Annotated in this window: 49 protein-coding genes and 1 tRNA gene (1 of these 50 running past the window's edge); 43 read left to right on the top strand and 7 right to left on the bottom strand. The window is 41.6% G+C overall.

Features of this window, described 5'->3' with window-relative positions; genetic code table 11:
* Positions 1–749 carry the 3' portion of a LysR family transcriptional regulator gene (locus tag CCC70_RS10030; RefSeq protein ID WP_021652963.1) on the top strand. The gene continues 127 nt to the left of window position 1, outside the view, so only the last 749 of its 876 coding nucleotides appear in the window; the start codon falls outside the window, past its left edge; it ends in the stop codon at positions 747–749.
* A gap of 32 nt (positions 750–781) precedes the next feature.
* Here CCC70_RS10030 and CCC70_RS10025 read toward each other — a convergent pair whose 3' ends face one another.
* Positions 782–2,941: a SulP family inorganic anion transporter gene (locus CCC70_RS10025; protein WP_287084775.1), complete on the bottom strand. Its 2,160-nt coding sequence runs from the start codon at positions 2,939–2,941 to the stop codon at positions 782–784.
* A gap of 205 nt (positions 2,942–3,146) precedes the next feature.
* On the opposite strand from CCC70_RS10025, the gene mnmA reads away from it, so the two are divergent.
* Entirely contained in the window at positions 3,147–4,235 is a 1,089-nt protein-coding gene (gene mnmA, locus CCC70_RS10020) for a tRNA 2-thiouridine(34) synthase MnmA (protein ID WP_022426126.1), read from the top strand.
* Between the two features lie 261 nt (positions 4,236–4,496).
* Entirely contained in the window at positions 4,497–5,804 is a 1,308-nt protein-coding gene (locus tag CCC70_RS10015) for an O-acetylhomoserine aminocarboxypropyltransferase/cysteine synthase family protein (RefSeq protein WP_015526804.1), read from the top strand.
* A 177-nt stretch (positions 5,805–5,981) separates the two neighbouring features.
* Here the strand turns inward: CCC70_RS10015 and CCC70_RS10010 are convergent, their stop codons facing one another.
* On the bottom strand, positions 5,982–6,839 hold the full coding sequence (locus CCC70_RS10010) for a polysaccharide deacetylase family protein (protein ID WP_287084774.1): 858 nt from the start codon (positions 6,837–6,839) through the stop codon (positions 5,982–5,984).
* Positions 6,840–7,471: 632 nt separating this feature from the next.
* On the opposite strand from CCC70_RS10010, the gene eno reads away from it, so the two are divergent.
* The 17 genes from eno (at position 7,472) to CCC70_RS09925 (ending at position 24,895) form a co-directional block, all read left to right on the top strand.
* Positions 7,472–8,821: a phosphopyruvate hydratase gene (gene eno / locus CCC70_RS10005; protein WP_287084773.1), complete on the top strand. Its 1,350-nt coding sequence runs from the start codon at positions 7,472–7,474 to the stop codon at positions 8,819–8,821.
* A 70-nt stretch (positions 8,822–8,891) separates the two neighbouring features.
* Positions 8,892–9,125: a preprotein translocase subunit SecG gene (gene secG, locus CCC70_RS10000; protein WP_118515926.1), complete on the top strand. Its 234-nt coding sequence runs from the start codon at positions 8,892–8,894 to the stop codon at positions 9,123–9,125.
* A 155-nt stretch (positions 9,126–9,280) separates the two neighbouring features.
* The gene (gene rnr, locus CCC70_RS09995) at positions 9,281–11,572 is read left to right on the top strand and encodes a ribonuclease R (RefSeq protein WP_287084772.1); all 2,292 of its coding nucleotides are present in this window, start codon (positions 9,281–9,283) and stop codon (positions 11,570–11,572) included.
* Between the two features lie 11 nt (positions 11,573–11,583).
* Entirely contained in the window at positions 11,584–12,054 is a 471-nt protein-coding gene (smpB, locus tag CCC70_RS09990; protein ID WP_021652954.1) for an SsrA-binding protein SmpB, read from the top strand.
* A gap of 54 nt (positions 12,055–12,108) precedes the next feature.
* Entirely contained in the window at positions 12,109–12,600 is a 492-nt protein-coding gene (locus tag CCC70_RS09985; RefSeq protein WP_287084771.1) for an acyl-CoA thioesterase, read from the top strand.
* Between the two features lie 150 nt (positions 12,601–12,750).
* A complete protein-coding gene (locus tag CCC70_RS09980) occupies positions 12,751–13,776 on the top strand; it encodes a hypothetical protein (protein WP_287084770.1) in 1,026 nt (341 codons plus the stop codon).
* Positions 13,777–13,790: 14 nt separating this feature from the next.
* A complete protein-coding gene (pyrH, locus tag CCC70_RS09975) occupies positions 13,791–14,486 on the top strand; it encodes a UMP kinase (RefSeq protein WP_021976283.1) in 696 nt (231 codons plus the stop codon).
* A gap of 43 nt (positions 14,487–14,529) precedes the next feature.
* Positions 14,530–15,081: a ribosome recycling factor gene (gene frr, locus CCC70_RS09970; protein WP_015526785.1), complete on the top strand. Its 552-nt coding sequence runs from the start codon at positions 14,530–14,532 to the stop codon at positions 15,079–15,081.
* A gap of 66 nt (positions 15,082–15,147) precedes the next feature.
* Positions 15,148–15,855, top strand: a complete 708-nt coding sequence (locus CCC70_RS09965; protein ID WP_118753198.1) for an isoprenyl transferase — start codon at positions 15,148–15,150, stop codon at positions 15,853–15,855.
* Between the two features lie 3 nt (positions 15,856–15,858).
* Complete coding sequence (locus CCC70_RS09960) at positions 15,859–16,653, top strand: phosphatidate cytidylyltransferase (protein ID WP_287084768.1); 795 nt, start codon at positions 15,859–15,861, stop codon at positions 16,651–16,653.
* 11 nt (positions 16,654–16,664) lie between these two features.
* On the top strand, positions 16,665–17,807 hold the full coding sequence (gene dxr, locus CCC70_RS09955; RefSeq protein ID WP_015526782.1) for a 1-deoxy-D-xylulose-5-phosphate reductoisomerase: 1,143 nt from the start codon (positions 16,665–16,667) through the stop codon (positions 17,805–17,807).
* 10 nt (positions 17,808–17,817) lie between these two features.
* A complete protein-coding gene (gene rseP, locus CCC70_RS09950) occupies positions 17,818–19,095 on the top strand; it encodes an RIP metalloprotease RseP (RefSeq protein ID WP_287084844.1) in 1,278 nt (425 codons plus the stop codon).
* Between the two features lie 157 nt (positions 19,096–19,252).
* The gene (locus CCC70_RS09945; RefSeq protein WP_287084765.1) at positions 19,253–20,077 is read left to right on the top strand and encodes a hypothetical protein; all 825 of its coding nucleotides are present in this window, start codon (positions 19,253–19,255) and stop codon (positions 20,075–20,077) included.
* 80 nt (positions 20,078–20,157) lie between these two features.
* Entirely contained in the window at positions 20,158–21,432 is a 1,275-nt protein-coding gene (locus tag CCC70_RS09940; RefSeq protein WP_287084764.1) for a peptidoglycan-binding protein, read from the top strand.
* Positions 21,433–21,656: 224 nt separating this feature from the next.
* Positions 21,657–22,715, top strand: coding sequence for an FUSC family protein (locus tag CCC70_RS09935; RefSeq protein ID WP_287084762.1), 1,059 nt, complete (start codon positions 21,657–21,659; stop codon positions 22,713–22,715).
* 84 nt (positions 22,716–22,799) lie between these two features.
* On the top strand, positions 22,800–24,068 hold the full coding sequence (locus CCC70_RS09930) for a M18 family aminopeptidase (protein WP_022426517.1): 1,269 nt from the start codon (positions 22,800–22,802) through the stop codon (positions 24,066–24,068).
* A gap of 17 nt (positions 24,069–24,085) precedes the next feature.
* A complete protein-coding gene (locus CCC70_RS09925) occupies positions 24,086–24,895 on the top strand; it encodes a Cof-type HAD-IIB family hydrolase (protein ID WP_015526778.1) in 810 nt (269 codons plus the stop codon).
* Between the two features lie 182 nt (positions 24,896–25,077).
* Here CCC70_RS09925 and CCC70_RS09920 read toward each other — a convergent pair whose 3' ends face one another.
* The gene (locus CCC70_RS09920; RefSeq protein ID WP_287084761.1) at positions 25,078–26,022 is read right to left on the bottom strand and encodes an AEC family transporter; all 945 of its coding nucleotides are present in this window, start codon (positions 26,020–26,022) and stop codon (positions 25,078–25,080) included.
* A 153-nt stretch (positions 26,023–26,175) separates the two neighbouring features.
* Here CCC70_RS09920 and CCC70_RS09915 point away from each other — a divergent pair, with 153 nt between their 5' ends.
* From CCC70_RS09915 to ilvC, 3 genes are all read left to right on the top strand, one after another.
* The gene (locus CCC70_RS09915) at positions 26,176–27,216 is read left to right on the top strand and encodes a tyrosine-protein phosphatase (RefSeq protein ID WP_118369108.1); all 1,041 of its coding nucleotides are present in this window, start codon (positions 26,176–26,178) and stop codon (positions 27,214–27,216) included.
* Positions 27,217–27,380: 164 nt separating this feature from the next.
* Complete coding sequence (gene ilvN, locus CCC70_RS09910; protein ID WP_021652933.1) at positions 27,381–27,878, top strand: acetolactate synthase small subunit; 498 nt, start codon at positions 27,381–27,383, stop codon at positions 27,876–27,878.
* A gap of 96 nt (positions 27,879–27,974) precedes the next feature.
* Positions 27,975–28,994, top strand: a complete 1,020-nt coding sequence (ilvC, locus tag CCC70_RS09905) for a ketol-acid reductoisomerase (RefSeq protein WP_059086364.1) — start codon at positions 27,975–27,977, stop codon at positions 28,992–28,994.
* 163 nt (positions 28,995–29,157) lie between these two features.
* Here the strand turns inward: ilvC and CCC70_RS09900 are convergent, their stop codons facing one another.
* The 3 genes from CCC70_RS09900 to CCC70_RS09890 form a co-directional block, all read right to left on the bottom strand.
* Positions 29,158–30,054, bottom strand: a complete 897-nt coding sequence (locus CCC70_RS09900; RefSeq protein ID WP_287084760.1) for a LysR family transcriptional regulator — start codon at positions 30,052–30,054, stop codon at positions 29,158–29,160.
* A gap of 105 nt (positions 30,055–30,159) precedes the next feature.
* A tRNA-Pro gene (locus CCC70_RS09895) sits at positions 30,160–30,233 on the bottom strand.
* 110 nt (positions 30,234–30,343) lie between these two features.
* Positions 30,344–30,784: a hypothetical protein gene (locus CCC70_RS09890; protein WP_287084759.1), complete on the bottom strand. Its 441-nt coding sequence runs from the start codon at positions 30,782–30,784 to the stop codon at positions 30,344–30,346.
* 812 nt (positions 30,785–31,596) lie between these two features.
* On the opposite strand from CCC70_RS09890, the gene CCC70_RS09885 reads away from it, so the two are divergent.
* The 20 genes from CCC70_RS09885 (at position 31,597) to CCC70_RS09790 (ending at position 55,413) form a co-directional block, all read left to right on the top strand.
* Positions 31,597–32,802 (top strand): zinc ribbon domain-containing protein, encoded by a 1,206-nt coding sequence (locus CCC70_RS09885; protein WP_287084758.1) that lies wholly within the window; start codon positions 31,597–31,599, stop codon positions 32,800–32,802.
* 210 nt (positions 32,803–33,012) lie between these two features.
* Positions 33,013–36,090, top strand: coding sequence for a fucose pyrophosphorylase domain-containing protein (locus CCC70_RS09880; protein ID WP_287084757.1), 3,078 nt, complete (start codon positions 33,013–33,015; stop codon positions 36,088–36,090).
* Between the two features lie 64 nt (positions 36,091–36,154).
* The gene (locus CCC70_RS09875; RefSeq protein WP_287084756.1) at positions 36,155–37,435 is read left to right on the top strand and encodes a glycosyltransferase family 4 protein; all 1,281 of its coding nucleotides are present in this window, start codon (positions 36,155–36,157) and stop codon (positions 37,433–37,435) included.
* 18 nt (positions 37,436–37,453) lie between these two features.
* Positions 37,454–38,311 carry a glycosyltransferase family 2 protein gene (locus CCC70_RS09870; RefSeq protein ID WP_022427087.1) on the top strand — a complete coding sequence of 286 codons (858 nt, stop codon included), beginning with the start codon at positions 37,454–37,456 and terminating at the stop codon, positions 38,309–38,311.
* Between the two features lie 30 nt (positions 38,312–38,341).
* Positions 38,342–39,322, top strand: coding sequence for a hypothetical protein (locus tag CCC70_RS09865; protein WP_287084755.1), 981 nt, complete (start codon positions 38,342–38,344; stop codon positions 39,320–39,322).
* Positions 39,323–39,338: 16 nt separating this feature from the next.
* Complete coding sequence (locus tag CCC70_RS09860) at positions 39,339–40,358, top strand: glycosyltransferase family 2 protein (RefSeq protein WP_270390644.1); 1,020 nt, start codon at positions 39,339–39,341, stop codon at positions 40,356–40,358.
* A 254-nt stretch (positions 40,359–40,612) separates the two neighbouring features.
* Entirely contained in the window at positions 40,613–41,617 is a 1,005-nt protein-coding gene (locus CCC70_RS09855; RefSeq protein ID WP_270390646.1) for a glycosyltransferase family 2 protein, read from the top strand.
* A gap of 53 nt (positions 41,618–41,670) precedes the next feature.
* Positions 41,671–42,867: a hypothetical protein gene (locus CCC70_RS09850; protein WP_270390649.1), complete on the top strand. Its 1,197-nt coding sequence runs from the start codon at positions 41,671–41,673 to the stop codon at positions 42,865–42,867.
* A 99-nt stretch (positions 42,868–42,966) separates the two neighbouring features.
* Positions 42,967–44,421 carry a flippase gene (locus tag CCC70_RS09845; protein WP_287084754.1) on the top strand — a complete coding sequence of 485 codons (1,455 nt, stop codon included), beginning with the start codon at positions 42,967–42,969 and terminating at the stop codon, positions 44,419–44,421.
* A 62-nt stretch (positions 44,422–44,483) separates the two neighbouring features.
* Positions 44,484–45,401 carry a LicD family protein gene (locus tag CCC70_RS09840; protein ID WP_118753107.1) on the top strand — a complete coding sequence of 306 codons (918 nt, stop codon included), beginning with the start codon at positions 44,484–44,486 and terminating at the stop codon, positions 45,399–45,401.
* Positions 45,361–46,308, top strand: coding sequence for a sugar phosphate nucleotidyltransferase (locus tag CCC70_RS09835; RefSeq protein ID WP_173741301.1), 948 nt, complete (start codon positions 45,361–45,363; stop codon positions 46,306–46,308). Before CCC70_RS09840 ends, CCC70_RS09835 begins: the two co-directional genes overlap by 41 nt.
* A gap of 11 nt (positions 46,309–46,319) precedes the next feature.
* Positions 46,320–47,396, top strand: a complete 1,077-nt coding sequence (locus CCC70_RS09830; protein ID WP_173741300.1) for an NAD/NADP-dependent octopine/nopaline dehydrogenase family protein — start codon at positions 46,320–46,322, stop codon at positions 47,394–47,396.
* A gap of 81 nt (positions 47,397–47,477) precedes the next feature.
* Positions 47,478–47,690, top strand: coding sequence for a hypothetical protein (locus tag CCC70_RS09825; protein WP_118753104.1), 213 nt, complete (start codon positions 47,478–47,480; stop codon positions 47,688–47,690).
* Complete coding sequence (locus tag CCC70_RS09820; protein ID WP_118753103.1) at positions 47,690–49,459, top strand: phosphotransferase; 1,770 nt, start codon at positions 47,690–47,692, stop codon at positions 49,457–49,459. The genes CCC70_RS09825 and CCC70_RS09820 overlap by 1 nt, the downstream gene beginning before the upstream one ends.
* A 3-nt stretch (positions 49,460–49,462) precedes the next feature.
* The gene (locus tag CCC70_RS09815) at positions 49,463–50,935 is read left to right on the top strand and encodes an APC family permease (protein WP_118753102.1); all 1,473 of its coding nucleotides are present in this window, start codon (positions 49,463–49,465) and stop codon (positions 50,933–50,935) included.
* A 177-nt stretch (positions 50,936–51,112) separates the two neighbouring features.
* Positions 51,113–52,228, top strand: coding sequence for a UDP-galactopyranose mutase (gene glf, locus CCC70_RS09810; protein ID WP_270390653.1), 1,116 nt, complete (start codon positions 51,113–51,115; stop codon positions 52,226–52,228).
* 74 nt (positions 52,229–52,302) lie between these two features.
* Positions 52,303–52,608, top strand: a complete 306-nt coding sequence (locus CCC70_RS09805; RefSeq protein WP_287072863.1) for a hypothetical protein — start codon at positions 52,303–52,305, stop codon at positions 52,606–52,608.
* Positions 52,609–52,718: 110 nt separating this feature from the next.
* Positions 52,719–54,587 (top strand): glutamine--fructose-6-phosphate transaminase (isomerizing), encoded by a 1,869-nt coding sequence (glmS, locus tag CCC70_RS09800; RefSeq protein WP_270390659.1) that lies wholly within the window; start codon positions 52,719–52,721, stop codon positions 54,585–54,587.
* 231 nt (positions 54,588–54,818) lie between these two features.
* Entirely contained in the window at positions 54,819–55,046 is a 228-nt protein-coding gene (locus CCC70_RS09795) for a hypothetical protein (RefSeq protein WP_270390661.1), read from the top strand.
* Positions 55,047–55,200: 154 nt separating this feature from the next.
* Complete coding sequence (locus CCC70_RS09790; protein WP_287084753.1) at positions 55,201–55,413, top strand: hypothetical protein; 213 nt, start codon at positions 55,201–55,203, stop codon at positions 55,411–55,413.
* A 167-nt stretch (positions 55,414–55,580) separates the two neighbouring features.
* On the opposite strand, the gene CCC70_RS09785 is transcribed toward CCC70_RS09790, so the two are convergent.
* Positions 55,581–57,671, bottom strand: a 2,091-nt coding sequence (locus tag CCC70_RS09785) for a glycoside hydrolase family 3 C-terminal domain-containing protein (RefSeq protein WP_287084752.1), incomplete at its 5' end; no start/stop codon positions are given.

The raw sequence follows: 57,671 nt of genomic DNA, 5'->3' as shown, positions 1-57,671 counted from the left end.
TGAAGGTGAAGCTTTTTGAGCGGACCAGGGCAGGCGTGACACTGACAGAAGCCGGAAAGCTTCTTTATGACAGGACAGAGAACATTTTGAGCTACGTTCGTTCCACAGAACTGGAAGTATCCAAAGCAGGGAAAAAACAGGTTTTACGTATCGGGATCACGCCAACCACAGTGACCACCATTATGCCTTATATTTCCAGATTTTCCAGGGAAAATTGTGATGTAAACTTTGAGGTAAGGGATGCGATCACCTTTACACTTCTGAATTATCTGATGGATGGGATCATTGATGTTTCGGTAGTGCGTACACCTATCAAGCTGGAAGGTTTAAATTATCTGGAACTGGATGAGGAACCCATGATCGCGGTCCTTCCTCCGGAGATCCCGGAAAATGAGACAAAAAAAGAGGGCATCAGCCTTAAAGAGCTGACCGGATGCCCTCTCATTATTTACCGGCGGTACGAAGAATTTCTGATGAAAGCTTTTGGAGAAAAAAATCTCCAGCCGGATATTTTCTGTGTCTGCGATGATCCCAGAGACGCCATGCTCTGGGTGCAGGAAGGTCTTGCAACCGCCGTTTTTCCAAGATCCATGGAAGATCTCTGTACAGATCTTCCGATCCGGATCATTGAAGAAGAGAAGCTGAAGACCAGGATCCTTCTTGCCTGGAAAAAGGATCGCAGGCCTTCTGCCGTGATGCAGGATTTTATCAATATCTGTGAGAAATATGCAGGAAACCCTGCAATCTGATCATGAACCTGGAAAGGGGATGTATGCAGAAATCAGTTTTTGAGATGCTCCTCCTTCCAGTGCTTCCATTTCTGAACAGCTTCCGGATTCTGCTTTTCCAGCCGTTCCTCCAGCTTTTTCCGGCGCTGTTCCAGTCGTTCCAGGACTTCCGGATGCTCGGCAAGGATTTTTTCTTTCAGCTTGCCACGGCGCTTTTCCAGAAGCTGAAGGATCAGTTTCCGGTCGGAAGTTAATTCCTCAGGCAGCTCATCCATATGTAATTCAATTCTTCGAAGCAGTTCATCCTCATCCAGAACACCCAGCCCATGCCAGTTATCCAGAAGCTCTTCCAGACCTTCTTCGGAGAGACGTTGGATATCCGGGATCTGATGCAGCTGTTCAATAATGTGATGGACAGATTCTTCGATCTCTTTTACTGCATCATCACCAAAAGCCCAGGCGAACTCTTCCAGGGTATTTTCTTCCTCTGCCGGAAGAAAAGCGATACTGCGGCACAGAAGCTTTGTCTCGTCTTCCTTTGGAACATCCAGTTCATAAGGGGCTTCGATCCCTGCGTCATGCAGAGCAGCAAGAATGGTACGGCGGACCATACCGTCCTTGATCATATGACCGATGCCGAATTGACGCAGCTGATCATTGATCTGGGTGGAATGCTCTGTGAGGTAAAAACGAATCCCACGTTTTTTCAGGCTTGCGGAGATAGCATCCAGACGGTCTGCTGCTGTGACATCAATGCTGTTGATAGCACTGGCATCTACGATCACTACCCTGGTATCTTTTCGGATGCTGTTCTCAATATCTTCCTGAAAAATCTTTATATTTGCAAAAAACAGGTTTTCACTGAAACGGTAGATCACAACGCCCTTAATAGGGTAGGCGAAACGGTTTTTGGACAGATCAAAATAAGCATCTCTTCCAGGGATCATACCACGGAAGGAGCGCGGCGGGTTGGTGGCCTTCAGGATCACAGCTACGAAAGAGAGCAGGATACCAATGATAACCCCATAAATGGTTCCAAGACAGAGCACACTGAAACCGGCAGCCATGAAGATGTAGAATTCTGTACGGCTTACTTTGAAAAGACGTACAGCCAGATGGGTTTCCACCACATCCATCAGAGCAGAGATCACAATGGCCGTCAGTACAGGAACCGGAAGATATCCGATAAAACCGGTGCCGAAAAGAAGGATCAGAGCCATGGTGATCCCGGCAGTGATGGAAACCGCCTGAGATTTTCCACCGTACTGTTCATTGAGGGAGGTGCGGGAGATACTGCCGTTTACCGGGCAGCAGCCTACTGCGGCGGCAGCAATATTTCCGGCGGCACAGGCCAGGATTTCCTGACGGTCGTTCAGCTTATAATCATTGCGGAACGCAAAGGTATTCTCTGCAAGAAGAGTTTCTGCCATAATGACAACAGCAACCATAAGACCGCGGCCTGCCGCCTGGGTCAGATCAACATTTCCGAAATCCGGGATCACCAGGGAGGGAATCCCACGTTCTACAGACTGCAGGAGGACTACGCCTTTTTCGTCCACATGAAAAACAACGGTGGAAAGAACACCCAGAGCCATAATAACGATAGCCATGGGGAATTTCGGCGCCAGCTTTTTAAATGTGCGGATCAGCACCAGAGCACCAAGCCCCATGAAGAGGGAAAGCCAGCTGATATTTTTGGCGGCAGCGAAGATATGCTCTGCCAGTTCCAGGAGCTCTCCGGATCCTGCAGGACTTCCCATAAGTTTCGGGATCTGCATCAGGATGATGGTAACTGCGATACCGCTGATAAAACCGCCCATAACAGGTGTGGAGATAAAGTCCACGATCTTATCAGCGTGGAGCAGAAAGAAGATAAACAGCCACAGACCTGCAAAAAGTGCGATGGCAGGAACATAATCCATGGCAGCTTCTGACTCTGCAGCAATGCCAAGAGTAGACAGTGCACCACCTACAATGGCAGCAGGTGCCGCATCAACTCCGAAGATAAACTGTCTTGAAGTGGAAAATAGAGCAAACAAAAGGATTGGCAGAACAGAACCGTACAGTCCGTATACCGCCGGGATCCCGGAAATCTGGGCATATCCCATGGAAATAGGGATGGAAACAGCTGCTATGATGATGCCGGAGAAAATATCTTTGGGAAGATATTCTTTACGGTAACCCCGCAGTGTGGAAAACAGGGAAAGTTTCATATAGTCACATCCTTTTCTGAAAAATATTTTCTATTATATACCAAAGAGAGCCTGCAGGAAAGAAGCAAAGCAAAGGTTCCGGGTGAAAAATCGTGGACAAAGAATAACTGCCATATTATAATAAATGCGAAATTGCAGTAACCGTAAGAGAATACAGGCTGCAAAGCTGAGAAATCATCAATCATCAGGAAAGGTTAAGATATAAATGAAAAAAGCGATCATAGCAATGAGCGGCGGTGTAGACAGCTCCGTGGCAGCTCTTTTGACAAAGGAATCCGGTGACGAGTGCATCGGCGCTACCATGAAACTTTACAACAACGAAGATATCGGTGTCCACAGGGAAAAGACCTGCTGTTCCCTGGACGATGTTGAGGATGCCAGAAGCGTAGCCTATCAGATGGATATGCCTTACTACGTGTTTAATTTTACCGCAGATTTCCATACAGAGGTTATGGACAGGTTTGTAGATGCCTACGAAAACGGCTGCACCCCTAATCCATGTATCGACTGTAACCGATATCTGAAATTTGATAAAATGTTTCACCGCATGCAGGAGATTGGCTACGATTATATTGTAACTGGACATTATGCAAGAGTGGAGTACGATGAGAAACGGGACCGCTATCTTCTGAAAAAAGCAGTGGACGATACAAAGGATCAGTCATACGTTCTCTATATGCTGACCCAGGAACAGCTGGCACATGTAAAGCTTCCGCTTGGAGGTCTCCGGAAGGACCAGGTTCGTGTCATTGCCGAAAAACATGGCTTTATCAATGCCAGAAAGCATGACAGTCAGGATATCTGCTTTGTACCGGACGGCGACTATGCGAAATTTATTGAGAAGTACACAGGCAAAAAAACACCGGAGGGTGATTTTGTAGATAAAGAGGGAAACTATATCGGACGCCATAAGGGAATCATCCATTACACGATCGGCCAGCGCCGCGGCCTTGGCATTCCGGCGGCCAGCCGTCTTTATGTCTGTGAGATCTCTCCGAAGACCAATACGGTAGTTCTCGGGGACAACGAAGATCTTTTCAGCAGTGAACTGGAGGCAGACAATGTAAATCTGATCTCTGTGGACAGCTTAACTGAGCCGAAAAGAGTGACTGCCAAGATCCGTTACCGTCACAAAGAGCAGCCTGCCACTGCATGGCAGACACCGGATGGCATCCTTCATGTGAAATTTGATGAACCGCAGAGAGCCATCACAAAAGGCCAGGCTGTAGTGATGTATGACGGAGATGAGGTTGTAGGTGGTGGGGTTATAAATAAAATCTATAGCCAGTCATAAATAAAGGTGAGAGCCTAAATAGATAAACCCCATTGACATACTAGGAAAAGGGTGATATGATTGCATCATCAAAAAACGGAGCACACAAAACAAGGTGAGCAACGTGATGATCAGGAGGAAATCATGAAGGTTTTACAGAAGTCAACAAGGGTGTTTATCGAAGAAAAGCGAATGTGTTGTTGTCGCTGATAAGCAGATGATCATAAGATAAGCAATTACTATTTTACCGAATATAAGAATAAAAGAAAAGAGGACAAACACATGAGCAAAATTACAAGAGATCAGAGAAAATTCAAATTTGAGACATTACAGCTTCACGTAGGACAGGAACAGCCGGATCCGGTTACAGATGCAAGAGCAGTACCAATCTACCAGACATCTTCCTATGTATTCCGCAACTGCGATCATGCAGCAGCACGTTTCGGACTTGCAGATGCCGGTAACATTTACGGACGTCTTACAAACCCGACAGAGGACGTATTTGAGAAGAGGATCGCAGCACTTGAGGGTGGTTCCGCAGCACTTGCAGTAGCATCCGGTGCAGCAGCTATCACATACACGATCGAGAATCTTGCACAGCAGGGAGATCACATTGTAGCAGCCAAAAATATTTACGGCGGTACAACAAACCTTCTGGAGCATACGCTTCCGGCATACGGAATCACAACAACATTTGTTGATGTATTTAATCTCGAGGAAGTGGAGAATGCGATCCAGGAGAACACAAAAGCTGTTTATATTGAGACTCTTGGAAACCCAAATTCTGATGTTGTAGATATTGAGGCTCTTGCAAAAATCGCTCACAAACATAAAATTCCGCTTGTTGTAGATAATACATTTGCAACACCATACCTCGTAAGACCAATTGAGTATGGCGCAGATATCGTTGTTCATTCCGCAACAAAATTCATCGGTGGCCACGGAACTACTATCGGTGGTGTGATCGTAGAGAGTGGTAAGTTCGACTGGGAGGCATCCGGCAAATTTGCATCTCTTACAGAGCCAAACCCAAGCTATCATGGCGTAAGCTTCACAAAAGCATGCGGACCGGCTGCATTTGTTACAAAGATCCGTGCGATCCTTCTTCGTGACACAGGAGCAACAATTTCTCCGGTGAGCTCCTTTATCTTCCTTCAGGGACTTGAGACACTGTCTCTCCGTGTAGAGCGTCATGTTGAGAACGCACTGAAGGTTGTACAGTATCTGAATGATCATCCGCAGGTAGAGAAGGTTCATCATCCGTCTGTATCCACAGATCCAAGCCAGCAGGAGCTTTATAAGAAATATTTCCCTAACGGCGGCGGTTCCATCTTTACATTCGAGATCAAGGGAGATGCACAGAAGGCAAAGGATTTCATTGATAACCTTGAACTGTTCTCACTTCTTGCAAACGTTGCAGATGTGAAATCCCTTGTTATCCATCCGGCTACTACAACACATAGCCAGTGCACAGAGGAAGAACTTCTTGATCAGGGAATCAAGCCAAACACGATCCGTCTTTCCATCGGAACTGAGAATATCGATGATATCATCCAGGATCTTGATGAGGCATTCAAGGCTGTCCAGTAAATAAGACAATTAAATAAGAAGAACACCTTCTAAAATCAATAGCACAGAAAAATCTGCTCCGGAACATATGAGAACATAGTCCCGGGGCAGATTTTTTATGTGCTTATCTGGAGAATTCAAAAGTGGGAAGATCCGTGCCGATGGCACTGAGGATGCATGGATCATGTGCGATTTTTTTCAGGCGGATCCCGATGCCACAAGTTCTTCTAATGTTCCGAAGGTATATCCCATCTCTTCCCATTTTGTCAGCAGTTCATCCAGAATAGAAGCATTGGTGGAAGAGGTGCTGTGCAGTAGCACGATGGCACCCGGATGGATCCGTCCCAGAAGCTTTTCAAAAGCTTCTTCTTTCGAAGGCTGCTTATCTTGATACCAGTCCACATAAGCCAGACTCCAGAAAAAAGTGTGATATCCAAGCTCTTTTGCCATCTCTAAATTTTCCGTGCTGTAGATGCCCTGGGGTGGCCGGTAAAATTTTGTCATTTCTTTCCCAGTGGCTTCCTTATAAAGAACCTCCACATCCGTAAGCTGCTTCTGAAAGGCGTCCTTTGTGGAGATACCGGACATATCCGGGTGTGTCATGGTGTGGTTGCCTATGATATGGCCTGCATCTACGATCTCACGGATCAGTTCCGGTTTTTCACGGATCAGTGTTCCCACAACAAAAAATGTGGCATGTACCTGATGCTTATGTAAGGCATTCAGAATGGCAGGCATATTTCCATTGTCATAGCCTGCGTCAAAGGTAAGATAGATTTTTTTCTCATCGCTATCGGCTGCATACCAGGCATTGTATTTTTTTAATTCTTCCATAGAAGCATTTCCTGTGGGCCGTTTGCCTTCTTCCTGAAAACCGAGCCCCCAGTTTTCATTTTGGAATGTCATAGAAGCAGAAGAGGTCTGGCTGTTTTCGGCAGAATTCGGATCGGATCGTGGGTCGGAAGTAAAATGAGAATAGATCTTTCCTACAAGACTGCCAAGAGCAAAAGCCATGACAAAGAAAAAAATAAGACGGTAGATGTGTTTTTGTTTCATGGGAACCTCAGAGAAAGTGGAGTTATTAATATGTTTATGAACACAGAGAAGAAGATATGAAAGCAGAAGATCATAAGACTATGTTTGTAAGAAAGGGATAAAAATAAGCAAAAAATAAGAGCCATCAGCGATTGATTTCTTCTGCCGATGACTCTTTTAATTTTCATTATCCAATGGAATATACCTCTCATTTCTTAGATTTAAAACTTATACGGAATTAAAATTTACGTTCTCGGTGGTCCGTACCTCCTTGTTTTAATTATGATGGAAAATCTTTAAATCTTCTGGTGGACTGTACCTCTCTTTCTTAGATTATGGGAAGTAAGTTATGTTTTCGGTGGGTTCACGCTCCTTTTTGATTTAGTTTTTTGTTTTCCGTTTGTTTTATTTGATGGTTAAACTATAACAGATAAAATAGAAAATGTCAATACTAAATTTAAAAAAAAACAAAGATAAGCATAAAAAGAAAAATAATAAAAATAAAAGAACTGAAAAATCAGACAATATCAAGGCCGGATAAAAGGTATAGACCCAACCCTTTTCGGACAAGCTACCCTCATGAACATAAGAAGAAAATCACAAAGTGCAGGAGATCATAAACAGTATTATTATTTTCAAGGAGGGAAAAACTTATGCTACGTTATCTGCCTGTTCGAAAAGTTCATGCAAGACAGGTCCTTGATTCCAGGGGGAATCCTACAGTGGAAGCGGAAGTGACGGTAGGTGAAGGAATCGTGGGGATTAACGGATACACAGGAAGAGCCATGGTGCCGTCCGGAGCATCCACAGGTAAATTTGAGGCTGTGGAGCTGCGGGACGAAAACCGGGAGGAATATCTGGGACAGAGTGTGAAAAAAGCAGTGGAAAATATCAATACACGTCTGGCAGATGCCATTATCGGAGAGAATGCTCTGAACCAGGCATGGATCGACCATCTTCTGATCGAAACCGACGGAACGGAGAACAAAAGCAGTGCAGGAGCCAATGCCACACTGGCAGTATCTCTGGCAGCAGCCCGTGCAGCAGCCGGGGCCCTTCGGCTTCCTCTTTATCAGTATCTGGGCGGCTGCCATACCATGCAGCTTCCGGTACCGATGATGAATATTTTAAACGGGGGAAAGCATGCGGACAATACGGTAGATCTTCAGGAGTTTATGATCATGCCAACCGGAGCTGACTGCCTGGAAAAGGGTATCCGCATGTGTGCGGAAGTCTACCAGCACTTAAAGCTTCTTCTCCGGGAAAAAGGACTCTCCACAGCGGTTGGAGATGAAGGCGGCTTTGCTCCGGATCTTTCAGATTCGGAGGAAGTGCTTACCCTGATTGTTCACGCCATAGAAAAAGCAGGATATAAACCAGGAGAAGAGATCACCATTGCCATTGATGCAGCCTCCAGCGAGCTTTATGATGAGGAAAAGGGCGTGTACTTTTTCCCTGGGGAGAGCCGCATGAAAGGAGAAAAGATCTACCGGGATGCTGGTGAGATGACAGAGTATTATGAAAAACTGGTGGAAAAATTTCCCATTGTTTCCATTGAGGACGGTCTCTGGGAGGATGACTGGGAAGGCTGGAAATATCTGACGGAACACCTGGGAAAAAAGATCCAGCTGGTAGGCGACGATCTGTTTGTCACCAATATCAAACGGCTGCACTGCGGCATCGGGCTTGATGTTGCCAATGCTATCCTTATTAAGGTAAACCAGATCGGAACTCTCACGGAAACTCTGGATGCGGTGGAGATGGCTCAGCATGCCGGGTATCGTGCAGTGATCTCTCACAGGTCCGGGGAAACAGAGGATTCCTTTATCGCAGATCTGGCAGTTGCCTGTGGGGCAGGACAGATCAAAACTGGCGCACCCTGCCGTTCGGACCGGAATGCCAAATATAATCAGCTTCTGCGGATCCATGAACAGCTAGGAACTCTTGGAAGATATACAGATCCTTTTGCAAAAAAATCTCAGAAAAAGCCCTGCATAAAATAAACGGAAAATGGTTGAAATCCCGGTTTAGCTATGGTAAAATAACCTCTAGTTGATTAGGAGGTGTAACCGCGTGAACATTTTGAAGATTATTCTGACTGTAATTTATGCAATAGATTGTATTGCTCTGACTGTTGTCGTACTGATGCAGGAGGGCAAGCAGCAGGGTCTTGGCTCTATCGCCGGAGTAGCTGATACTTACTGGGGTAAGAATAAGGGCCGTTCCATGGAAGGTGGTCTTGTAAGAGGTACCATTATCATGGGAGTTATTTTCTTTGTACTGTCAGTCGTACTGAACATTATCTGATCTGCCAGGGGCAGAACGGAAGTTGGTAACACTCTTGCTGCGTTAGCATGCAGAAGAAACTCGGATGGGGACTTCTTTTGTTAATCAGCAGGAGTGTTTTTGCGTTGATACAGGGGCACGGGTGAACCTTCCTTCGGAATGATAACAGGGTAAAAATGAAATATAAATATGAAACAGGAGAAAATGTGAAAAGATCGAAAAATTTTGAAAAAAGAAAAAAATTTATAATGGAGCTTCTGGGAGATCCGCTGTATAAGCCCATGCGCCTGCGTGAGATCGCATCCCTCCTTCAACTGGATAAGAGTGAGAAAAAAGAGCTTTTTGATGTGCTGGACGAGCTTTGCGCCCAGGGCAAGGCTGAAGTAGATAATAAAGGAAGATACAGCAAGGTTTCCGGCAAGCGCAGAGATAGACGAAAGAATAAAGAAGCTCTGAAGGCAGAAAAGCCGGAGCGTGGCCGTAAGGGAAGAGAACGCAAAGAGAAGAATCATGAGGAATATCGTTTCTCTGAGAAGGACGGAACCCTCATGGAGGGAACTTTTATTGGCCATTACAAGGGCTTTGGCTTTGTGGAAGTGGAGGATCAGGAACAGGATATTTTTATTCCGGAAAATGACACGGGAAGCGCCATGCATCAGGATAAGGTGCAGATCCTTGTACGGAACGGACATAAAGAGGGAAAACGTCAGGAAGGTGTTGTGCTGAAGGTTCTGGAAAGGGGAATGCCTTCGATCGTGGGAACATACCAGAGCAGTCGTGATTATGGCTTTGTGATCAGTGATAACCCCAAATTTTCCAAAGACATCTTTATTTCCAGAAAAAACTCCATGGGAGCAAAGGACGGAGACAAGGTAGTTGCAGAGATCACAGATTACGGCTCGAGAAACCGGAAGCCGGAAGGAAAGATCACAGAGGTGCTGGGAAACTTACGTTCACCTGGAACAGATATCCTTGCTATTGTGAAGAGCTTTAACATACCAAGTGTATTTCCTGACAAAGTACTTCGCCAGGCTGATCGTGTGCCGGATTATGTACAGGAAGCGGATCTGGATGGAAGACTGGATCTCAGAAATCTTGTTACAGTTACCATTGACGGTGAGGATGCAAAGGATCTGGATGATGCCATTTCCCTGACAAAGGAGGATAGAATCTACCATCTGGGTGTGCACATCGCAGACGTGAGCAACTATGTTCAGGGCGGCAGTGCCCTTGACAGAGAGGCACTGAAGCGAGGAACTTCCGTCTATCTTGCAGACCGTGTCATTCCCATGCTTCCGGAGCGACTTTCCAACGGTATCTGTTCTCTGAACCAGGGACAGGACCGTCTGACTCTAAGCTGTCTGATGGATGTTAATGAAAATGGAAAGGTGGTTTCCCATAAGATCGCAGAAACAGTGATCCGTGTAGATGAGCGTATGTGTTACACAGATGTGAAAAATATTCTGGAAGATACCGATGATGTGGCGAAGAGACGCTATGAAGCTTTGATCCCTATGTTTTTCCTGATGAAAGAGCTTTCCGGGATCCTGCGCAGTCGTCGACATACAAGAGGTTCCATTGATTTTGATTTTCCGGAGAGTAAGATCATCCTGAATGCTGCAGGAAGAGCTATTGATGTGCAGCCTTATGAGGCCAATGTGGCAACCAGGATCATTGAGGATTTTATGCTTCTTGCCAATGAAACAGTTGCACAGGAATACTGCACCGGAGATTATCCTTTTGTATACAGAACTCATGAAAATCCGGATCCGGAAAAGATTGAAAGTCTTCTGATGCTTCTTCATAATGAAGGAGTCAACATACAGAAATCCGGACAGGAGATCACGCCTGGTGAGATCCAGGAGATCCTGGAAAGTATTGAGGGAATGCCCAATGAGGCACAGATCAGCCGCCTGACCTTGCGTACCATGAAACAGGCAAAATATACTACGGAATGCAGCGGACATTTCGGACTTGCAGCGAAGTATTACTGCCACTTTACTTCTCCGATCCGAAGATATCCGGATCTTCAGATCCACAGGATCATCCATGACCGTCTGAGAGGCCGACTGGTAAGGGAAGGACGTACCGAGCATTACAAGGAAATCCTGGATGAAGTGGCACGCCAGTCCAGTGTATGCGAACGGCGTGCAGACGAAGCGGAAAGAGAATCCGATAAGCTGAAGAAAGCAGAGTATATGTCCTATCATCTTGGAGAGGAGTATGAGGGGATCATTTCCGGCGTTACAGGATGGGGACTTTATGTGGAGCTTCCGAATACCGTGGAAGGACTGATCCATATCAATACATTACGAGATGACTATTATGTATTTGACCAGGATGCATATGAACTGCGGGGAGACATGACAGGAAGGATCTTCCGCCTTGGGCAGAAGGTCCGTGTCCGTGTGGCAGATGCGGATAAAATGCTGAAAACCGTGGATTTTGTCCTGGCTGAGGAAGACTGAGGGAGCGCGAAATGGCAAAAAAAACAGGAATGAAACTGATCGCAAATAATAAAAAGGCTTTTCATGATTATTTTATCGAGGATACTTATGAGGCCGGGATCGCACTTGCAGGAACCGAGGTGAAATCCTTACGTTCCGGTAAATGCAGCATCAAGGAGGCCTTTGTCCGTGTGGAAAACGGAGAAGTTTATGTATATGGAATGCATATCACTCCTTATGAGAAAGGAAATATTTTTAACAAAGATCCTCTTCGTGTGCGTAAGCTTCTGCTGCATCGCTACGAGATCAATAAGATCGAAGCTAAATTAAAGGAAAAAGGACTGACTTTGGTACCACTGAAGGTTTATTTCAAGGACAGTCTGGTAAAAATAGAGATTGGCATGGCGCGTGGTAAAAAGCTTTACGACAAGCGCCAGGATATTGCAAAGAAGGATCAGAGAAGAGAAGCGGAGCGGGACTTTAAAGTAAAAAATCTTTATTGATCAGCTGATTTCAACCGAAAAAATAAAAGTATGATAAAATGCGGGGAATGAGAAATGACAGAGGTACAGGACAGACGTAAAAAAACGGTAGAAGCATCAATGACGGAGCAGGTTCATCTGATCATGCAGCAGCATCTGAACGGAGGCGGAAGACTTTTTGGCGGAGCGCTGATGCAGTGGCTGGATGAGGTTGCCGGAGTGGTAGCTATGCGTCATGCGGAGACATATCGGGTAGTAACTGCGGCAGTGGACAATCTTCAGTTTAAGCATGCGATCTATGAGGGAGAGATCGTAGTACTTAAGGGATATGTGACTGATGTGGGAAGAACTTCCATGGAGGTTGAGATCGATACGTATGTGGAACGGCCGGATGGCATGCGTCATACTGTAAACCGGGCATTTTTTGTGATGGTGGCTGTAGATGAAGACCAGAAACCGATCCAGGTACCGGAACTGATCATTACCACAGAAGCGGAAAAAGCCCGGAATGAAGCTGCGAAAATGCGCCGTGATATGCGCAGGCAGCGAAGGGAAAACGGATTCTGACCTCAGCTGTTCCAATTTTTGACATAGTTTAAAATATCTAAAGATTCTGTGAAATTCAGAACGGTCAGGTTGACAAGAAAGTGATACTCTGTAATAATAGAAAAGGAAAACCTGACAGCGAATAGGACCATTTTATATGGAGGAGATATAATGAAAAAACGTTATTTGATTCTTGCCGGAATTCTTGCAGCGAGCATGCTTGCAGCCGGTTGCGGAAAGAAGAACTCTGTGGCACCGGAGCAGAAGGTGGAGGCAACGGCAACCCCGACGGTAACGGAAGCTGCGAAAACGGATGTGGTGGAGATGCAGACCTCTACGGATGAAACAGCAAATATCAAGAACGTAATGGGAACCAAGAGTGAGACCACTACCAGTATTGTATTTACCAATAAGATGAACTCCACGATTTCTGCAATTTATGTCCGTCCGACCAGAGATGATGGCGATGACAGTGATGAGACCTGGGGAAGTGATCTTGTAAATGGTAAATTCACACTGGCTTCCAACGACAAGGCTGTTTATTATATGGAGAAGAGCCAGAAGGACGATAACGGAGATACAGCAACAAGCTTTGATGTAAGGATTACATTTTCTGACGAAGAGCAGAATGAATGTTTCTTCCGCCAGCTGCCGCTTCTGACGATCTCACAGCTGAGTCTTTGTATGGATGGTGAGGGTGAAGACGGAATCCCATATGCTACATATCTGGCGAGCGGAAGCACCAAGGAGGTGTCTACCCTGAAGGATGTAAAGGCAAGACTTGGCATTGAGGATGACAGTGAAAGTGACAGTGACAGTACAGATTCTTCAGACAGTACGGCTGTGACTCCGACTCCGGAGAGTTCTGATGATAATGGAGACAGTACAGACAGCAGTTCGTCCGGCAGTTCGGACTCCACATCCACACCGGATCCAACATCTGCACCAGCTTCCTCTGATTCTTCCGATGCGGATCCTACGGAAGCACCATCCGGCGAGGATGATCCGGCATCTGTAGCAGCAAGATATATCGGTCAGTCCATGTCTGAGCTTGAGAATGCATGCGGCAGCCCAAATGGCAGTGATTATGAGGACGAGCCGGAGTCCGGTAAGACAGGTTATTATTATTATGATACGTTTACGGTATCCACAACTTTTGACGATGACGGCAATGAAGTTGTATCCGGCGTATGGTAAAGGAGAATAAACATATGAAAAGAGTGTTACTGAAATTAAGCGGAGAGGCTCTTGCAGGAGAGCAGAAGAGAGGCTTTGATGAAGCAACTGTTACAGAGGTTGCCAAACAGATCAAGACGATCGTGGATGAAGGACTTCAGGTTGGTATCGTGATCGGAGGTGGAAACTTCTGGAGAGGACGTACCAGCGGAGCCATGGACAGAAGCAAGGCGGATCAGATCGGCATGCTTGCTACTATCATGAACTGTATCTATGTGTCTGACATTTGCAGATATGTGGGACTTAAGACAGAGGTGTTTACCCCGTTTGTATGTGGTGCATTTACCACACTTTATTCCAAGGATGCTGTAGAAGAGAGCTTCGCAGAAGGAAAGGTTGTATTCTTTGCAGGTGGTACCGGCCATCCGTATTTCTCTACAGATACAGCTACTGTACTTCGTGCTGTTGAGATCGGCGCAGATGCCATTCTTCTTGCCAAGGCTGTTGACGGAATCTATGACAGTGATCCGAAGGTAAATCCGGATGCCAAGAAGTATGATGAGATTTCCATTGATGAAGTAGTTGCAAAGAAGCTGGCAGCTATGGATCTTACCGCTTCCATCATGTGTATGGAGCAGAAGATGCCGATGCTGGTATTCGGTCTTGATGAAAAGGACAGCATCGTCAATACCGTACATGGCAAGTTCTCCGGAACAAAGGTAACCGTGTGATCAAAAGGGAATAATAAAAAAACCATACAGGGAGATATGTGAAATGGATGAGAGAATTCAGGTATACGAAACAAAAATGGGAAAAACACTGAATGCTTTGGAGAGTGAGCTGACAACCATCAGAGCCGGCCGTGCAAACCCGCATATTCTTGACAAACTTACCGTAGATTATTATGGAGCACCGACTCCGCTCCAGCAGGTTGCAAACATTTCTGTACCGGAGGCACGTATGATCCAGATTCAGCCGTGGGAATCCAGCATGATCAAAGCGATCGAGAAAGCGATCCTTTGCTCTGATCTGGGATTAAACCCGAGCAACGATGGAAAAATGATCCGTCTTGTTTTCCCGGAGCTTACCGAGGAGCGTCGTAAAGAGCTGGTGAAGGACGTTAAGAAAAAAGGCGAGGGTGCCAAGGTTGCAGTAAGAAATATCCGTCGTGATGCCAACGATGCATTTAAGAAACTTGCAAAACAGGATGTTTCTGAGGATGAGATCAAAGAGCTTGAGGATCAGATCCAGAAACTTACAGATAAGTACATCAAGGAAGTTGACAAGGCGATCGAGAACAAGTCTAAAGAGATTCTGACTGTATAATTGTAAGAAATACGAGGATAGAGAGGGCTTCTTTGAAGAAGCTCTCTTTCTGTATGGAGGAGATTTATGAACGTACCAAATCATATCGCGATCATTCTGGACGGAAACGGACGTTGGGCAAAGGAACGAGGAATGCCGAGAACCTACGGACATGTAAAGGGATGCGCCAATCTTGAAAACATTTGTTATGATATCAAAGACCTTGGGGTGAAATATCTTACGGTTTACGCTTTTTCCACAGAAAACTGGAAACGCTCCAGAGAAGAAGTGGAAGCACTGATGAAACTGTTCCGCGGTTATCTTAAGAAATGTATCAAGATTTCCAAGAAAAATAATATGAAGATGAAAGTCATCGGAGATGTTACTGCCTTTGCACCGGATATCCAGCAGAGTGTCCGGGAACTGGAGGAATATTCCAAAGATTTTGACGGTATTTATTTTCAGCTGGCATTAAATTACGGAAGCCGTGATGAGATCCGCCGTGGAATGCAGAGGATGGCACAGGATGTAAAAGACGGAAAGGTTGAGCCGGATGGCATTACAGAAGATACGATTGAGAGCTATCTGGATACTGCAGGTGTACCGGATCCGGATCTTTTGATCCGCACAAGCGGTGAGCAGCGGCTTTCCAATTTCCTGCTTTGGCAGCTTGCCTATTCCGAGTTTTATTTTACACCGGTTGCATGGCCGGATTTCAATAAAGAAGAGCTGATCAAAGCCATCGAGAAATACAATCAGAGAGACAGACGCTACGGTGGCGTCAAGGAGGAGTAGATCATGTTTAAGACAAGACTGATAAGTGGTATCGTCCTTGTCATTATTGCCCTGGCAACTATCATTTCCGGAAGCTGGATCTTATTTTTTACACTTCTGGCTGTTTCATTGATCGGAATGAGAGAGCTTTACAAGGTAATGAAGGTAAGCGATGAGCATGTTACCGTGCTGGAACTTGTAGGATATCTTGGAGCAGTGCTTTATTATATTGCCATGAAAGCTGATTTTGGAAATTACGGAACAATGGCGATCATCATCAGTATGATCCTGATCCTGTTTGTTTATGTATTCGGTTATCCGAAATACCATGCAGAACAGGTGATGGCAGCATTTTTTGGAGTTGTATATGTTGCTGTGATGCTTTCCTTTATCTATCTTACCAGAAGCCTTCCGGACGGAAAATTCCTGGTATGGCTGATATTCCTGTGCTCCTGGGGATGTGACACCTGTGCTTACTGTGTGGGAATGCTTATCGGAAGGCATAAAATGGCGCCGGTTTTAAGCCCGAAGAAATCCATCGAGGGAGCTGTAGGAGGCGTTGCGGGAGCGGCGCTTCTTGGAGTGATCTATGCAGCAGCAACACAGGGAAAAATGGCTGAGTATGCCTTGATCTGCGCAGTTGGAGCTCTGATCTCCATGGTGGGTGATCTGGCTGCATCTGCGATCAAAAGAAACCAGAACATCAAGGACTATGGAAAGCTGATACCGGGCCATGGAGGAATCCTGGACCGTTTTGACAGTGTGATCATCACAGCCCCTGTTATTTACTATCTTGCAAAAACGATTCTTGGAATTTAGGAGACATTGAAATGAAGAATATTGCAATTTTAGGTTCTACCGGCTCCATCGGGACCCAGACACTGGATGTGGCAAGAAAAAACGAAGACCTTCGTGTTGTTGCAGTCAGTGCAGGCAAAAGTGTGGAGAAGCTGGAAGAGCAGATCCGTGAGTTTCATCCGCTTCTGGCAGCAGTCTGGGATGAAGAAGCAGCCCGGGATCTGAAAACGCGTATTGCGGACACGGATACAAAGGTAGTCAGCGGAATGGAAGGACTTCTGGAGCTTGCGTCCATGCCGGAATCCGAAATTCTTGTCACTGCGATCGTGGGAATGATCGGGATCCGTCCTACCATGGAGGGAATCCGTGCCGGAAAGGACATTGCCCTGGCAAATAAGGAAACCCTTGTCACAGCCGGTCATCTGATCATGCCCATGGCAAAAAAGTATGGCGTATCTATCCTTCCGGTAGACAGTGAACACAGCGCTATTTTCCAGGCTATCCACGGAGAAGAAAACAAAGAGATCCACAAGCTTCTGATCACGGCATCCGGTGGTCCCTTCCGCGGACGTACCACAGAAGAGCTGCGAAGGGTCACTGTTGCAGATACTCTGAAGCATCCAAACTGGGTAATGGGACGAAAGATCACCGTAGATTCCGCAACCCTGGTAAACAAAGGGCTGGAAGTTATGGAAGCCAAATGGCTGTTTGACATGGATCTGGATCATATTCAGGTGGTGGTGCAGCCGCAGAGTATCATCCATTCCATGGTGGAGTTTAAGGATGGTGCGATCATGGCACAGCTTGGAACTCCGGATATGAGACTTCCGATCCAGTACGCTCTGTACTATCCGCACAGACGATATCTGGACGGAGACCGTCTTGATTTCACGAAGCTTCATGAGATCACATTTGAGGTTCCGGATATGGAGACATTCCGGGGACTTCCTATGGCGATCCAGGCATCCCGGGAGGGCGGAAGTATGCCGACTGTCTTTAATGCAGCCAATGAGCTTGCAGTAAAGAAATTCCTGGAGGAAAAGATCGGCTTTCTGGATATTTATGAGATTATTGCACAGTCTATGGAAAGACATAAAAAAATCGCACATCCGGATCTGGATGAGATCCTTTCTGTAGAGCAGGATACTTATCAGTGGATCGAAAGCAGGTGGTAAATTGAGATTTGTGATTGCTGTAATTATTTTCAGCGTTGTGATACTGATCCATGAGCTGGGACATTTTCTTCTGGCAAAAAAGAATCACATCGAGGTATTGGAATTTTCTCTTGGTATGGGACCCAGGATCATAAGTACGGTAAAGGGCGGCACACGTTATTCCGTGAAACTGTTTCCTCTTGGAGGTTCCTGCGCCATGGCCGGAGAGGATGCGGAAGATGACAGTCCGGGAACCTTTAATTCGGCTCCTGTGTGGGGCAGGATCGCAGTGGTTGCTGCCGGTCCGATATTTAATTTTCTGCTGGCATTTGTTTTGTCTGTGATTATTGTAGGCTGTATGGGCTATGATCCGGCAACCGTATTAGAAGTAACCCAAAATTCTGCTGCGGAAAAGGCCGGATTGAAAAAGGGTGATGTGATCACGGAATATCAGGGCTATCATATTGATCTGGGGAAAGATCTTTATGTATATTCGTATCTCAACGAACTGAAAGAGGGAGATACCATCCGGCTGAAAGTAAAACGTGATGGAAAGGAACTGGAGATTTCCTATAAACCAGATGTAAATGTGCGGTATCTTCTTGGCTTTAACCGTTCTGATGTAAATTCCATGACAGTGGAATCACTGATCAAGGGAATGCCACTGGAAGAGGCAGGTCTGGAAGTAGGCGATGTGATCACGAAGATCAACGGTGTGGAGGTTCCGGACGGAAATGCATATGAAAAATACATCGAGGAGCATCCATTGTCCAATGAACCTGTGACGATCACCTATGAGCGTGACGGACTGGAATATGAGGCAGAGATAACACCAAGGGAATACAGAACACCGGTTTCCGGTTTCGGATATAACACATACAGTGAAAAAACTTCCGGCTTTAATGTTCTGAAATATGGTGCTGTGGAAGTGAAATACATGATCCGTACTACGATCTTAAGCCTGAAAGAGCTTGTGACCGGTCACCTTGGAATGAAAGACTTAAGTGGTCCTGTGGGTGTTGTGGATGCCATTGGCGACACTTACGAACAGTCCAAGAGTGAGGGAACGCTGATGATCTGGATGAATTTGCTGAACATGGCAGTTCTTCTTTCTGCAAACCTGGGAGTGATGAACCTTCTTCCTCTTCCTGCGCTGGATGGAGGAAGGCTGGTATTTCTGGTGGCAGAAGCGATCCGGAGAAAACCGGTAAACCGTCAGGTAGAAGGCATGATCCATTTTGCAGGGCTGATGCTTTTGATGGCGTTGATGGTTATCGTTATGTATAATGATATTCTGAAGATATTCTGATATCTGGCGGAAGAAGGTAAATATTAAGTGTTACTGAGAACGGAGTGAACAATAACTAGCAAGTGCTGTATGATCTGTGAGGAGATGATACAGCACTTTTTTTGTGCAGATATTTATTATATAATAAAGGCATCAGAGTAAAGGGGGATATATAAATTTGAAAAAGGATATTTTAATACTGGTGGCATTGATAGCAGTTGTTATAGCAGTTCCTTTTCTGGCTACAAAGGCAGAAGAGGCAATCCAGATCAAAAATGAGGAATTTAAGGAAAAACAGAACAGGGAATGTTATGAAAAAGCGGAAGAATGCATGGATGCAGGCAAATATGATGAGGCGATAGAGCTGCTGGAAAAACTTCCGGGATATTATGAGGATGTAGAATATATTATCCAATATGCAAAGTTTTGCGATGCTGTTCAGAATGGAGAAGGAATTGAGGAACTGTATAAGCTTATATGGTATGTTCCAAAGGGAGATGAGTACAGTAGCAAATATATAGAAGAATTGAGGAAGGCCCAGAAAGATACAGAAGAACAATACAAAAAATATATGGCACAGAAAGAAAAAGAAGAGGAAGAAAGAATGAGAAAGAAGGATGAGCCATATAAGGGAATGAAAGAAAAATACATAAACATTACGCTTCTGGGAAGGGCAAAAGAGAAAAGAACAGAACATTACTGGCGGGACACACCGGGAAAAAGGACACAGGACATTCAGTACAGATATATGTGGTATAACAGCAATGGAGCAAAAAAATTCATGGCAGTCTGCAGAAACGGACGGGTCAGCAGTGTAGTGGAATTTGTTTCATCCACAACATCCGGGAAAAAAACTTACCGTGGAAATATCAGCAGGAATAATGACAGAAAAGATATGTACGATGTGCAGGATTATGATGATCCGGAAGATTTTTATTATGATCATGCAGATGAGTTTGATGATATTCAGGATGCGGAAGATTACTGGGAGGAAGCACAGTAGGAGATATGGCATTTTGAGATTTTGTACATATACTAGCAGAGAACCAGTGTGCTTTCAGGCACAAAAAGGAGCCTCTGTTTATGAAAAATCATTCTTATATTTCAATGCAGCAGGATATGCCGGATCAGGGACAGCTGCAGGTGACGGTGCTGGACAGTGCCAGTAACCGTCCTGTGGAAAATGCTGCAGTGCGGATCTCGTACACAGGAGTCCCGGACAATGTGATCGAAGAAGTTCACACGGATTCCTCCGGAAGAACGCCGATGCTGGAACTGGCAGCTCCTCCGCTGGAATACAGCATGAAACCGGTGGAGCAGCAGCCCTATGCAGAATACACAGTTCAGATCAGTGCAGAGGGTTTTACACCAAAAGAAATAGCCGGGACAGAAGTTCTTCCCTATTCCATTGCCAGGCAGGGAGCATCCCTTAGCAGACAGCAGGGTAATGGAGTGGATTATCAGCGGATCGTCATCGGACCCCATACACTTTTTGGGGAATATCCTCCCAAAAATCCAGAAGCAGAGATCAAGCCGATAAATGAAACCGGCGAGATCGTATTAAACAAAGTGGTGATCCCGGAATATATCGTAGTCCATGACGGGCCGGTAGGGGATACCTCTGCACAGGATTATTATGTAAGATACAAGGATTATATCAAAAACGTGGCCAGCAGTGAGATCTACGCAACCTGGCCGGAGGACACGATACGTGCCAATGTTCTGGCGATTATGTCGTTTACTCTGAACAGAGTTTATACAGAGTGGTACCGGAATAAGGGATATGATTTCACCATTACGTCCTCTACAGCATACGACCACAAATGGATCTATGGCAGGAATATTTTTGAGAGTATCGACCGGATCGTGGATGAACTTTTTGAAAACTACCTTTCCAGACCGAATGTGCGTCAGCCGATCCTGACCCAGTACTGTGACGGACGCCAGGTGCAGTGCAGGGACCGGGGATGGATGACCCAGTGGGGAAGCAAAGCTCTGGGAGATCAGGGATATTCCGCCATTGAGATCCTGCGGAGCTTCTATGGAAACGATATGTATATCAATGTGGCGGAAGCAGTTTCCGGGATTCCCGCATCCTGGCCGGGATATGACCTGACTATCGGTGTTACCGGAGAAAAGGTACAGCAGATCCAGGAACAGCTTAATGCCATAGCAAAAGCCTATCCTGCCATCCCGTCAGTGATCGTGGATGGTATTTATGGTCCGGCTACTGCTGCATCTGTAAAAAAATTCCAGAATATATTTGGGCTTCCTGCATCCGGAGTGGTGGATTATCCAACCTGGTATAAGATACAGGACATTTATGTAGCAGTGACCAGGATAGCGGAGCTACAGTAAATATAAAAATAATAAAAATGTTCCTGGCCATTTTCGGAGTGATCTGATCGGGGCTGGGAGTGTAATGCGTGAACATGATTTCAGAAAAAAATGTTTGACGTTTCAGAATAAACCAAGTATAATGGCTGTTTGTATCTTTGAACGTAAATTGTAAAGAGATTGCGTTTATGAGCATGTGAAAAAAGCGAAATGAGAATGTCTGCTTTACAAAAGGAGTGATGAAAATGACATTTTATCAGGAACTGCAGTTAAGCTCAACCGGATCAAAACAGCTGATCAGAAATACCACAGACAAAAAGGAGAAAAGAAGGCATATTCTGATCTATAATTTTAAAGTGTATCTTGTCATGGCATTTTGTGTGGCGGTTGTGACATTGTACAGTAAGATAACCGGCAATGACAACAGTGTTGTAGGAGTAACCGTACTGCTGGCAGTGCTGGTTTTAAGACAGGCGGATTTCGGGATCCGGACGTCCCACGGATTGTTGTCCATTGCCGGGATTTTCTGTATTCTGATCGCAGGACCGAGATTATCCAATATGGTTTCACCGGTACCGGCATTTTTTGTTAATGCGATAAGCATCCTGTTACTGATGATCCTGGGATGCCATAATGTAATTATGTATAACCATTCCACATTTGTTCTCGGATATCTGCTTCTGATGGGATATGACGTAACCGGAAAGGCGTATCTGCTTCGTGTAGAGGGGCTTTTGGCCGGAATGGTTCTCTGCATGGTAGTTTTTTATAAGAATCAGAAAAACCGCCCGTATCGCAGGACGTTTCTGGACCTGTTCCGGGAATTTGATCTGCATTCCGCAAGAGGCAGGTGGTATTTAAGACTGACGCTGATCGTTTCCAGCGCTATGCTGATCATGTCTCTTCTGGGACTCCCAAGAGCAATGTGGGCCGGAATTGCCTGTATGTCCGTGTGTCTGCCGTTTACCGCGGATTGCAGGGGAAGAGCCGGAAAAAGAGCTATGTTCAACATCGTTGGCTGTATTCTGTTTGCAGTGCTTTATCTGATACTTCCGGAATCTATGTATCCCTATATTGGAATGATCGGAGGAATCGGTGTGGGATATTCCGCAGGTTATGCGTGGCAGACTGCATTTAATACATTTGGAGCACTGTCCATTGCATCAGGACTGTTTGGAATGCCGGCAGCAGTGCTGCTCCGTATTGGAGCCAATGTATTTAGTTCAATTTATACTATGCTCATAAATAAGCTTGGGGATAAGCTTGTGCAGCATATGTGGGTACGAAAGAGTGCAGAAATCTGAGATATTGCCCTGAAAAAAGTTTTGCCGTATAATGGGTAATAGCATAACAGCCTGGATATTACCGGGCCGACAGAGGAGAAGATTATGTACGAAGAAACAACAGAAAAACTGCTGGAATTTATCAGTAAAAGTCCTACAGCCTTTCAGGCGGCAGAGGAAACAAGAAGACGTTTTTTGGAGGAAGGCTTTACAGAATTGAAGGAAGAGGAGCGCTGGGAGCTGGAAAAGGGCGGAAAATATTTTGTCATGAGAAATCATTCCGCGATCATCGGATTTTCCATTCCTGTCAATGACTGCAGGAGATATCATATCATTGCAAGTCACAGTGACTCCCCGTCTTTTAAAATAAAAGAAAATCCGGAGATGTCTGTAAACGGAGCTTATGTGAAGCTGAATGTGGAGCGGTATGGAGGAATGATCCTTTCTACCTGGTTTGACCGTCCCCTTTCTGTGGCAGGCCGCATGATCGTCCACAAAAACGGAAAAATTCTGGAAAAGCTTGTAGATATTGATAGAGATCTGGTCATGATCCCGAGCCTTGCGATCCATATGAACCGAGATATTAACGGAGGCTATCATTATAATGTCCAGAAGGATATGCTTCCATTGTACAGTGGCAGTGGCGAAAAAGGCAACTTCATGCGGATGCTGGCAGAAGAGGCAGAGATCCGTCCGGAGGATATCCTGGGCCATGATCTGTTTCTCTATAACCGGATGCCCGGAACGATCTGGGGATCCAGGAATGAATTTGTTTCCAGTCCAAGATTAGATGATCTGCAGTGTGCTTTCGCTTCAATGGAAGGCTTTCTTCAGGCAGATAAGAAGAAGGTCATTGCAGTCCACTGTGTACTGGATAATGAAGAAGTGGGAAGCACTACCAGGCAGGGAGCTGCATCCACATTTCTTAAAGATGTACTGTTTCGTATCAATCTGGCCCTTGGCGGAGATCAGGAAAGTTATCTGATGGCCCTTGCAGAGAGCTTTATGATCTCTGCGGACAATGCACATGCATTACATCCGAATTATACAGACAAGGCAGATCCTGTAAACCGTCCGGTGATGAATGGTGGAATTGTGATCAAATATAATGCCAATCAGAAATATTGTACCGATGGGATTTCCACAGCAATCTTTAAGGAACTCTGCAGAGAAGCAGATGTGCCATATCAGACATTTGTGAACCGTTCTGATATTGCCGGTGGTTCCACTCTGGGAAATATTTCCAATACCCAGGCAGCCATAAATACGGTCGATATCGGTCTGCCGCAGCTGGCGATGCATTCCGCTTATGAAACAGCCGGAGTGAAAGATACGGAAAGCCTGATCCGTGCGGCAAAGGTATTTTACAGGTGATATCGGAGGACAGGAAAATGAGCAGAAAAGCAGTATTTTTTGATGCGGACGGAACAGTCTGTGATATGAAAAAAGGAGTGCCGGACAGTGCCATAGAAGCCATCCGTGCGCTGGTAGATAACGGACATGAAGCGTGGCTCTGCACAGGAAGAAGTCGTGCGTTTGTATCCTGGTATCTGGAGCAGATCCCTTTTACGGGAATGATCAGTGCCTGCGGATCCACCATTGAGAAGGACGGGAAGAGACTTTTTAATAAAGAGATGACGCCGGAGGTTGCAAAGCTTTCTGTGGAGGTTCTCAGAAAATACGGACTGATCCCGGTAATGGAAGGCGCGGATTTTATGTATTATGACAAAGAGGAGTATACCGATGAAGTGAACTGGTATGCCAGTCTGATCACAGAATCCCTGGGCGATAAATGGAGGCCTATCCGTGGAAATGAGGATTGTATGCGGATCAATAAGATCAGTGCAAAAATGACGGAGGGATGTGATGCGGAGGCAGCGTTATCCATTTTATCAGAATACTATGATATCATCCGCCATGAAGGCAGCAGTTCGTTTGTGGGAAATACCATTGAACTGGTGCCAAAGGGCTTTAACAAGGCTGTTGGGATCGCAGCTGTGATCCGCCTGTTTGATATTCCGTGGGAGAATACCGTTGTTTTTGGAGACAGCAACAATGATCTTGCCATGTTTGAATACGCTGCAACAAAGGTTGCCATGGGAAATGCTTCTCCGAAGATCAAAGAACTGGCAGATTATGTTACGTCTGATATGTTCCACTACGGCATTCGGGATGGCTTGAAATATCTGAAGCTGATCTGAGAGAATGCTTCGTTTGTTTTGTAGGCTATGAGATTGTAAGAACAGAAACATCCACATCAGAAATGATAGCTTTATGTGAATATGCTTTTATAAAAAAATGCTGTAAGAACCAGAAATCATAGTTCTTACAGCATTTTATGTTACAGATTTTTTCGGGTAGATAATATGCAGAAGCTGCAATATCAGATCAGTCCCAGACCTTTGCAGATAAACAGCCAGAGTGTCAGGGTAAAGGCACTGAATAATGTGGTAAGAAGCACGACTCCCGAAGAAAAAGAGCCCTCATGTCCCATGTTTTTTGCCATGACAAAGCAGGTAACGGTGCTGGCAGACCCCAGCATGATAATGATGGAAACCAGCTTGTCCTTTGTAAAACCGCAACGGATGGCAAGAGGAAGAAAAAGTGCTTCATAACCGACAAGTTTCATAAATGTACAGGCAACAGATGCTTTCAGCCGGGAAAAGGCTTTTCCGAAGTGCAGAGATCCGCCCATAGCCATGAGGCCAAGAGGAGTGGCGGTTTTTGCAAGATTGCCTGCCGTAGAGTCCAGGATCTTCGGAAATGGAAGACGAAGAAGGGACCAGAGTGTACCGGCTGCAATGCCGAGAATGATGGGATTGGTGACAATTCCCTTTAAAGTGCGCTTCAGAACGGTACCATCTATTTTTCCCTGACCTGGTTTAAAGAGAGAGAGAACTACAACAGCCATTACATTGTAAAGAGGGACGCTGGCAATGATCATCAGTGGTGCCATACCTGCATTTCCGTAAAGGTTCTGGATAATGGCGATACCAAGGATCGCTGCGCTGCTGCGGTAGGATGCCTGGATAAACTCGCCCTGGATATCGGAAGGGTGGAGAAAACGGGACAGGAGCACGGAGATCATAATACTGAGCGATGTGATCGCAAAACAGAAAAGAACCATCTTGGGATCCCAGGCCTCATAGATATCGATTTTAGCGATGTCCTGAAACAGAAGCACAGGCAGGGGGATGACAAACACAAATTTGTTCATACGATTGACAAATGTTTCATCAAACAGTCCGATCTTCCGGAAAAAATATCCCAGGAGCAGTGTAAAAAAGATGGGCACGGTAACATTCAGACAGAAAATAAGATTGTCCATAAAAGAAAGCCTCCCTGTGGTAAAATTTCTCTGTTTATTATATCCAAACTACGAAAATTGTCAAACGAGGTATACGGGACTGGAGATTTCTGGTATGATAAAAAGTGTTGCGAAGAAAGCAGCACAGGGGTTGAGAAGGAGAAAGGAAAGAAAATGAGATACGGAAAAATACGGATCGAAGATGGCTTTTTTGTGTTTACCAGACATATGATGCTCAACAGTCTTCCGTGTAAAGATATTCTCTGGGCGTACATGCGCCGTGAGGGAACCGATAAAACCGGTGAAAAGCAGCTGATCATCAATTATCTGGTGATCATAACCAGACGTCAGAAGCGTTATAAATTTGATATGACAGAGCAGGAGGTACAGGATTGCCTTCAGCTTCTTAAAGTACTGAATCCGGATCTTGCGGTTGGTTTTCCAAAAGGAAGCAGGCTTCCGCTTCAGAATCTTCCGAATACAAGAGATCTGGGTGCATTGATGACAGTAGACGGTTCGCATATTCTTCCCAGAAAACTTTTGCGCAGCGGAGAAATCTATCATGCTTCTGCTGCAGACAACCGGATCCTTTCAGAAGAATATAATGTAAAAACAGTGATCGATTTCCGGTCAGCTGCAGAAGTAAAGAAAAAACCGGATGATATCATGGCAGGAGTGGAGTATTATCACATTCCAATCCGGGATGAGGACAGCAGTGGAAACAGCTTTTTTGAACATGTGATGTCCTGCTATGGTGATGTAGACCGGTATATGCAGGACTGGTACCGGAATTTCGTTACGGATGAGTATTCTCTGAAGCAGTATGCACGTTTTCTGGATGTCCTGCTTCATGTAAAGAATGGAGCTGTTGTTTTTCACAGTGCCACAGGAGAAGACCGGACAGGAGTCGGAACAGCACTTTTGCTCTTTGCTTTGGGTGTACCTAAGGAAACGATACGAAGGGATTATATGCGGTCGAATTTATGTCTGGAAGATGAACTGAAATATATGCGCAGGCTTTACCGGGCAGACCGGCCGGAAAACAGCCGGAAGCTTGCAGATCTGAAAGCCTTCTATCAGGTGAAGGAGTCCTATATCAATACAGTTTTTGATGTCATCGAAAAAGAAAACGGAGGAATTGAAAGATTCCTTCGGAAAAAACTTTATCTGACACCAAAGGCATCCGAGGAGCTTAAGAAAAAATATCTGATCTGAGGATAAAAACATTTCTTATCATCCTGAAGGAATTTTGCAGGAAATTTTGATTGACAAAATTTTCGAAGTTGTTATAATGGTAAGAAAGCAAGGGTTTATTAGATTAAAGCGTTAACTGACGAAGTCGGTTTTCTATACATAAAAGTGTTGAAAGCAGGTGTATTATGGAAAAGAGAATACTATCCATCCTTGTGGATAATACCTCCGGAGTCCTTAGCCGTGTGGCTGGTCTTTTCAGCCGCCGTGGATATAATATTGACAGCATTACCGCAGGAGTGACTGCAGATCAGAGATATTCCCGTATGACAGTTGTATGTGAGGGAGATGATCAGATGCTCCAGCAGATCACTAAGCAGCTGGCGAAGCAGGAAGATGTACGGGATGTTAAGGTCCTTGAACAGGACGACAGCGTTGCCCGTGAGCTGATGCTCGTCAAGGTTGCTGTGAAGCCGGAACAGAGACAGGGAGCTCTTTCTGTTGCAGATATCTTCCGTGCCAAGGTGGTGGATGTAAGTAAGGATTCTCTTATTATGGAGATGACCGGAAGCCAGAACAAGCTGCAGGCGTTTGTGGAGCTGATGGCTGACTATGAGATCCTTGAGCTTGCAAGAACAGGAATCACAGGTCTGTCACGAGGCAGTGACGATGTCCGTTACCTGTAAATTTTTTACATATGTTTGCTAGGAGAGCAGCTACTCTCTTAACGATAAATAATTTTTATGAAGAAGATGTTGTAAACATCAGAGGAGGAAAGTAAAATGGCAAATAAGATTTTTTACCAGGAAGACTGTAATCTTGGATTATTAGATGGTAAGACAATTGCGATTATTGGATACGGAAGCCAGGGACATGCACATGCACTGAACCTTAAAGAGTCCGGATGTAATGTAATCATCGGTCTTTACAAAGGAAGCAAATCCTGGAAAAAAGCTGAGGAGCAGGGCTTCGAGGTATATACATCTGCTGAAGCAGCTAAGAAAGCAGATATCATCATGATCCTGATCAACGATGAGAAACAGGCTGCACTTTACAAGAAGGATATCGAGCCGAACCTTGAGGAAGGCAACATGCTTATGTTCGCTCATGGCTTCAACATTCATTTCGGATGCATCAAACCACCAGCATATGTTGATGTTACAATGATCGCGCCGAAAGGACCTGGACATACAGTAAGAAGCGAGTATCAGGCTGGTAAAGGTGTTCCTTGTCTGATCGCTGTAGAGCAGGATGCTACAGGTAAAGCTCAGGATATCGCACTTGCATATGCACTTGGAATCGGCGGAGCAAGAGCAGGTGTTCTTGAGACAACATTCCGTACAGAGACAGAGACAGACCTCTTCGGTGAGCAGGCTGTACTTTGCGGTGGTGTTTGCGCACTTATGCAGGCTGGTTTCGAGACACTTGTTGAAGCTGGTTATGACCCAAGAAACGCATACTTCGAGTGTATCCATGAGATGAAACTGATCGTTGACCTGATCTATCAGTCAGGATTCGCCGGAATGAGATATTCTATCTCCAATACAGCTGAGTATGGTGATTACATCACAGGACCGAAGATCATCACAGAGGATACAAAGAAAGCAATGAAGAAAGTTCTTTCCGATATCCAGGATGGTACATTCGCAAAAGAGTTCTTACTCGACATGTCCGATGCAGGTGCACAGGTACACTTCAAGGCTATGAGAAAATTAGCTTCTGAGCATCAGTCTGAGAAAGTTGGCGAGGAGATCCGTAAACTCTACAGCTGGAACGGCGAGGACAAGCTTATTAATAACTAAGCAAAATTTATTGCAGGTGCAATAAATTTTGCGCTACTCGAACGAAGCGCAGCGAAGTTTGAGTCAAAAAAGTCACACACGTAATACAGTGGCAGGAAACTTTTTTGAAATTTAAAATTCCCATCTGGTCGCAATGATCAGATGGGAATTTTTTTACATTCCTTTATTTATCCGGATGCTCTGTTTCATCATCAAAAAATGGCGCGATCAAAGCCGAATCAGCATCTTTCTGTCTGCATACAAACCCGATCTCACGCAGCGGAAAAGAAAATCCTACCGGTACTTCCACCAGAGTTCCTTCTTCGAGCTCTTTTTTTACAAAATCACGGATCACACATGCAATCCCAAGACCAATTTCCGCAAACTGGATCAGAAGATCCATAGTTGTTACTTCCAGAATATGACTTAATTCCACATGATGTTCTTTCAGCTGAGTGTTCACGGTCTGACGTGTAATATTGTCCTCATCCAGCATCATGAAAGTTGCTGCCTGAATCAGAGGTTCATCCGGATAGAGCTGTTTCTGGTTTTCCAGATACTGTTGTGTACAGACAAAGGTATCCTGGATTTTCAAAAGAGGTTGAAAATAATATCCCCGAAGCTTCTGCGGCCGTCCGATGAGTCCCAGATCGATTTTTTCCTCATCCAGAAGCTGCAGAGTCTGATAAGTAGACTGGCAGGAAATTGTGATACGTACATGAGGAAAACGAGCGATATAGTTTTTCAGGTGGGAGAGCAGTACATATCTGGTAAGAGTAGAACTGGCACCCAGACGCAGCTTTGGAATGTCCCGGGAACGGTTATGGCGAATGGAATTTTCTCCTTCATCCAGAAGTGAAAGAGCTTCTTTTACTTTTTCAAAAAGAAGCTCACCGTCCGGAGTCAGAGTGACACCCCGGGAACTTCGTTTAAAAAGAACGGTATCCAGATTCTGCTCCAGCTTCTGAATCGCCTTGCTGATAGCGGGCTGACTGATATAAAGATCCCGGGAACTGTGGGAGATACTGCCGGTACGTGCTACCGTATAAAAAATATGATAAAGAGACAGATTATCCTGCATGTAAAACCTTCCTTTCGAAAAATAGTAAGGTAATAAAGGTAATAAAAAAATCCGAAGTCATCAGACCTCGGAAACCTTAGCTGTTATAATATCTATAATTTTCAATCGGGGCAACAGGATTTGAACCTGCGACCTCACGGCCCCCAGCCGTGCGCGCTACCAAGCTACGCCATACCCCGCAACGCATACAACTATAACATAAATGAATTGAAAATGCAACCATTTTTTGAGGAGAAAGAGTGTGGTCCCTTGATACTTTCATAGGCTTCACACTCTTCACATGATATGCTCAGACTGTCTGTATTGTGTTACCCGGGTCAGGTAAAATACCTCTTCCCTGAAGTACAACAACAAGAGTTTCTGTTGTGTCCTGTAAATTCTTGATATCTTTTCGGATATCCCGTTCTGCAAGCTTAACATCCAGTGAAAGGTCGTCCAGGCGTTTTCTGTTGGTATCACATTTCAGATCGATCATTTCAAGTCTGTTTTCTACCCGGTTGAAGCGGGCATCTATTTCATCGAAGCGAACATCCATAGCATCGAGACGAGCGTCGATACCGTCGAAGCGAACATCCATAGCATCGAGACGAGCGTCGATACCGTCGAGACGAGCATCCACAGCATCCAGTCTGGCGTCGATACCATCTAATCGATTATTTATATTGCCCAGCTGGACATTGATCGGGTTTATCATACCGGCTAATAATTCCAAATCTTTCTGATCTAACATATGCGCATCCTCCCATAAAAACTGTACCGCATATTTCTCTGTGCGGATATTGTATCATGTTTCGAGTGTGAAGTCTATGAAATTATCAAAGAACAAACTGGACAGGAACAATGAGTTCTTAGTTAGTATAATATATGAAAGAGGAAAAAACAAGAGATATTTTTATATCTTTAATAATAGAAAATGCAGGCGAACTGCCTGAAGAACAAAAAAAGGAGGCCGGGAGTTGTGCAGACTCCCGGCAAAAAAGTATGAAAAAGAAAAAGATTATTTAGCATTTGCATTTGCTATCTACGGTTAATAATATAGTAAAAAAATGTGTGCATTGTGTGAAAGGAAAATGAAGAGAATGTGAAAACTGCCGCTTAATGTTAGATTAAGCGACAGGACCTGAAAAAACCTGTATATAAGGGAATTCGCCATTTTTCTGACCACAAAAGCTGACCACTTATGACCATGAATCTTATACCAAGAATCCTGATATTTCCCGCAAAATACAGGTCCCTGGGACTATACATCTGACCACTTATCATGACCACTTATCATGACCACTTTTATATATTGATATGTATTTTTCTTTCTCTGATATATAAAAAGTTGCGTAAAACGGCACAAAAAACGACATAATTGGACAGCTATGGCAGTTTCAGATCGCTTGACAAGCATTAAAGCGGATGTTATCATTACATATGGTTCAAAATCTTGGATCAAACAACAGAATAATCCAAAAAAATTACTGTCGCTTAATCTAACATTAAGCGACAAGATAATAATATTGGATAAGTTATATAAATAAATGGAAGGAAGAGAACATGCCGTCCAATACAGGCTACAGCATAACAACCAGAAGACTCCGACTTTGCTGCGGACATCCGGAATGGCTCAGGAAAACCCAGGATTTCTATAATGAAATTGAAAGCTTTTATTATGATCTTCTGCTGGCTCATGAGGAACTGGGAGAACTGGGGAGCCAGAAAATTCTTCGGGCCCTGGAAGTTCTGACTATTATGGGAAGAGACAAGCAGGTTCCCCAGAATCCCCTTCCCTGGGAAAAAGTCCCATTGTATTTCAGGCGGGCTGCGATAAACAGTGCTATAGCCGCAGCAAAGAGTCACATATCCAGGCAAAAGTCCATTCCGGGGAGGAAAGCAGAAAAGCTTCATTCAGCAGTTACCTATTATAAAGGAATGTACAGAGATTTTTCTTATAAGGAAATCACACTGAAGGTATGGACAGGAGAACAGTGGAAATGGATGAGATGCAGACTGTATGGCAGAGAATTTCCCACAGAAGCAGAGCTGATGTCACCCTCAGTAACCTTTGAGAAGAAATATTTCATGCTGCATGTTCCCGTGAAGGAATTTACAGCAGACACTGCAACAGTAAAGCAGCGTATCCAGGAAGGGCGGAAGATCTGTGCCATCCAGTTTACAAACGGAGATGTTTTTGCTGTGGGGACAGTATGTGACGGCACAGGGAAGGAAACAGATGTGAAATTCTGGGGCGGCGGAAAAGAATATACGCATCGCTGCGATCAGATCAGGAAGAAAATCGAGAAAGCCCGGAAATCTCTCGGCGGGGAAAAACAGCCCGGAGAAAACAGGAAATACTGGATGCATCTGAAGCATCTGTCGGAGCATTATGCCCATGAGATTAGTTCACAGATCATAGGCTTCTGCCTGGAAAAGCAGGTTTCGCTGATCGTCCTTCCAAAATACAAAAAAGAATACACAGACTATGTGATGATCGGATCAGGAAACTGGAGCACTATGCATCTAAGCTCCGGGATTAGGAGCAATCTGCCCTATAAAGCATGGAAAAACGGCATTCTGGTCATTGAAACCTATGCAAAAGGGATATCCGAAACCTGTTCTGTCTGCGGTGCGCCAGTTAAGACCGCAAACCGCAAAACAGATGAATATATCTGTGAGAACGGGCACAGAGGAAGCCGAAGCCTGAACAGTGCCAGAAACCTGAGCCATAAATGTATTCTTCAGTTTGGAAAACAAGTGGTATGACCACTGTTTTATAGAGCGAGAGCACAACTCAGCTTCTGCTACAGGCAGATGCTGACAGGTTGAATACCGCCTGTCGTGTCTCCCTTATCATAAGGAAGAGTCGGCCAAGAATTTCCGCCAGAAGCTCCGGCACAGCCGAGACAGCGGATAAGAGTATTCGAAGTTATGTAAAAAAAAGAAAGTATGAAAAAGCAAAGGATAAGGATAGCAATGAACACAGAATACAGGAAACTGAAAAATCTTTTTCTGCGGCAAAGCTGCCAGGATGCATGGGAAGACTATGCACGAAGCATCCGCAAAGTAAATTTTCCCAGATGGGACTATGTGATCCTGACCTCATCAAACGAAGAACAGGCCAGATCCTTCCGCAGCCAGATCGCAGACAGATTGGAACAGGGCGTACTGCCGGGATGGACAAAATATTTCGTGCTCCCGGATCCGGAAGGCAAGAGAGTAGGCTCCGGCGGAGCAACTCTGAATGTACTCCGATTTCTTTCAGAGGAAGAAGGACTCCGGGGAGATTTCCATAACAAAAGAATCCTTGTGATCCATTCCGGCGGAGACAGCAAAAGAGTCCCACAGTATTCTGTGTGCGGAAAGCTTTTTTCACCTGTACCAAGAGAACTTCCGGATGGAAGAGGTTCTACACTGTTTGATGAATTTCTCATCAGTATGGCAGGCGTTCCGGCCAGGTTCAAAGAAGGAATGCTGGTACTTTCCGGAGATGTGCTCCTCCTTTTTAATCCTTTACAGATAGATGCCCAGTTCCGCGGAGCTGCGGCAATCTCCATGAAATCTCCGATAGAAGTGGGAGTCGATCATGGAGTGTTTTTGAATGATGGAAGCGACCATGTAAAAATGTTCCTTCACAAACAGCCGGCAGAAACACTTCGCAGGCTGGGAGCCGTGAATGGACAGGACTGCGTGGATCTTGACACAGGCGCCGTACTTTTGGACGCCGAAATACTGGAAATACTGTTCAGTCTGATCGCAGATGCATCAGGAAAAAAAGCAGATCCGGATAAATACGAAAGCTTTGTAAATGAAAAAGCAAGAGTTAGCTTTTACGGAGATTTTCTGTATCCGCTGGCGGCAGATTCCACCTTTGAACAATATCAGAAAGAAAAACCGGAAGGCGAATTCTGCACAGAGCTTTTTACCTGCAGAGAAAAAATATGGAAGGCATTAAGTCCTTTTCAGATGAAGCTGATCTGTCTTTCTCCTGCAGAATTTATCCACTTTGGGACAACGAGAGAGCTGCGTGCTCTGATGACAGAAGAAGTAACCGATTATGAGTTCCTTGACTGGAAAAAACACGTATTCACCAATGATTTAAATTGCCAGGGAGCTTTGCACACAGCACTGATCGGACCGGAAGCTGACATCGAGGAAGGAACCTATATTGAAGACACCTGCCTTGAGGGAAGAACCCACGTCGGAAAGGGCGCTGTAGTATCCGGACTTTCCCTGAAGGATGTACATATACCGGCGAATACAGTATTTCACGGTGTGAAGCTGAAGGACGAGATCACAGAGCTTTACGGCGGTCAGACAGGACGATGCGTGATCCGTACATATGGAGTCATGGATAATCCGAAGAAAACGCTGGAAGAACGAGGAAGCTTTCTGCGGGGAAACCTGGCAGATTTTCTTTCAGCCAATGGACTGGCGCCGGAAGATATCTGGACCGGCGAACCCCACGCACTCTGGAATGCAAAACTGTATCCGGTCTGCAAAACATTCCAGGAAGCAGCACAGGCAGGAAACCTTCTTGTAAAAATGAGCGAAGGACTTGCTGAACCCCTGCAGATCGAGAGCTGGAAAAAACAGCCGAGACTGAGTCTGGAAGAATCCTTCCGGTATGGAAATACAGAAAATATCCTTTCCTGGAAAAAAGATCTGGAAGCAAGGATCCTGGTGGCAGTATTTCTGGGAGAGCTGAAAAAAGGCGGACATTATATTCCTGCACTTAAGATCTTTGGTGAAAAAGAAATCCAGGAACGACATTACCATCTGCTGATGAAAGAAGCTGAAAAAGCAGATTTTTCACAGAAAATACGGATCCTGTATGCAGTATCACGCTCCATGAAATTCACTAAAAAATGCTTTGACGGAAAAACATACGATGTGCTGGAGCAGGAGTGCTTTTCCCAGATCCAGAAAGAGATTGCATCTCAGACACAGCTGACAGGAAACAGCGGCTATACGATCGCAAAAGAACAGGTAAAGGTAAATCTGCCGGTACGTGTGAACTGGGGCGGCGGCTGGTCAGACACACCGCCATACTGCAACGAACACGGAGGAACTGTTCTTAACGCAGCAATCCTGCTGAGAGACTGTGAACCCATCGAGGTAGAGATCCGGAAGATACCGGAATTACATATTGAGCTGGCAAGTACAGACACAGGTGCTTACGGAACAGCAGAAAGTGCAGAAGAGATCCAGGACTGCCATAATCCATACGATCCTTTTGCCTTGCACAAGGCAGCCATTATCGCCTGCGGGATCCTTCCGCTGGAGGAAAAGGCCGACCTGAAAAAGGTCCTGGAAAAAATGGGCGGCGGATTCTACCTTTCCACCTGTGTCAAAGGCGTTCCCAAAGGCTCCGGCCTTGGAACAAGCAGTATCCTTGCAGGAGCCTGCGTCAAAGCTTTTGCAGAGTTTCTTGGAGAGAGCTGGGATGACAGCCAGATCTATGATACAGTCCTCAACCTGGAGCAGATCATGAGCACAGGCGGCGGCTGGCAGGATCAGGTTGGCGGACTGACACCCGGAATCAAATTTATCACATCAAGACCCGGAATCCGGCAGCAGTTGAAGGTAGAAAAGGTAGAGATCTCGGAAAAAACGAAACAGGAGCTTCAGGAACGATTCGCTCTGATCTATACAGGCCAGCGGCGCCTTGCCCGAAACCTTCTCAGAGAAGTCGTAGGAAATTACATCGGCGGCCGAAAAGAATCTCTGGAGGCACTGGATGAGATGCAGAAAGTAGCAGCACTCATGAAATTTGCCCTGGAAAAAGAAGACATCGACGAATTCGCGAGCCTTCTCAACCAGCACTGGGAAATCTCCAAAAAGCTGGATGCCGGCTCAACCAACACCTGCATAGACCAGATCTTCAGTGTATGTGAAGACATGATCGACGGAAAATTCATCTCCGGAGCCGGAGGCGGCGGCTTCCTGCAGGTAATACTGAAGAAAGGCGTCACACAGGAGATGCTGCATCAGAGGCTGAGAGAGGTGTTCCAGGATTCCGGGGTGGATGTCTGGAGCGTGGAGTTTGTGTGAAGATAAGTTTTGAAAAACCTCATTTCTTAATAAGGAATGAAGTAAATTTGGAGGAATATAGCAGATGAAGAAAGAGAGAGCAGGTAAGAAAAATCTTCTGATTTATGCTCATTACTATATTCCAGATACTGCGTCAACGGGGCAGATCCTCCGTGAACTGGCGGAGGGTATGCTGGATAAATTTAACATCACAGTCATTTGTGTAGTGCCGAGTTACTTAGGAACTATCGAAGGAAAATACAAGACGCAGAAGTATTACGAAGAAGAAATCAATGGCGTGAAGGTGTTGAGAATCCGCGTGCCGGAGTTCAGCAAGACCAATAAGAAGAGCCGTGTGAAGAACATCGTTTCTTATTTCTTTGGAGCAATGGGTGCGACATTCAAGATTGGCAAGATGGACTATGTATTCTCCATCTCTCAGCCTCCAATCCTCGGCGGCCTGCTGGGCGTCTGGGGCAAGTGGGTAAAACATGCCAAGTACATCTACAATATTCAGGACTTTAACCCGGAGCAGGTGCTAGCCGTTGGCTATACCAAGAGCAAGTTCGTCACGGACGTTATGATGTGGTTTGACAAGTTCAGCTGCAAGCGGAGCGACCTTGTGATCACAGTCGGCCGTGATCTGGTGGAAACTGTGGAGAAACGTTTCAAAGGGAAGAAAGTTCCCAAAACCGTCATGATCAACAACTGGATCGATGAGAACGAGATTTATCCGCTGGATGAAAATAATGAGAAGGTTCTGGCGTTCAGGAAGAAGTATGGTCTGGATGGCAAGTTCGTCATTATGTATTCCGGAAATATTGGATTGTACTATGATCTGGAGAAATTGATTGAGGTCGTGGAGCGATTCAAACCAGGCACGAAAACCGCAGATGGCAGAGAAGTTGTGTTTGCATTCGTTGGTGCCGGATCTGTGCTGGAGAAGCTGAAGAACTATGTGAAAGATCATTACATGGACAATGTGGTTTTCATTCCTTATCAGGATAAGTCAGACCTGATCTATAGCTTGAATGCCGGTGATGTTCATTGGTGTGTGAATGCAAAAGGCATTAAGGGCGTGAGTTGTCCATCAAAGGCATACGGAATAATGGCGGCGGCTAAGCCGATATTAGGAGTTCTGGAATCAGGCTCTGAGGTTCGCTGCCTGATCGAAGATACACAAGGTGGTCTTTGTTGTGAGCCAGGTGAGTATGACAAGGTTGAGGAAAACATCTGCTGGTTCATTGAGAATGCCGGAAATAGTGAGCTGAAGGCAATGGGAGCCAGAAGCCGTGAGAATCTGGAGAAGAATCTGACCAGAAATGTATCTGTGAGAAAGTATGCTGAAGAGATTCTGAAGATGTAAAATAGGGAGAAAATAAGAATGGCTGCAGATATTACAGCGATAATACTTACAAAAAACGAAGAAGTTAATATAGAAGAATGTATTAAATCTATTATTACGACAGTTAAAAGAATTGTAGTAATAGATAGCTTCAGTACTGATAAAACAGTAGAAATAGCAAAAAGGATGGGAGCAGAAGTTTATCAGCATCCATTTGAAAACTACGCCAAGCAGTATATGTATGGTGTGGAAGTTGCCAAGGCTGAAACTGTGTGGACATTAAGAATTGACGCAGACGAGCGGTTAACTCCGGATTCGGCAAATGAATTGACACAGCTTTGTGATAGCAATATGAAGACCGATGTTACTGGAATTGTTTTAAGGTTTAAAAAGAATTTTTTGGGAAAAGATTTGTATCACGGTGGAGTTTATCCTTGGAAGAAAATGAACTGTTATAAAACAAAATTCGGTGAAATAGAAGATCGTAATATGGATGAGCACATCATATTAAGTTCTGGAAAAGTAATCGAAATGAAAAATGATTGTTTGCATTTTGATTTTAAAAACCTTGAGTACTTTGTTAATAAACATAATTGGTATTCATCTCGTGAAACAGTGGATTATTTTGAAAATCTAGAAAATGCAAAAGCCAAAAGTGAAGTGGATGCAAAGTCTTGGTTTAAAATGAATGTGTATTATAAATTGCCGATAGGTTTTAGATCGCATTTATATTATCTATATCGATATTATATAAAATTGGGCTTTTTGGATGGCAAGGAAGGAAAAATATATGCGTTCCTTCAGGCATACTGGTACCGGTATTTAGTAGATGCAAAAATATATGAGTGTAAAAAAATGAATATTAGCTATAATGCTAAGGGGAGTTTAAAGAGTTAAAATATGTGAGAGATATGCCAGGAGTAAGTTATGAACCTCAAAAAGAAAATGAAAAAAATATTATATTTATTTCCAGTCAAATGGATAAATAAGTTTTATTTGTTTTATAATCGAATCTTTTATCCAGAATTAGTAGAAAGAAAAATGAGTTTTGGAGAAAAAAATGAAGATAAGATATTTTATGTAATTAGACCACGTAAAAATTCAGTAGAAGGTTTAATGGCATTGCTATTTTATGTAATACAGCAAATTGGATATGCAGAGAAAAATAATTATATTCCTGTTGTGGATTTTAAAAACTATAAAACACAATATAATATTGCAGATGAAAATGCATGGGAATGTTTCTTTGAGCAGATAAGTAATTATTCATTAGAGGAAGTGTATCAAAGTAAGAACGTGGTTTTGTCTGGGATTAATGCTATATACGATACATATTCATATCTTTATAATAAATCTTTTAATGAAGATGATTTGCAGAAGACACATCTTTTGGCGAAAAAATATATTAAGTTTTCTAAAAAGGCATATGAACTTTATAATAAAGAATTAAAACATATCAGTCCACAAAAAAATATAGGATTATATTTAAGAGGAACAGATTATATAAATTTAAAACCAATAGGAGAACCTATTCAGCCTACAGTAGCACAAGCGATAGAACATGTGAATACATACATAGAAAATGAAAAAAATGCTAATGTTTTTCTTGTTACAGAAGATGAACGTATTTATAAAGAAGTTAAATCGAACTTAGGAGAAAGAATAGTAATAGTAAGTTTTGATAATTACATAAAAAACTATTCAGAGAGAGATTTTTTAGCTAATGGACATAGCCTCACGCAATTAGGAGAAAATGCACATATACGAGGGCTGAACTATTTGGTCAAGATAATGCTGCTTTCCAATTGCAAGTACATTGTAGGCGGAAAAACATGTGGATCTTGGGCTGCTTGTATGTTGGCAGATGTAAATACTAAGATAGATATATTTGAATTAGGATACTATTGAATGGAGAGCAGAGAAAATGATATTTAGTGTAGTAGTACCAGTATATAATGTAGAAAAATATATAACAGAATGTTTAGAGTCAATTCTAAAACAAATTCCTAATTCTACAAATTTTTGTGAAGTTTTGTTGATTGATGATGGATCTACTGATTCGAGCGGAGAAATATGCGATTATTATGAGAAAATGTATCCGAATATAATTAAGGTGTTTCATAATCTTAACCAAGGTCTTCTTATGACACGAAGATTCGGATATAAACAATCAAGTGGGAAATATATAATTAATTGTGATTCGGATGATACACTTGAACCGGATTTTTTTAATAGCCTAACTAATACAATTGATAGATATTCAGAGCCAGATATGATTTTGTTTAATCAAAATATTTATGATGGAGAAATTAAAAAAGTAGCATTTAAAAATGTTTTATCAGAGGAAAAAATATGTGTAGTTAAAAAACAGGATGTTTTGCGAAAATTCTTGACAGATAATAGCATAGTTAGTTTGTGTGGAGCGGTGTATAAAAGAAAGTGTATTGAGATTAATAAAGACTATTCCTTATATAAGCGTATAAGTAATGGAGAAGATAGCCTTCAAAAAATAGAATTATTTGATAATGCAGAGTCATATGTATATTTAAATAAAGCTATGTACAATTATAGAACAGGATCAGGAATGACCGCTAAATTTGATTATAATTATTATGCTTCATTCAAAGTTGTATTGGAAAATATTCTGCAAAGAAAAGAAATATGGAAATTGGAAAATTTTGATGAATTATTGGGAATAAAAGTTTTATCAATTACCGGAAGAGCCATTACGCAATCAAGATTAAATAAATGGAAGTCCTACAAAGAATATAAGAATTATTTAAAAACAATTAGAAGTGATTTTTTTGTAGAAAAGTATATTAAATATATTACAAAAGAAAAAAGAAGGCTTCAAAGGACACATATTATATTAATCTATTTGCTTAAATTTAAACTATATGGATGTATTATTGCTTTGTTAAATGTAAAAAATATTATTGAATAAATTGGTAAAAATATGAAAAGTTAAGAATAAATTTGCTAGATAAACTGTGAATTGTATTTGATACGCGGGAGAGTTTCCAGGGACGCGTTAAAGATATCTTTATTCAGGTATTAGTATATTATATTCGAGCAAATACAATGTTAAAGATATATATTTGTGGGAAAAGGATTATATATCTGAAAAGAGCATTTGTGATTACTGGTGTAGAATTTAAATATGAAATTTTTTAAAAGATTGTAAGGAAGCTGATTAAAATGGAAAAAATTTTAACGATAAGTATTGCTGCATATAATGCAGAAAAAGATATCTCTAATTGTTTGAACTCTTTGATTAATTCAAAAGAATTTTCTAAATTAGATATAATAGTAGTAAATGATGGATCTACTGATCAGACAGTTGAAATTACAAATAAATATGTTGAGAAATATAAACAATCTATTCGACTCATTAATAAAGAAAATGGCGGACATGGATCAACAATTAACACTAGTATAAAACACGCAAAGGGTAAATATTATAAAATTTTGGATTCTGACGATTGGGTGAACAGTGAAAATTTGAATAGACTTGTAGCATTTTTAGAGAAAACAGATACAGACATGGTATTAAATCCTTATGATGAGATTGAATATAATACCAGAACAAAAAAAAGGCAGATGAATCCTTGGGATAATGAGGTTAGTTATGAAGAAGTTCATGGATTGGAGGAATTGGACAAAGTTATATTATACATGCATTCGCTTACATTTCGTAGAGAAGTAATCCAGAAAATGGGGGCAATTATTGATGAAAATTGTTTTTATGTAGATATGGAATATTGCATATTTCCACTTTTGTATATAAATTCTTTTGCATGTTTAGATTATCCTGTTTATCAGTATTTACTTGGTTCTCAGACACAGAGTATGAATATGGAAAATATGATTAAACGCCGAGATCAGCATCTAAAAGTAACTAAACGACTGGTTTCATTTTATAAAAAACATGAGGATGATTTGAATATCAAGGTGAGAGAAATTGTTATATTGAGAATTAAATATGCGATTTATAATCAGTATGTAATTTATCTACATATGTCTCCTAAAGAAGCTATAAATGAAATTAAAAGATTTGATGAATGGTTAAAAAAACGGAATAAAGAGTTGTATAACGGACCTAAAGGCAAAATTATGGAATTTATTAAAATTAACAGAAAAACTGGCTATAGTTTATTTGTACCAACTACAATTTTGTTTAAGAAGATTGGAATGCTTAAGTAGTCGATTCTTTTTAATCAGAGTTATTGGAAAAAGGTAAATCAGAGTAGGATGATATGAAGAAATTAATAAAGATTAATAAAGAAACTTTATATTTAGTAGGATATTTTCTCATGGGATTATCAGCAGTGGTAATTGGAAATTCATATCTGTTTGGAGTTAATAGATTTCAAATATGTGAAGTGGTACAGTACTTATCGGCTACTATATTTTTATGGTCTTTCTGCATCGATAAATATAAAATCTTTGATTTTGTGAGTGCTTTTTTATTTGGAATTGTAATACTTATATCAGCAATTATCATGCACGATATTACTTTTGCATTATATGGAATATCAATTGTTACATCTATTCATATTGATGTACGAAAAATTATAAAGAGTAGTGTAATAAATAATGCTATCTTTTTATGCATAGTTATTGTACCAGCTTTGTTGGGATTCATACCGGATGATATTTATTATCATGAAAATATGAAAGCACATTGTTTGGGATTTGCATATTATTCAAATGTTCCATGTGTTATTTTAATGGAAACTTTTGCAATTTATTGGCTTATTCGGTCTAAAAAGATGGAACGATTGTTCTTGATTTTAAGTTTACCTGTACATATCTTGGTATATAAAGTATGCACAGTACGTCTGGAATTCTATGTATATATTATTTTCATGTTGGCTGTTTTGATATTAGGCAGCATAAACGTGAATAAGCAGCATAAGTTTATGACCTGTATTGCTACGTTTATGTATCCACTTGCGGCAGTATCAGTAATTTTAGCATCTTTAAAATATAAGAGTTCTGCAATTATATTTGCGTTCAATGAAATGATTAATTCTAGGTTGAAATTTAATCTGCAAGGTTTTGAGCAATATGGAGTAAATTTGATAGGACAGAGAATAAAGTCTAACCAAGAATATATAGATCAAAATTTTGTTAATCATTATTTTTATATAGATTGTGGATATGTTTATATGCTCATAGGATATGGATTGATTTTATTTGCAATAATAATGTTTTTGTATACTTATCTTTCTCATTATGCTATGAAAACGAATAATATTAAATTAATTAGTTGGTGTTTTGCTATATGTGTTTTTTCAATAATTAATAATATTATGTTTAATACAGCATTGAATCCATTATTAATTTTAGGAATAAAATTATTGTTGTCCAATAAGACTTCGGATGGAAAAAGAGGATGGATGCCAAATAGAGTGGTTACAAAACGAAGACGGATCAAGATAAAACTTTGATAACACTGAGAATATTTAGAAATTAGTTTTTATAAAACACAGATTGAAAGCTAAACTTTAATCTTTAAGAAATTGAAATTTATGAAGGAATCATAATATATGGCAAATCATAAGAAAATGGTGCAAACCAGCATTAAAAAAAATTATATATATAATACGATATATCAAGTGCTCTCTTTAATCACTCCATTGATTACTGCACCATATATTTCCAGAGTATTAGGTTCAAACGGAGTTGGAATTTATAGTTACACAAATTCAATTGTGACGTATTTTACACTATTTGCAGCTTTAGGAACAGCTTCTTATGGACAGCGAGAAATAGCGATGCATCGTGATGATCCAGAAACATCTTCTAAGTTGTTTTGGGAAATTGAAATTCTTTCACTTACGACTACAGCAGTATCATTAATAGTTTGGATAGCATGGATTTTTATTTCAACACAGTATACAGCAATTTATAGTGTACTGACTTTATCTGTTTTGGCGGTTGCGTTTGATATATCCTGGTATTTTGGAGGATTTGAAAAATTTAAATATATTGTTATTCGAAATACTTTGGTGAAAATCACAGGAATTATATTACTGTTTCTTTTTGTAAAAAAAGAAACCGATATATTCTTGTATGTAGGCATTATGGCTGCTACAGGATTGATCGGTAATATTTCTATGTGGACTTATCTTCCTAAATTATTAGCGAAAGTAGAGTTTAAAACGCTTCATCCATTCAAAATCCATTTAAAGCAGACGTTTGCATACTTTATACCTACAGTTGCTACATCTGTTTATACTGTGTTAGATAAAACAATGATTGGCGCAATTACTAAGTCTGAAGAATTAAACGGTTATTATGAGCAGGCGACAAAAATTATCCGTATGATAGAGAGTCTGCTTTTTTCTTTGAATACTGTAATGGTTTCCAGACAATCGTATCTTTTTGCCGAAGGTCGGACAGAAGAAATTAAGGATAAAATTAATAAAAGCTTCGAGTTTATTTTTGCGCTTGCGGTTCCAATTATGTTTGGAATTTGGGGAGCTGCAAGGAATTTTGTTCCATGGTTTTTTGGAAATGGTTATGAACCGGTAGTTACGCTTCTGTATTTAATGAGTCCATTACCGTTGGTGATCTGTATTAGCAATATTATGGGGTCACAATATTTAACCCCTTCAGGTCAGCGTGCCAGAAGCTCCAAAGGAATTATTGCGGGAGCAGTAACCAATTTTTGGCTGAATCTGGCATTGATTTATAAATATGGTGCAAATGGTGCTACGCTTGCAAGTGTTGTGGCAGAGTGTGTCATCAGTGCTATTTATGTTCACATGAGCAAGGGATTTATAAATTGGAAAAAAATCTTGAATGTTCTTTGGAAGAAACTGCTTGCTGGTTTTGTGATGTTTTGGGCAGTATTGTTTATAGGTGGAAATTATCAGGGAAGTATAAGCATTTCTGTATGTCAGGTCATATTTGGCATGGCATTATATGGAATTATGTTAATTGTGTTAAAAGATAATGTTATTTATGATGCTTTGAAAATCATAAGAAGAAGGAAATAATACTTGAAGAATATTTTTACAGCATATTTTATGTCCGGAAGAGTGGAGGAATAAATACTAAAATGGTTGATTTAAATATAGAGTTGCCAGATGGATTTTTAGATGAGGAAGTCAGATGTGGATATACGGTAACATCAAAGATGAAAGAGGTCTGGGCAGTTGAATTAGATATTACTGCGAAAATCATAGAAGTCTGTGAAAAATATAATATAAAGATTTTTAGTGATGGTGGAACAACCCTTGGAGCTGTCCGGCACAAAGGATTTATCCCATGGGATGATGATATTGATTTTGAAATGGACCGTGAAAATTATAATAAATTGTGCGAGGTTGGAATGAAAGAATTTAAATATCCGTATTTTTTTCAGACCGAATATACAGATCCAGGTTCTTTGCGCGGACATGTTCAGATCAGAAGAACTGATACGGCAGCTATATTGGCAAATGATACTAGAAAAAATATAAAGTTTAATCAAGGTATATTTGTAGATATATTTCCATTTGATAATATCCCGGATGATGCAGAAGAAGAAAAAACACTTCGGAAAAAAGTTGCCATGCTGAAGGAAAAAGCTTATAAAACCAGCCTAGTCTGGAGTGATTTTGCATCATCAGATAATAAAATAAAACAGTTGATAAAGACATTATATTATCCACTTTATAAACTAAAAAGCAAGAGTTCTCTGTATTATTATAAAAAAATGGAAGAAGCGGCAGTAAGCTATGATTCAATAATCTGTGAAAAAAAATGTCCCTTATCATTATCTCCATTGAATACAAAGTTTTACAGATATAAAGAGGATTTTGATAAATGTGAAATGATGGATTTTGAATTCTTAAAAATACCAGTACCAGTTAATTATCATGCTATTTTATCGCGGACATATGGTGATTATATGAAATTTGTTATAGGTACTTCGCTACATGGAAACGTTTTCTTTGATACAGATAAATCATATACAGAATATACAAATAGATAGAAAGAGAAAAGGTGAGATAGTGAACAGATATTTGTTTGAAGTTTTATGTTTCATTGAGAAAAATGGGAAAAAGGAATATGGAATCAGAGAAATATCAGATGCGATTCAGATTTCGGGGAATACTGTATCTAAAAGTTTGCAAGAAGCTAAAATTTCTGGGTATATTGAGGGAAAACAGATGCTTTCTATAACTTCAAAAGGTATAGAAGCACTTGAACCCTATAGAGTTAAAAAGGCGGTGATTATGGCAGCGGGGTTTGGAGCAAGAATGATGCCTGCTACAGCTGACAGACCGAAGCCCATGGTAACGGTTAATGGCAAACGAATTATAGACACGTTGCTAGATGCACTGGTGAATGTTGGTATTAAAGATATTGTAATAATAAGGGGATATAAAAAGGAACGGTTTAATGAAATTCTTGAGAAATATCCATTTGTGCGTTTTATAGATAATGACCGGTATGATAAAGAAAATAATATATCTTCAGTGATCTTAGCTTCGAAAGAGATTAATAACGGTTATCTTTGTGAAGCGGATCTATATATTACAAATCCAGAGGTGATTAGAAAATATCAATATGTATCTAATATTTTAGGTTCCTATTCACTGGAGACAGATGATTGGTCATTCAGGATTAAAGATGGCTATATTTCGGAATATCAAAAGGGTAATACCTATTGCTATAATTATTACGGTATTTCCTACTGGACAAAGGAAGATTGTCAGAAATTGAGATCAGACTGGGCTGAAATATATAAGGACAATAAAGGTGTTTTCTGGGAGGAAGTTCCATTAATTCTCAAAAAAGAAAATTATAAAGTAGAGATAAGACAATGCAATAAACAGGATATTATGGAGATAGATAATTATTATGAACTTGCTCAATTGGATGAAACATATAGATAAGGATGATTGATATGAATATAACGATAGTAGGAGCAGGGAATATAGGGACTCAATTTGCTGCTCATTGTGCAGAAAATGGGCACAAGGTTGTAGTTTACGGCTCAAAACCGGAGAAAATAAACAAACTTTTAACAGTTGTAAATGAAGAGAATGAAATTATTCATCGTGGAATCATTGAGAAAGCAACAGATGATGAGAAGGAAGCATTTTCCAATGCTGATCTGATCTTTGTGACCATGCCTGCTACACTAATGCGGCTGAATGCACAGAAAATAGAGCCTTTTGTTAAACCAGGGCTGAAAATATGTATTGTTCCGGGCACTGGTGGTGGAGAGTGTGCATTTTATGGATGTATTAAAAAAGGTGCTACAGTTTTCGGGGTACAAAGAGTGCCAAGTGTTGCCCGCCTTATTGAATATGGAAATACTGTAAAGGCAATTGGATATAGAGATGAAATGTTTGTAGCTGCGATACCACATAAAGAGACGGGAGAATGCTGTAAGATAATTGAAAGTATTATTGGTGTTAAAACAACGCCACTTCCTAATTATTTAAATATTACACTTACTCCTTCGAACCCTATTCTTCATACCACGCGGCTCAGAAATTTGTACGGAGATTGGAAAGAAGGGGTTGTCTACAAAAAAGTTCCCCTTTTTTATGAAAACTGGAATAACGAAACGTCAGAGCTTCTTATCGCCTGTGATACAGAGGTTCAGCAATTATGCAAGACGTTGCCGTTTAACTTATCCTATGTAAAATCATTGTGTGTTCATTATGAAAGCCCGACTGCAGAAGCGATGACAAAGAAGATATCGGGAATTACCGGATTTAAGGGACTGACAAGTCCAACGAAAAAAGTAGAAGGGGGATATATCCCTGATTTTAATTCAAGATATTTTACCGCTGATTTTTCATACGGGCTGGTGATTTTAATACAGATCGCAGAGTATGTAAATATTGATGTGCCAAATATGAGGGAAACCCTTCAATGGTATCATGATCTTGTAGGTGAGAGAAAGGAATATAATTTCAAAGATTACGGGATTAATACATATCAAGATTTTGTGGATTTTTATTCACTCTAATAGTTATGAAAATGTAAATAAAAGAGATGTTACAGTTTCTTATCTTGTTGAGAATAGTATATAACTGAGGAAATAATTAAATTGGGTGAAGATATATTACTTCTTGATTTTGTAAACATATCATCAGCAAATTATTTCTTTTCTGACTTTTATGTAAGACTTAACGTAACAAGTGAAGGCGGTAACGAAAAACTATATTTGAGCAAAGAGCATAAAAGCGGCAGAGAAAATATATTCAAATCAGTTATGCGATGGATATTTTGCGAAATAACGCATGAGAGGAAGAAGAGTTAATGAAAAAAGATGAATTCAATATATTAAATAGTTTTTATAATGGTAACGTTGGACGAATTAATTGTTCTTCTGATTTAGATGTTAAAAAGTCATTACAAAAACAAGAGGTTTTCAATTATTTGATACAGGCGGGACTGATAGCGAAAAATGGATCTAAAATCACTGATACTGGGCTTGAAGCTTTGGAACCATACCGTGTAAATAATGCGGTGATTTTAGCAGCCGGGGCATCTACCCGCTTTATTCCTTTATCGTTGGAACAACCTAAGGGTTTATTTGAAGTAAAAGGAGAGAAGCTGATTGAAAGACAGATTCAGCAACTTCAGGATGCTGGAATAAAGAACATCACGATTGTGCTTGGATACAAAAAAGAAATGTTTTATTATTTGGAAGACAAATATGGAGTAAATTTTATAATTAATGAGTCTTTTAATATAAAGAATAACATAGAGAGTTTGTACCTGGCAAAAGAAAAACTAAGAAACACGTATATATGTGTAAGTGATAGCTATTTTGTTGAAAATCCTTTTAATCAATATGAGTATCAGACATTTAACGCAGGGATAAGTATTAAGAAAAAAACGAATGAGATGTATGTTGATACTGATGAAAATGGAAAAATCATTATGATGGAAAAGTACAGGGATTCAGGAAAAGTATTATTTGGACATTCGTTTTGGAATGAGGATTTCTCGAACGCTTTTATTAAACTTATGGAAGCAGACAGGACTGTCGGAAAGTATAATCAGAGCTTTTGGGAATGGATGGTTAAAGATAATCTGAATAATCTGCCATCATTCTATTTTAAAGAATATGAAGAAGGAAATATTTATGAATTTGACTATTTCGAGGATTTGCGAAGGTTTGACAGCCAGTATCAGGGACATACACATAGTGAAATTATCCACAATATTAAACTTATTTTCAGATGCGATGAAGAAGATATCGTAAATTTTCGTAATGTAAATGAGGGAATGACAAATACATCATTTATTTTTGAAATTAATGGTATGGATTACATATATCGTCATCCCGGGGATGGGACAGACAGCATTATTAGTCGTAAAAATGAAAAAAACTCTCTGATTAAAGCAAAAGAAATAGGGATTGATCCTACTTACATTTATGCTGACATTAATGAAGGATGGAAGATATCAGTATTCATATCAGAATTCAGAGAACCGGATTACAATTCATTTAAAGATTCAAAAAAAATTATAAGTGTACTCAGAAAACTTCATGGTTCGGGTATTAAAGTTGATTATGGGATGGACCCTTGGAAAGATTCTTTGAAGATTGAAAAACTACTTCGAAAAAAAGCTCCGGAATGTTTTGAAAAAAATGAGAAATTAAAAAGAAAGATTGAATTACTTTATAAAAAGACTGCTGGTGATGGGGTCGAAAAATGTTTTTGTCATGGTGATACCTATAAATCTAACTGGATGATCAAGCCAGACGGTAATGTAATACTTATTGACTGGGAATATTCAGGGTATTCTGATCCAGGAATTGATGTTGGATATTATATTGTTGATGCAATGTATGATTTCGATGAAGCAGAACGTTTTATAAAAGAATATTTACAAGATAGTTATACTGAGAAGAGATATTATCATTTTTGGGCATATACGGCTATTATTGCTTATTATTGGTACGTATGGGCATTGTATCGGGAATCCTGTGGAGCAGTTATGGGAGACGCTCTTATTAATTGGCGGGATATGGCAGAAAAGTATGCAGATCATATTTTAGACTGTGAAGGAGAATGATATATGAAGGAGAATAAACTGGTTCGAGTACTTGGATTAAAAGAATCTATCAGCATGACGATAGGAACTGTAGTAGGGGTAGGATTGTTTACCTGTGGCTCAGCACAAATTGGCTTAGTGGGATCGTGGATTATAGGATTTACATTTATAGCATTGCTGATTTCAATTTGGCCATGTCTTATTTATGGAGAGATGTCCGCTGCGTTGCCCTGTGCAGGAGGAACATATAATTACGCAAAACGAGGATTAAACAGGGTTTGGGCCAATATGGCAGGATGGCATTATATCATTTCAGTTGTAGCAATTGGTGCAGGAGAGACACTTGCATTTGCTAATTATTTTAAAATTCTATTGGAACAATTTAATCTTAACATTGCATGGCTGGATTCCCGTGTAATTGCAATTGCTCTTGTAGCTGTTTTTTTAATATTAAATTATCGAGGAATTGAACAATCCGGGAAGGCGCAGATAGCATTTATGTTTTTTTTCTGGGGCTGTTCTGTTTGTTGGTTTTTGTATATGATTCCCAAAATACATATAGAATATTTTGGTGGTATTGCAATGAATAGTCTACCACCTTTTAATGAGATGATGTATATTTTTGGACTTGTATGGTGGTGCTATACAGGATTTGAAACTTGCGTATCTATGGGAGCAGAGACGAAATATCCGCAGTATACGTTACCCAGAGCTCTTAAGATCTCTGTGTTTTTAGTATTTGCGTTAAATGCATTATTCCAGTGGTTTCTTGTTGGACTTGTTCCTAAGAAATTTTATGGTGTTTTGGCAGTGGCAGATGCGCCTTACGCTGAAGGATTAAAGGCTGTTGGACTAGTCGGATTTCCAATTATACTTTTATGTATTGGTATCGCATTTGGCGGAGATTTATCTACAATTAATCCAGGTATCGCGGCACCAGCTAGATATATTTATACAATGGCAGAAGATGGAGCCCTTCCGTCGTTTCTTAGCAAGATTCACCCTAAGTTTAAAACGCCGTATGTGGCTATAACAGGCGTTGGGCTTATTAACTTTATTTTGATTGCAACAGGATCTATAAATTATATTGCTTCTGTTTCATTGATTTCATTAGCTATATGTTATATGATTGGCTGTTTATCTTATATAGGACTTCGTAGAAGTTATCCGGATATGAAAAGGCCATATAAAGCTCCTTTAGGCGTATTAGGTTGTTTGGTTACTATTGTAATATATTGCTTTATGTTACTCTTTGCTGATAAAGTTGCCTTACTTACAGCAGGAATTATTACAATAGTATGTATTGTATTTTATTATGCATATACACATAATAAGGGACATCAGATGCTTTCAATTGAGGAAGAAATTGGTGATATTGAAGAACCAGATGTTTTAACTAAAGAAAAAATGGATAGAGAATATAATATTTGGAAAATTATTACTATAATAGTAACGATAGTTGCCTTGGGAATATATATTATTCCGATGTTGTTTTGATTATTGTGATTTTCTCCAAGTTCTGTCTTTTTTAATTAATATGATTCCAAATGCTATTTTTAAGAAACAACAAAATTTCAGGTATTGAGAATCAAAAATGATTATTATTACAGTTGTCAATGGTGAGATCGTGATGATTTTAGCTTTAAAATTACAAAATATGAGGAGTGAATGATAATGTATGATTATTTGGTAGTGGGTTCCGGCTTATACGGTGCGATTTTCGCTCACGAAGCAAAAAGATCAGGAAAGACAGTTCTTGTAGTGGACAAACGGCCTAATATTGCAGGAAATGTCTATACAGAAAAAATCGAGGGAATCAATGTACATAAATACGGTGCACATATTTTCCATACAAATAATAAAAAAGTATGGAATTATGTCACACAGTTTGCGGAGTTCAACCGTTTTACAAACAGTCCGGTTGCAAACTATAAAGGAGAGTTATACAGTCTTCCTTTTAATATGTATACATTTAATAAAATGTGGGGTGTGGTAACACCGGAGGAAGCTGTAGCGAAGATTGAGGAGCAGAGAAAAGAAGCTGGAATTACAGAACCAAAGAATCTGGAAGAGCAGGCAATTTCACTGGTCGGACGTGACATTTATGAAAAGCTGATCAAGGGGTATACAGAGAAACAATGGGGACGTGACTGCAAGGATCTTCCTTCGTTTATCATTAAACGTCTGCCGGTTCGCCTGACATTTGATAATAATTATTTTAATGCTTTGTATCAGGGTATTCCAGTTGGTGGTTACACGAAGATGGTAGCAAATCTTCTGGAGGGTATTGAGGTTCGTTTGAATACAGATTATCTGGAAAATAAAGATGAATTAGATGCATTGGCTGAAAAAGTAGTTTACACAGGTCCGATTGATGCATATTTTGATTATAAGCTTGGTACACTGGAATATCGTTCCGTGCGTTTTGAAACAGAAACTTTGGATAAACCGAATTTTCAGGGAAATGCAGCTGTGAATTATACGGACCGGGAAACTCCATGGACGCGTATCATTGAGCATAAGTGGTTTGAATTTGGTAAGGATGAGGAAGGCAATGATCTTTCAAAAACAGTGATCAGCCGGGAGTTCAGTTCTGAATGGAAACCAGGAGATGAGCCGTATTATCCTGTTAATGATGAAAAGAACGGAGCTCTTTACGCAGAGTATAAAAAGCTGGCAGAAGCTGAAACAAATGTGATTTTTGGCGGACGTCTTGGTGAATATAAATACTATGACATGGATCAGGTTATTGCAGCTGTATTGGACCGCTGTGAAATGGAATTACATTAAAAATAGAAAATAGAGATGAACAATATTGTTAATCATAGTAACAAGTATTGATTCATATTTTAGCAAGCTTAAAAATGATGGAAGTTAGGCTTGTCAGAAAGAAAACAATAAGTGAACTAGTTACTACGTTTAAGATTTATCCGCAGGTGTTGAAGAATGTTTGCATTACAGACAAAAAGGCATCAAAGGCGGATGCGTTTGTTCAGAAGGTTGTTGCGAAAGTTGCCGATGCGTTGGGGGGATGCCAGAATATTTTTGCCAGAGAATCGGGCACAGAACCGTTGGTACATGTTATGGTAGAAGCATCAGATTATGATATCGGTCAGAAATTGGTGGATGAAATTGTTGACGTAATTAGCAGCAGAGGATATCAAATCTAAAGAAATTAGAAACGACTCTGGTACAACCGGAGTCGTTTCTGATATTAGAAATATGAAAGAAACTGCAAGCGTTATTCACATATCGTTTGCAAAATTGGAGGACTAGAATTATGTGTGGAATCGTAGGATTTACCGGAAATCACAAGGCAGCACCTATTCTGCTAGATGGATTAGCTAAACTAGAATATCGGGGATATGATTCAGCAGGGCTTGCTGTCCGTGATGGAGAAAAGCCTGCTGAAGTTGTAAAATCAAAAGGACGATTGAGTAATTTAATTGAAAAAACAGATTCCGGAAATTCATTAAAGGGTACCTGTGGTATCGGTCATACCCGTTGGGCAACTCATGGTGAGCCGAGCCAAACAAATGCACATCCACATGTTTCTGGTAATTGTAGCAAATCTGGTTCGGGTGTAGTGGAATCGGAAGTAGTTGGGGTACATAATGGCATTATCGAGAATTATACAGAATTAAAAGAAAAGTTGTTGAAGCACGGATATACTTTTTACAGTCAGACGGATACAGAAGTTGTGATTAAACTCGTAGACTATTATTATAAAAAATATAATCTTGGGCCTGTTGATGCAATCGCAAAGACTATGGTTCGTGTCCGTGGTTCTTATGCATTGGAACTGATGTTTCGTGACTATCCGGGTGAAATTTGGGTGGCCAGAAAAGACAGTCCGATGATTATTGGCATTGCTGATGGCGAGACTTATGTGGCTTCTGATGTACCGGCAATCCTGAAATATACAAGAAATGTATATTATATTGAAAATCTGGAATTTGCAAAGCTGACACCGGGAGAGGCTCATTTTTATAATCTTGATGGTGATGAGATCGATAAGCAGACGTCAGAAATCAAGTGGGATGCAGAAGCAGCAGAAAAAGCTGGTTTTGAGCATTTTATGATGAAGGAGATCCATGAGCAGCCAAAAGCTGTAGAGGATACCATGAATTCTGTACTGAGGGATGGTGTAATCGATCTTTCACATGTGGAAATTTCCGATGAGGAAATTAAAGCTTTTGAGCAGATATATATTGTTGCCTGCGGTTCTGCATGGCATGTAGGTATGGCGGCACAGTATGTGCTGGAGGATCTAGCGGATATTCCGGTAAGAGTGGAATTAGCATCGGAATTCCGTTATCGAAAAATGCCGATCAATCCGAAAGCTCTTGTTATAGTGATCAGCCAGTCTGGTGAGACTGCAGATACTTTAGCTGCATTGCGGATGACAAAAGAAAAAGGTATCACCACGATGGCTGTTGTTAATGTAGTTGGCAGCAGTATTGCACGTGAAGCTGACAAGGTATTTTATACTTTGGCTGGGCCGGAGATTTCTGTAGCGACAACAAAGGCTTACAGTGCGCAGCTTGTAGCAATGTACTGTCTGACAATAGTGTTTGCGAAGGTTAGGGAGAAGATTACAGATGAGGAGTATAAGTACTATATTTCTGAAATACAGACTCTTCCTGAAAAAATGCAGAAGATTCTGGAGGATAAAGAACGAATCCAATGGTTTGCTGCAAAATATGCGAATGCTCATGATGCATTTTTTGTAGGGCGTGGCATTGATTATGCAGTTTGCCTAGAAGGCAGCCTGAAGCTGAAGGAAATAAGCTATATTCATTCGGAAGCGTATGCAGCTGGTGAACTGAAGCATGGTACGATTAGTTTAATTGAACCGGAAACTTTGGTGATCGGAGTACTAACACAGAGTAATCTGCATGAAAAAACGATTTCCAATATGTTGGAGTGCAAGAGCCGAGGAGCATATCTTATGGGACTGACTACATATGGTAATTATGAGATTGAAGATCAGGTAAATTTCACAGTTTATGTGCCGAAGGTGGAGGAACATTTTATTGGCAGCCTGACGGTGATTCCGCTGCAGCTGCTAGGGTATTATGTTTCTGTGGCGAAAGGGCTGGATGTGGATAAGCCTAGAAATTTGGCGAAGAGTGTTACTGTGGAATAGTTATTCCATGGCTATAATAATATATATGGCAAAGAGAATGTAACCAGTAGAACGCAAGTGCCTTTTTATATCGGTAAACGTGTGCCATAATCATACTCAACAAAATCCATAGTCAAAATAGTTTAGGACTCAATTTTTTAATTAGTCATAATCAGAAGAGAGTATGGATTCACAAACCAATCTTGTGGCTTGGCAGATCAGGATTTCAGCATTGGGGAGAGTTGCTCCACGATGGACAAAGTTACCCGAAGGGAATATTTGCGAATAATCTGTGGTCAACAGGAATTTCCAAGTTTCAATGGGGCTAGAGATAGTAAGGAAAAATTATTCCGCGTTGCGAGTTCGCTAGGAATTTCAATTGGAAATATTGAACAGTTGCTGGTAAGACAATTTATTATAAAAAAGGAAGAGGACTATCAAACAATAGCTAGACTTGTTCGCATGATTGCAGAGCAATGATAGGCAACTTTACGAAAAAAAGGGTTCATAGTATCATTATTATATATATAATTGATGCTATGGAACCTTTTGAACATAACAGGCATATAAAGTGGTGATTTTAGTGAATACAATTTATCGGATTCGTGAAAGTTTACAATGGAATCAGGAAAAAATGGCTGATGAGATGAACGTTACAGTTGTTATGTATTGGGTGGGATATGTGTATCGATACTGGCATTATGTAACAGGTGAATCAAGCAGAGAGATTTATCGTCAGGCTCCGACAAAAACCATGAATGTAAATTACCTGATGTTTCACACGATGGATCCGGAGATGGCGGTGGAGGATCTTAAGGAAATCTACAGGCAAAAAAGTGGTGTGTAAAATATGGGTGCATCGCAGATCGAGCAATATAAAAAAGATTGATGCACTGCTGATAAAAAATCAAAAAGCTGACAGAAGTACGAACCTGTGTCATTGTAAAAGCAGGTTTTATTCTGTCAGCTTTTTTATGTAAGTATAATTTGAGCGGCGGATGATGTCCTGTGAAATTATACCAGTTTATTTAATTTTTCAATAATTTCTGTAAGTTCTTCTCTGGAATATCCGCCGAAGCTTACCAGTGCGCGTAATGGCATGGAGTCGGTCATGGCTTCTGTCATTTCTTCAGTGATAGCTTCGGAAGCGGCTTCAGAAGAGGACTCTTCACCAACGTTCATGGCTGAGATATATTTTTCTGTCAGTTCTTTTGCTGTTTCGCTTGTTTTCGGGTTGCGGAACAGTTCGCCCAGGGTGGTGTTCATATGAACATGCATCGGAAGCTCCTGGCTGCTGTTCAGATGGATCCTGCTTTCAAGATGGATATCTCTGGAAGATGTACCGACAAGGAGCTTATATTCGCCGCTGGCTGCGAACCAGTCATGAAGTTCTGTATTGTACCATGCGAAGCTTCTCTTGTCCAGCTCCATGGTTACTGTTTTGGTTTCGCCTGGATTCAGGAAAACCTTTTCGAAGCCCTTGAGCTCTTTTTCCGGACGGATTGCGGAATAGGTGCAGTCTTTGACATAGAGCTGTACGACTTCTTTTCCTGCCATATTTCCTGTGTTTGTTACATCAACCGAAACGGTGATGGTGTCTTTGTCTGTAGGATTTTCATTGGAGATCTTCAGGTCGCTGCAGGCAAAGGTAGTGTAGGAGAGTCCATAGCCAAACGGATATGCTACATCCATTTCTTTTGTATCGTAGTAGCGATAGCCTACGAATACGCCTTCACGGTATTCAACCTTTTCACCGCCGCCGAAGTTCAGATAAGATGGATTGTCGGAGAGCTTGAGCGGCATTGTCTCAGCAAGCTTGCCGCTGGGATTTACTTTTCCGTAAAGGATGTTTGCGACAGCGGTACCGCCTGCCTGACCGCCGAGGTATGCTTCCAGAAGGCCTTTTATATCATTGAGCCATGGCATCTCCACGGGGGAACCGTTGTGGAGGACGATCACGGTATTCGGCTGTACTTTAAGGATCTCAGCAATGAGACGGTTCTGGCATTCAGGAAGCCTCATGTGGGAACGGTCGTATCCTTCAGATTCAAAGCTGTCCGGAAGTCCGGCGAAAATCACAACCTTGTCAGCGGCGGCAGCAGTTTTGATCGCTTCAGCTGCAAGTGCGTCATCGTAGAGATCTTTGTCTGCAGGAAAACCTTCTGCATAAGTAACCTGTGCATCGGAAGGAACGGAATCCAGTGCATTTGTGATCTTGAAGCAGTTGATATGAGAGCTTCCGCCACCTTGGAAACGAGGCTTCTTTGCAAAACCACCGATGAAAGCAATTTTCTCGGATGCTTTCAGAGGGAGAATTTGCACATCGTTTTTCAGAAGAACCATAGATTCTTCCGCAATGTGGCATGCTTCTTCATGGTCTTTTTCCATAGTGAAGTTCTGCGGTGCACGGTTATCTGTATATTCAAAAATTATGCGTAAAATACGTTCAACAGCCTCGTCAAGAATGTCTTCCTTGAGGGAACCGTCTTTTACGGCCTGTACGATAAGGGAATCGTTGACTCCATTGGAGGAGGGCATTTCCAGATCAAGTCCTGCCTCAAGGCCTTTAACGCGGTCATTGACTGCGCCCCAGTCAGACATCACATAGCCCTTGAAGCCCCAGTCGCTGCGGAGAACATCTGTGAGAAGCCATTTATTCTCAGATGCGAAAGTGCCGTTGATCTGGTTGTAGGAGCACATGAAGGTGTATGGCTGAGCTTTTTTTACTGCAGTTTCGAATGCAGGGAAATAGATTTCACGTAAAGTGCGCTCATCAGCCTCGGAAGAGTTGCTCATGCGGTGATATTCCTGGTTGTTTGCTGCAAAGTGCTTGATAGAGGTTCCTACATGCTGGGACTGTACTCCGTTTATAAAAGCGGCTGCGATCTCACCTGCAAGATATGGATCCTCGGAATAATATTCGAAGTTTCTTCCGCAGAGAGGAGAACGTTTGATGTTTACGGCCGGTCCGAGAACTATGGATACATCGTTGGCCTGAGCTTCTTTTCCGATAGTTTTGCCCATTTCTTCCATCAGCTTGCGGTCAAAGGAGCAGGCACTTAAAGCAGCCGGCGGGAAGCAGACGGCTTTGATGCTGTCATTCAT

The sequence above is a fragment of the Blautia sp. LMAG:89 genome, assembly GCF_008679485.1.
In the GTDB taxonomy this organism is placed as follows: Bacteria; Bacillota; Clostridia; order Lachnospirales; family Lachnospiraceae; genus Blautia_A; species Blautia_A fusiformis.
This window is presented reverse-complemented; position numbering and strand designations above follow the sequence as displayed.

Bases quoted from the DNA above. Each gene is read 5' to 3' on its own strand.
- rnr (WP_287084772.1), top strand. From the start codon at position 9,281: ATGAAATATAAATATGAAACAGGAGAAAATGTGAAAAGATCGAAAAAT.
- CCC70_RS09985 (WP_287084771.1), top strand. From the start codon at position 12,109: ATGACAGAGGTACAGGACAGACGTAAAAAAACGGTAGAAGCATCAATG.
- CCC70_RS09920 (WP_287084761.1), bottom strand. From the start codon at position 26,022: ATGGACAATCTTATTTTCTGTCTGAATGTTACCGTGCCCATCTTTTTT.
- CCC70_RS09870 (WP_022427087.1), top strand. From the start codon at position 37,454: ATGGCTGCAGATATTACAGCGATAATACTTACAAAAAACGAAGAAGTT.
- CCC70_RS09865 (WP_287084755.1), top strand. From the start codon at position 38,342: ATGAACCTCAAAAAGAAAATGAAAAAAATATTATATTTATTTCCAGTC.
- eno (WP_287084773.1), top strand. From the start codon at position 7,472: ATGCTACGTTATCTGCCTGTTCGAAAAGTTCATGCAAGACAGGTCCTT.
- CCC70_RS10010 (WP_287084774.1), bottom strand. From the start codon at position 6,839: ATGAAACAAAAACACATCTACCGTCTTATTTTTTTCTTTGTCATGGCT.
- CCC70_RS09940 (WP_287084764.1), top strand. From the start codon at position 20,158: ATGAAAAATCATTCTTATATTTCAATGCAGCAGGATATGCCGGATCAG.
- CCC70_RS09795 (WP_270390661.1), top strand. From the start codon at position 54,819: ATGGACAAAGTTACCCGAAGGGAATATTTGCGAATAATCTGTGGTCAA.
- CCC70_RS09855 (WP_270390646.1), top strand. From the start codon at position 40,613: ATGGAAAAAATTTTAACGATAAGTATTGCTGCATATAATGCAGAAAAA.
- mnmA (WP_022426126.1), top strand. From the start codon at position 3,147: ATGAAAAAAGCGATCATAGCAATGAGCGGCGGTGTAGACAGCTCCGTG.
- CCC70_RS09980 (WP_287084770.1), top strand. From the start codon at position 12,751: ATGAAAAAACGTTATTTGATTCTTGCCGGAATTCTTGCAGCGAGCATG.
- CCC70_RS09890 (WP_287084759.1), bottom strand. From the start codon at position 30,784: ATGTTAGATCAGAAAGATTTGGAATTATTAGCCGGTATGATAAACCCG.
- CCC70_RS09875 (WP_287084756.1), top strand. From the start codon at position 36,155: ATGAAGAAAGAGAGAGCAGGTAAGAAAAATCTTCTGATTTATGCTCAT.
- frr (WP_015526785.1), top strand. From the start codon at position 14,530: ATGGATGAGAGAATTCAGGTATACGAAACAAAAATGGGAAAAACACTG.
- ilvC (WP_059086364.1), top strand. From the start codon at position 27,975: ATGGCAAATAAGATTTTTTACCAGGAAGACTGTAATCTTGGATTATTA.
- glmS (WP_270390659.1), top strand. From the start codon at position 52,719: ATGTGTGGAATCGTAGGATTTACCGGAAATCACAAGGCAGCACCTATT.
- CCC70_RS09830 (WP_173741300.1), top strand. From the start codon at position 46,320: ATGAATATAACGATAGTAGGAGCAGGGAATATAGGGACTCAATTTGCT.
- CCC70_RS09815 (WP_118753102.1), top strand. From the start codon at position 49,463: ATGAAGGAGAATAAACTGGTTCGAGTACTTGGATTAAAAGAATCTATC.
- CCC70_RS09845 (WP_287084754.1), top strand. From the start codon at position 42,967: ATGGCAAATCATAAGAAAATGGTGCAAACCAGCATTAAAAAAAATTAT.
- CCC70_RS09925 (WP_015526778.1), top strand. From the start codon at position 24,086: ATGAGCAGAAAAGCAGTATTTTTTGATGCGGACGGAACAGTCTGTGAT.
- CCC70_RS10015 (WP_015526804.1), top strand. From the start codon at position 4,497: ATGAGCAAAATTACAAGAGATCAGAGAAAATTCAAATTTGAGACATTA.
- CCC70_RS09930 (WP_022426517.1), top strand. From the start codon at position 22,800: ATGTACGAAGAAACAACAGAAAAACTGCTGGAATTTATCAGTAAAAGT.
- glf (WP_270390653.1), top strand. From the start codon at position 51,113: ATGTATGATTATTTGGTAGTGGGTTCCGGCTTATACGGTGCGATTTTC.
- CCC70_RS09790 (WP_287084753.1), top strand. From the start codon at position 55,201: ATGGCTGATGAGATGAACGTTACAGTTGTTATGTATTGGGTGGGATAT.
- CCC70_RS09885 (WP_287084758.1), top strand. From the start codon at position 31,597: ATGCCGTCCAATACAGGCTACAGCATAACAACCAGAAGACTCCGACTT.
- CCC70_RS09820 (WP_118753103.1), top strand. From the start codon at position 47,690: ATGAAAAAAGATGAATTCAATATATTAAATAGTTTTTATAATGGTAAC.
- CCC70_RS09935 (WP_287084762.1), top strand. From the start codon at position 21,657: ATGACATTTTATCAGGAACTGCAGTTAAGCTCAACCGGATCAAAACAG.
- smpB (WP_021652954.1), top strand. From the start codon at position 11,584: ATGGCAAAAAAAACAGGAATGAAACTGATCGCAAATAATAAAAAGGCT.
- CCC70_RS09965 (WP_118753198.1), top strand. From the start codon at position 15,148: ATGAACGTACCAAATCATATCGCGATCATTCTGGACGGAAACGGACGT.
- pyrH (WP_021976283.1), top strand. From the start codon at position 13,791: ATGAAAAGAGTGTTACTGAAATTAAGCGGAGAGGCTCTTGCAGGAGAG.
- CCC70_RS09840 (WP_118753107.1), top strand. From the start codon at position 44,484: ATGGTTGATTTAAATATAGAGTTGCCAGATGGATTTTTAGATGAGGAA.
- CCC70_RS09880 (WP_287084757.1), top strand. From the start codon at position 33,013: ATGAACACAGAATACAGGAAACTGAAAAATCTTTTTCTGCGGCAAAGC.
- CCC70_RS09850 (WP_270390649.1), top strand. From the start codon at position 41,671: ATGAAGAAATTAATAAAGATTAATAAAGAAACTTTATATTTAGTAGGA.
- CCC70_RS09915 (WP_118369108.1), top strand. From the start codon at position 26,176: ATGAGATACGGAAAAATACGGATCGAAGATGGCTTTTTTGTGTTTACC.
- ilvN (WP_021652933.1), top strand. From the start codon at position 27,381: ATGGAAAAGAGAATACTATCCATCCTTGTGGATAATACCTCCGGAGTC.
- CCC70_RS09900 (WP_287084760.1), bottom strand. From the start codon at position 30,054: ATGCAGGATAATCTGTCTCTTTATCATATTTTTTATACGGTAGCACGT.
- CCC70_RS09860 (WP_270390644.1), top strand. From the start codon at position 39,339: ATGATATTTAGTGTAGTAGTACCAGTATATAATGTAGAAAAATATATA.
- CCC70_RS09805 (WP_287072863.1), top strand. From the start codon at position 52,303: ATGATGGAAGTTAGGCTTGTCAGAAAGAAAACAATAAGTGAACTAGTT.
- CCC70_RS09960 (WP_287084768.1), top strand. From the start codon at position 15,859: ATGTTTAAGACAAGACTGATAAGTGGTATCGTCCTTGTCATTATTGCC.
- dxr (WP_015526782.1), top strand. From the start codon at position 16,665: ATGAAGAATATTGCAATTTTAGGTTCTACCGGCTCCATCGGGACCCAG.
- CCC70_RS10025 (WP_287084775.1), bottom strand. From the start codon at position 2,941: ATGAAACTTTCCCTGTTTTCCACACTGCGGGGTTACCGTAAAGAATAT.